Genomic DNA, 55,745 nt, shown 5'->3' with positions numbered 1-55,745 from the left:
GGCATCGTGGTGCTGGTCAATCTGGTCGTGCCGATGCTCTTCCTCCAGATCGCCGGCCTGATCGCGACGATCGTGTTCTTCGTCGACGTCCGCCCCGCGCTCCAGCAGGTCACCGGAGGCGGCCGCGGCCGCCGCGGCGGCTCCAGCAGCGACGGTCCGTACGGGCCGTACAACGGCGGGCGCTGAGCCCCGTGCCGCAGCGCGGGCGCCGAGCCCGCACCGCAGCACTGATCGGCGGATCCGTCCCCAGGGCGGATCCGCCGTTCTGCTGTCAGGACTCGATTGGAAGGCCGCCCTCGACCGGAAGGTCGCCCTCGAACGCCAGGCTGCCCTCGACCGCGAGGCCGCCCTCGGCCGCTGTCAGGCCCTCGGTCCCCGCTCCAGGAGGACCACGGCCACGTCGTCCGTCAGCTCGCCGCCGTTCAGATCGCGGACCTCGTTGACCGCGGCCTGGAGCAGGCCGTCGCCGCCGAGGCCCTCGTCGAGCTGGCGGCGGATCATCGCCACCATGCCGTCCTGGCCCAGGCGGCGCTTGCTGCCCGCCTCCACGCGGCCCTCGATCAGACCGTCGGTGTAGAGCATCAGGCTCCACGCGCCGCCGAGCTCCACCTGCTGGCGCGGCCAGCGGGCGCGCGGGAGCAGGCCGAGCGCCGGGCCGCTGTTCTCGTACGGGAGCAGCTCGGCGCGGCCGCCCGCGCGCGCGATCAGCGGCGAGGGGTGGCCGGCCAGGCACAGGCCCGCGCGGCGGCCGTCGGGGGAGATGTCCACCGTGCAGAGCGTCGCGAAGATCTCGTCGTCCGGACGCTCGTGCTCCAGGACCTGCTGGAGCGTGGAGAGCAGCTCGTCCCCGCACAGGCCCGCGAAGGTCAACGCGCGCCAGGCGATCCGGAGTTCCACGCCGAGCGCCGCCTCGTCCGGGCCGTGCCCGCACACGTCGCCGATCATCGCGTGCACCGTGCCGTCGGGGGTGCGCACGGCGTCGTAGAAGTCGCCGCCGAGCAGCGCGCGCGAGCGGCCGGGACGGTAGCGCGCGGCGAACCGCAGCGGGGAGCCCTCGAGCAGCGGCGTGGGCAGCAGACCGCGCTCCAGGCGGGCGTTCTCCTGGGCGCGCAGCCGGGACTCGGTGAGCTGGCGCTGCGCCACGTCGGCCCGCTTGCGCTCCACCGCGTAACGGATCGCGCGGGTCAGGACGCGGCTGTCCAGCTCGTCGCGGAACAGGTAGTCCTGCGCGCCGACCCGTACCGCCTCCGCGGCCCGCTCGGTGTCGTCGCTCGCGGTCAGCGCGAGCACGGCGTGCCGGGGCGCGAGGCGCAGCACGTGCTTGAGGGTGCCCAGCTCGTCCTCGCCGCCCGGGGAGCCCGCGCGGCCGGGGGCGGGCAGCGAGAGGTCGAGCAGGATGCAGTGCACGTCGTCGGTGAGGAGGCGCTCGGCCTCCGTCAGATTGCGGGCCGTGCGCACCTTGATGGGCTTGCCCGCCGCGTCGAGCAGCGCGGGCACGCTCAGCGCCTGGGCCGGGTCGTCCTCGATCACGAGCAGCGTCAGACCGCCGCCGCCGTTCTCGACGGCGCCGGGCTGTGCCGGCAGGGCGTCCGCACCGGCTGCGGGCGCCGGGGCGGGCTGAGCCTGACCACTTTCCACGGCCGGGACTGCTCTCTGCCGCGGTATGGGTACGGGCATCCTTCTGGTTTCCTTCCCTCCCCCCGAGGGCGCGGCGGGACGACACCTAGTCGAACGACGTTCCGCCGACGGGGACCTTAGCGGTAGCCGGCGCCGGTTTGGAATGGCGATCAGCAAACAGCCGGAGTCATATGCCGCGTCCCGCCCCGTAATTGGGCACGCGACGGCTCCAACCGGGATGACGAACATCACGCCGTGGAGGTTGCCCGGGTGGCGCAGGTCACGTGAGCGGGGTCACGACCACACCTTTTGAGGCGGCCGCGCCCGGCGCCTACTTGTCCGGCCGTACGACCCCGAGGATCGGCATGGAACCGGCGCCCGCCACCGTGACATCCCGCCCCGGGCGCGGGGCGTGCACGATCGCGCCCTTGCCGATGTACATCCCGACATGGCTGGCGTCGGCGTGGTAGATGATCAGGTCGCCCGGCCGCATGTCGCGCACCTTGATGCGCGGCAGCTGCCGCCACTGCTCCTGGGAGGTGCGCGGTATGCCGCGCCCGGCGGCCGCCCAGGCCTGCGAGGTCAGGCCCGAGCAGTCGTACGAGGACGGCCCCTCGGCGCCCCACACGTACGGCTTGCCGATCTGCTGCGTCGCGAACGCGACGGCCTTCGCGCCCCGGGCGGAGGCCTTGCCCTTGATCTCGTCGAGTATCCCGGTGTCCAGCCAGGCGGTCTGGGCCTGTACGGCGGCGTCCTGCTCCATCTGGAGAAGGCGCTCGCGCTCCTCCTTCTCCAGTTTCTTCTCGAGCTTCTCGGCGGCCTTGATCTTCGACTCGATCGTCTTCTTGCGCTTGGCCTGCTTCTCGCGGTGCTCGTCGAGCTCCTTCCAGTACAGGCCGGCGTCCTTCGCGTACAGCTGCAAGTCGTCCTGCGTGGTGGTCAGTTCCTCCACCAGCGTCGTCGTCGCGTGCTGGCCCTGGCGCACGCGCTGCGCGCCGTCCAGGAACTCCTGCGGGTCGTCGCTCAGGACCAGCTGCGCCTGCGGGGGCACGCCGCCGCTGCGGTACTGCGCGCGGGCGGCCGCACCCGCGCGGTCCTTCAGCTTGTCGCGCTTGTCCTGCAACTGCTGGATCCTGTTGGCCAGCTTGACGATCTGGTCGGACTGCTTCTTGGCCTCTTCCTCCGCCGCGTTGTACGCGTCCGTCGCGACCGCCGCGTCGTGGTAGAGGTCGTCCAGCTCCGCGCGCACTTCCTGCAGATTGCGGCTCCTGGGCTCGGGGTCGTCCGGTGCGGCCGGCGGTGCGGCGGGCGGTCCGGCCAGGGGTACGGCGCCCGCGGGGCCGGGCACGCTGAGCACACTCAGCGCGCAGACCAGCGCCATGGCCGCGATGGTCGAGGTTCGCCTGCAGGTCACGCCCACGCCCCCTGATCTGATGGCCCGTCAGTAACTGTGCACGACTCCGGGATGGTGCCACGGCCGCGCCGATTCCGACAGGGTCACGCAGAACACGAACCCGGCCACACGGCGACAACAGCCGCACCGCGGGACCAACTCCGCTTCCCCACCCGCCACTTCCCGCCCGTCCCGTCACGTCTGACGAATGAGTACCGCGTCGCGTTCCCGTCGAAGCGAGACGTCACCCTTGTGGAGGTTGGGGAAATATGTGCGGTTTGGTGTTACTTGGGCTGACGCAGCGCGGCGGCTCAGGCGCGCGGGGCCAACGCCCCCCACTCCACCGTCACCTCGCCCTGCCGCCACCGCGAACTCCCGTCCACCACCGGCCAGTCGGCGCGCAGATCGCGCACCGTGCGGATCCACCGCTGCCGCGCCCCGTAGGAGGCGTACGGTGCCGCGGCCGCCCAGGCGCGGTCGAAGTCCCGCAGGAACGCGTGCACCGGCTCGCCCGGCACATTGCGGTGGATCAGCGCCTTCGGCAGCCGCTCGGCCAGGTCGGAGGGCTGCTCGAGCGAGCCGAGCCGGGTCGCGAAGGTCACCGTCCGCGGGCCCTCGGGCCCCAGCGTCACCCACACGTGCCGCCGCCCGATCTCGTCGCAGGTGCCCTCGACGAGCAGCCCGTCGGGTGCGAGCCGGCCGCACAGCCGCCGCCACACCTCGGCCACCTGCTCCTCGTCGTACTGCCGCAGGACATTGGCCGCGCGGATCAGCAGCGGCGCCCCTTCGGCGGGCGTGGTGGGCACCTCGAAGCCGCCGAGCCGGAAGGTGAGGCCCTCCTCCTCGTACGGCTTCGCGCCCGCGACCCGCGCCGGCTCGATCTCGATGCCCACGACCCGGACGTCCGCGGCCGCCGTGCGCAGCCGGTGCAGGAGCTCGACGGCGGTCCAGGGCGCGGCCCCGTACCCGAGGTCCACGGCGAGCGGGGCGGGGTGCGCCCGCAGCGCCCGCCCGTGCCGCTCGGCGATCCAGCGGTCCATGCGGCGCAGCCGGTTGGGGTTGGTGGTCCCGCGCGTCACGGTCCCGACGGGACGTGAGGGGGTGCGGGCCATGGGTCCAGTATCGGCCAGCCCCGGCGCCCTCCGCCCCGAGCCCGCCGCCCCGAGCCCGCCGTGCGGCCCGTCCCGCCCGCAGCGATCCTGGAACTGCGGGGCCGGCGGACCCCGCGATCCAAGGCCGGAAGCGGACCCCGCGATCCGGGGCCGGAATAGGAAGGGGTGCCTCCGGTGTTCCGGTGGTTCGGAGGGTGCCCTGTGCCCTCCCGCAGGCATGCCCGCCATGCCGCGCCATGCCCGTCCAGTCACGTCGTCAGAAGGAGGCCGCGCGCGTGAGCCAGTACGTGAGCAGGCTCGGCGGACGGCTCGCTTCCACGCCTTCGCTGCTGTCCACCTCCCCGCGGCTCAGGTTGACCGGCGGCCCGAGAAAGCCCCGCCGGATCGCGATGCTCAGCGTGCACACCTCGCCGCTGCACCAGCCCGGCACAGGCGACGCGGGCGGCATGAACGTCTACATCGTCGAGCTCGCCAAGCGCCTGGCCGCGATCAACATCGAGGTCGAGATCTTCACGCGGGCGACCACCGGACACCTCCCGCCCAAGGTCGAGCTGGCCCCCGGTGTGCTCGTACGGCATGTGGACGCGGGCCCGTACGAAGGCCTCGCCAAGGAGGAACTGCCCGCCCAGCTCTGCGCGTTCACGCACGGCGTGATGCGTGCCTGGGCCGGCCACCGCCCCGGCTACTACGACCTGGTGCACTCGCACTACTGGCTGAGCGGCCACGTGGGCTGGCTCGCCGCCGAGCGCTGGGGCGTCCCGCTCGTGCACGCCATGCACACCATGGCCAAGGTCAAGAACGCGGCGCTGGCCGAGGGCGACACCCCCGAGCCCGCCGCCCGCGTGATCGGCGAGACGCAGATCGTCGAGGCCGCCGACCGCCTCATAGCCAACACGGACGAGGAGGCGGACGAGCTCGTACGGCACTACGACGCCGATCCCGCCAAGGTCGCCGTGGTCCACCCCGGCGTGAACCTCGACCGCTTCCGCCCCGCCGACGGCCGCGCCGCCGCCCGCCAGCGCCTGGGCCTGCCGCAGGACGCCCTCATCCCGCTGTTCGCCGGCCGCATCCAGCCCCTCAAGGCCCCCGACGTGCTGCTCAAGGCCGTCCACCTGCTCCTCGACCGTCGCCCCGAGCTGCGCTCCCGCCTGCTCGTGCCGGTGGTCGGCGGCCCGTCCGGCAGCGGCCTCGCCAAGCCCGAGAAGCTCCAGAAGCTGGCCGCCAAGCTGGGGATCGCCGATGTCGTACGGTTCCGGCCGCCGGTCGGGCAGGAGCAGCTCGCCGACTGGTTCCGTGCCGCGTCCGTGCTGGTCATGCCCTCGTACAGCGAATCCTTCGGACTCGTCGCCATAGAGGCCGAGGCCACCGGCACCCCGGTGCTCGCGGCGGCCGTCGGCGGGCTTCCCGTGGCGGTGCGCGACGGGGTCAGCGGCTTCCTGATCGAGGGGCACGACCCGGCCGCGTACGCGCAGAAGCTGGAGCTCTTCGCCGACGAGCCGCACCTGGTCGACCGGATGGGCGCCGCCGCCCACCGGCACGCCCGCTCCTTCGGCTGGGACACCGCCGCGGCGGCCACCGCGGACGTCTACACCGCCGCCCTGTACGACCGGCGCCGTCGCGTACGCTCGCACCATGGCTGACGAGCAGAGCACGGCGGACGCCCGAGAGGTCCTGGAAGAGGCGCTGAAGGAAGCCGAGCTCGCCTGGGAGTCCCCCGAGCCCGGCGTCTACGTGGTGCAGCTCCCCGGCACCCGCAAGCTCTCGACCACCCTCTCCCTGCGCCTGGGCCGGCACGCGCTCTCGCTCAACGCCTTCGTGATCCGCCACCCCGACGAGAACGCCGAGGGCGTCCACCGCTGGCTGCTCGAACGCAACCTCCGCCTGTACGGGGTGAGTTACGCGATCGACAAGCTCGGCGACATCTACCTCGCCGGCAAGCTCCCGCTCGCCGCCGTCACCCCGGCCGAGCTGGACCGGCTGCTCGGGGTGGTACTCGAAGAGGCCGACGGCTCCTTCAACACGCTCCTGGAGCTGGGCTTCGCCTCGGCGATCCGGCGCGAGTACGAGTGGCGGGTCTCGCGCGGCGAGTCCACCCGCAACCTGGACGCGTTCACGCATCTGACCAAGCCGCGCACCAACTGAGGCTGCCGCCCGCCCTGTTCACCTCTGCGCGACCCCTTCCGCACCAAGGGGCGCCGTGCCATGCTCACCGCCGACGCAAACGTGAACTTTGTTCATGTACGTGAATTCGAGTGAGAGGGCGGTGCTCATGGATCGGCTCAGCAGGCGCGGACTGCTCGGCGGGGCGGTAGCCGTGGTGGCCGGGGTGACCGTCGGCGCGACGCCGGCGTCCGCCGCGGCCCGCCCCGAAGTGGCGGAGCTCTGGCGGGAGTTCACCCGCAACCCGTTCGACCACCCGCAGATCCCGTACGTGGGCCGGGCGGGCTGCGCGCGCGGCAGCCGCACCCGCCCGCGCCCCCGCGTGCGCGCCAACGTCCTCGCGTACGGGGCGAAGAGCGACGGCTCCGAGGACGCCGCCCCCGCGATCAACCGTGCCATCGCCGCCGCCGGAGAGGCCGGCGGTGGCACGGTGCTCGTCCCGCCGGGCACGTACCGCATCGACGGGATCATCCGGATCGGCCACAGCGGTGTGGTGCTGCGCGGCGCGGGCAGCGGCCGCACCAAGCTGCTCGCGACCAAGCACCTCACCGAGTTGATCGGCAAGTACGGCAGCCGCTACGGCGGCACGAAGTCCGGCTGGTCCTGGGCGGGCGGGCTCATCTGGCTGGCCCCCGAGGCCCGTTGGGACTCCCTGGTCGCCGCGATCAAGGCTCAGGCCTGGCCCTTCGAGGGCTGGACCGGCAACAGGCGGGACGAGTGGGAGACCCTGAGCGCCGTCGAACCGGCCGGGCGCGGCTCCTGGTCCGTCACGGTGGCCGACCCCTCGCGCCTGAAGCCCGGACAGCTCGTCCTGCTCCGGCTCGCCGACGACGCGGACCACACGCTCCTGGAGCACATGGCGGGCGGCGGCCCCGGCCCCGAGGCTTACACCTGGGAGGACAAGACCAAGCTCACCTCGTACGTGCCCTACGAGTGGCCCACCAGGATCACCTCGGTGCGCGGCCGCAAGGTCACCTTCGAGCGCCCGCTGCCCCTCGACGTCCGCCCGGAATGGGACCCGCGCCTGACGACCCTGGCCGCCCCGCTGACCGGCGCGGGCGTGGAGGGCCTGACCCTGGAGGCGGTCGAGACCCCGCAGTCCGAGCACCTGCTCGACCTCGGCTACAACGGGCTCGCCTTCCAGTGCGCGTACGACTGCTGGGCCGAGGACGTCGTGGTCCGCCACGTGGACAACGGCTTCGGGTTCATCGCCGCCTCCGCCTGCACCCTGCGCAACACCCGCGTCGCGGGCCGCGGTGCGCACCACCCGTACTACTGCCGCGAGGGCTCGCACGACAACCTGGTCGAGGACTTCACCGTCGAGCAGCGCACCGTCCCGGCGCCCAAGGGCACCCAGCTGCACGGCGTGAACGTCGAGGGCCTGTCCAGCTACAACGTCTGGTCCCGCGGCGACATGCGGATGGGCACCTTCGACACCCACCGCGGCATGCCCTTCGCCAACGTCCGCACCGACATCACCGTGGACAACACCGGCACCCACGGCGGAGACGCGAGCGCGGGCCCGCTCTACGGGGCCCGCTTCACGCACTGGAACGTCACCGTGACCAACGGCCGCGCGGGCTGCGTACGGATCGACGAGATCGCCCCGTACAGCGCGACCGTGGCCATCAGCGAGGTCACCGAGTTCGGCCAGATCGACAAGCCGGACTTCACCGGGGAACTGCACACCCGCAGCGAGGCGTACGGCCGTCCCGGCGGGGTGTGGCCGCGCAACCTCTACGAGGCGCAGCGCACCCTCAGGCCGTGACCTCGGCCTCGGCCACCTTGCCCGCGGCGGGCTCGGCGCCGCCGGCCACGGGGACCTCGACGGGCTCCGTGGCCGCAGCCTCCTTGGCCGCCTTGTCCTCCTTGGCCGCTGAGGTCGCCGGGGCCGGGTCCTCCGCGGGCAGGTTCCGCATCAGGAGCCAGTAGCCGGCCGCCGCCACCGTGCCGAGCACCGCGGTCGCGCCCCACAGCCAGTCCGCGCCGAAGTGGTCGATCACGAAGCCCGCCATCAGCGGGGCCGCGAGCGCCGCCACCGACCAGGACATCGAGTACATGCCCTGGTAGCGGCCGCGGGCGTGCACCGGCGAGAGGCGGACCACCAGGCTCATCTGGGTGGGGGAGTTGATGATCTCGGCGAGCGTCCAGACGACGACCGTCAGGGCGTACGTGGCGATGGACCCGGCGAAGGCGGTGAGCCCGAACCCGTATCCGGCAAGCAGCGCCGAGATCACCAGCAGCTTCTGCGGGTCGCGGTGCTCGATGAACCGGGTCACCGGGATCTGAAGGGCCACGATCAGCACACCGTTGACGGCGATGACCATGCCGAAGTCCGAGGGGCTGAAGTCCGCGGCGCCCATCGCGACCGGCAGACCCACGTAACTCTGCGTGAAAATAAGCGAGATGAGGAAGGAGAGCCCCACCACACCCATGAACCGGCCGTCCTTGACCACGGTCCCCATGGAGACCTGCGGCTCGGCGGCCTTCCCCGCGACCACCGTCTTCTCGGGCCGCGACTCGGGCAGCTTCAGGAAGACGAGCACCGCGCACGCCATCGTCAGCACGGCCTCGCCGAGGAACCCGGCGAGGTAGCTGTACTGGGCGACGATGCCCGCGGCCATGGACGAGAACGCGAAGCCGAGGTTGATCGCCCAGTAGTTGAGCGCGAAGGCCCGCACCCGGTCCTCGGGCCGCACGATGTCGGCCATCATGGCCTGCACGGCGGGCCGCGAGGCGTTGGAGGCCACACCCACCACACCGGCCACCACCGCGATGGCCACCGGGTCCGTCATGAACCCGAGCACCGCGACACTGACCGCCGTGGCCCCCTGCGCGAGGAACATGGTGGGCCTTCGCCCGAGCCGGTCGGTCAGCACCCCGGCTCCCAGGGTGCCGAGCACACCGCCGAGCCCGTGCAGCGCGGCCACAAGTCCCGCGTACGAGGCCGAATAGCCCCGGTCGAGCGTGAGGTAAAGGGCCATGAATGTGGCGACGAAAGCCCCGAGCCGGTTGATCAGGGTGCTCGTCCAGAGCCACCAGAACTCCCGGGGAAGACCGGCCACGCTTTCGCGTGCGGCCCGCCTGATGCTCGCGATCGACATGCAGATCCCCCCGGAAACGGCTGGTGAACTCGTACGTGTAAGCGTCTCTCGACGTGCTCACACGTTACGAGCCGGACGTTCGGGGAGGCCACTCGATTAACAGGAACCGTCAATCGTCCACAGCCCGGGCTGGGCGCGCGGGCGGCACCCGGGTTCGATTACGCTCGGAGCCATGGCCGACGCACCGTACAAGCTGATCCTCCTCCGCCACGGCGAGAGCGAGTGGAACGCGAAGAACCTGTTCACCGGCTGGGTGGACGTCAATCTCAACGAGAAGGGCGAGAAGGAGGCGGTCCGGGGCGGCGAGCTGCTCAAGGACGCCGGCCTGCTCCCCGACGTGGTCCACACCTCCCTCCAGAAGCGCGCGATCCGCACCGCGCAGCTGGCGCTCGAGTCGGCGGACCGCCACTGGATCCCCGTCCACCGCTCGTGGCGCCTGAACGAGCGCCACTACGGCGCCCTCCAGGGCAAGGACAAGGCCCAGACGCTCGCCGAGTTCGGCGAGGAGCAGTTCATGCTGTGGCGCCGCTCGTACGACACCCCGCCGCCGGCCCTGGAAGACGGCACGGAGTTCTCCCAGTCGGACGACCCGCGCTACGCCTCCATCCCGCCGGAGCTGCGCCCGAAGACGGAGTGCCTGAAGGACGTCGTGGTCCGCATGCTCCCGTACTGGTACGACGGCATCGTCCCGGACCTCCTGGCCGGCCGCACCGTCCTGGTCGCCGCCCACGGCAACTCGCTGCGCGCCCTGGTCAAGCACCTGGACGGCATCTCGGACGCGGACATCGCGGGCCTGAACATCCCGACGGGCATCCCGCTCTCCTACGAACTGGACGCCGACTTCAAGCCGCTCAACCCGGGCGGCACCTACCTGGACCCCGAGGCGGCCGCGGCGGCCATCGAGGCGGTCAAGAACCAGGGCAAGAAGAAGTAACTCCCGCGATCACGCCCCCGGCCCGCGCCCCGCGCGCGGAACCGGGGGCGTTGTCATGCGCGGGGGCGGTCGACCGGCTTCACGAGGAGCGCGTCCGGTCGGGCGGCTTCACGAGGAGCGCGTCCGGTCGGGCGGCTTCACGAGGAGCGCGTCCGGTCGGCCGGCTTCACGAGGAGCGCGTCCGGTCGGCCGGCTTCACGAGCGCGTCCGGTCCGGCGGCGGGACCCGGAAGTCCTCCACTGGTGGGACGTTCCAGCGGGAGGGGTCGGGGGTTCTGGAGTTGGCGCGGCGGGCCGCGAAGGGGGCGTCCATGAGGGCCGTGGCGGCGAGCAGGCCGAGGAGGGCGCCGAGGCCGCCCGACACCGTGTCCAGGAGGACCGGGGTGAGTGCGGCTGCCGCGACGGCGAGGCGAAGGAGCATGGGGCCGTGCACCGCGGGGCGGAAGTAGGGGCGCGGCAGGACCGGGCGGGCCCGCAGGCCGGGGGCCGTGGCGCGGAGGTTCGCGGGGTCCGTCAGGTAGCGGTCGGTGTAGTCGAGGGACGCGTAGCCCCAGATCATCTCCCCGGTGTCCGCGACGACCGCCACCGGGTACGCGGGGTTGCGCCACCGCCGCACCACCGCGAGCACCAGCTCCCACCGCTGCGGCCAGAGCATCCAGACGGGCTCGCCCGCATACCGGGGGCCGAACACGGCGAGCTGCTTGCGGGCGTGGTCCGGGCCGTTGGGGTCCTTGTGCAGGCCGTGCACGCCGTACCACTTCCCCTCGGCGTCGCGCACCTTCAGCATCTGGGCGTTGTCCAGCTTCGGGTCGATCAGCTCGGTGCTGTCCTCCGGTACGAAGCGGATCCACTCGGCGCTGCCGACCTCGAAGCGGACGGCCACCACCCGGCCGGCCTTCGCGTCGGCGGCCAGCAGCTTGTGCGTCTTGGACAGCGGCCGGACGAGGACCTTCTTGACGGTGAGCGCCAGCACGATTCCCGTCCACAGGCCGAGCAGCGTCCCGCCCAGGAGGACGGCGGAGAATTCGATCTGCTCGTGGGCGGCGAAGCGGAAGACGGCCCACGGGGCGACGGCGGTCAGGACCATGCCGGCGGCCAGATACCAGTCGACCGGGTTGCGGAGCAGCTCGGCCGGCGGCGCGGGCAAGGGCGCGGGAGCGGGGGAGGGCGGGCCGGACGGCGGCGTACGGCGGGTCAGCGCGGCCCACGCACCGATGCAGCAGGCCCCCACGACGAGCGCGGCCAGCGCGTCCCAACGGGCGCCGTCGGAACGGTCGTTGACCAGGCAGAGCAGGACGGCGACGGCCGCGCACGCGAGGGATGCGGCGCGCAGGGTCTCGGCAACGGTGCGTCTCACGGAGTTCCTTGAGGTCGGGCCCGACAGCGACGGGAGCAGGAGCAAGAGCAAGCTCAGGAGCGGGGGATTGCTCGCCGTCATCCAGACCGGCCTGGGGGCCGGAAGGTTGTGGTGGACCGCAAGCCGACCAGGGCCGCGGCGCCGTCAGTCCTGCGTGCGACACTCGCTCCCGGATCGAGGGGGAGGACGGCGGCACGTGAACGAGACAGAGGCCGGGCGGCTGGTCGCGCAGGCCCAGGGGGCCTGGGACCGTGAGGAGTGGCTGCGGGCCGCCGAGTTGTACGAGCGGGTGCTCGCGCACTATCCGGACGAGGAGCCCAGCGCCGCCTGGTGGTACGACGCCGCGCTCGCGCACAAGTTCCTGCGGAACTGGGCGAAGGCGTACGAGCTGGGGCGTGAGGCCGCGGCGAGGGCGCCGCGCGGACAGGGCGACCCGGCGTACTGGAACCTCGGGATCGCCGCGACCATCCGGCGCGAGTGGGCCGCCGCGCGCGACGCGTGGGAGGGCTTCGGGATCGAACTGCCGGACGGGGAAGGGCAGATCGACGGTGATTTCGGGGTCGCCTGCGTGCGCCTGCACACCGGCGGCGAGCAGGAGGTCGTCTGGATCCGGCGGCTGTGCCCCACCCGCGGGCGCGTGCTGAACGTGCCGGTGAGCAAGGGCCGCCGCTTCGGCGAGATCGTCGTGCACGACGGCGTGCCGAACGGGGAGCGCACCTACGGCGGCGGCACGGCCGCCGTCTTCGACGAGCTGCTGCGCTTCGAGCCCTCCGAGCTGCCCACCCTGCACGTCAGCGTGCACGCACCGGCCGCCGAGGACATCGACGCCCTCGTGGAGTCCTTCTTCGCGCGGGACTTCGGGGCCGAGCCCGCCAGCGCGTTCCACCTGATCTGCGGCTGCTGCAGCACAGGGACGGTGGATTACGAGGAGAAGGGCACCCCCGCGCACGCCGGCACCCAGAAGGTGTGGCTCGCCGCTCCCGAGGCCGAGGCCCGCGCGCTGCTCGACGCGTGGGCCGCGGAAGGGGCCGCGCAGGACCGACGCACGTGGAGCGGGCTGGAGCCCGTGGGCTGAGGGGAGTAAGAGCTTCCCCCGGGGGCCTCAGCCGGGGCCTCGTCCGGCGGCCGAGACGGGAAAGGGCCCCGTTGCCCGGCAACGGGACCCTTCACCTCGTACAGGAACGGCGTCAGCCGCCGCACTGGCAGGGCGCCCCCTGCTGGCAGCCGCAGCCGCACCCCGAGCCGCAGCCGCAGGCGCCGAGGAGCGGCAGCCGGACGACTTCCACCGACTCCGCGGTGTCGGCGGGCTGTTGGGTCTCTGGCGTGGGGGACTCGGCCATACGAACCTCCTCAAGGCACTGTTGCCTACGCCCAGTTGATGCCCACTGGGCACGGCGCATCAACGGCGCACAGAGGTTCGGCGCCCGGTGCGCCCTACGCGCCGCCCTCGGCCTGCTGCGCCGCCGCCGCGTTCTGCTGCAGCTCGTCCGCGTGCTCACCCGTCACCAGGTAGACGACCCGCTTGGCCACCGACACCGCGTGGTCCGCGAAGCGCTCGTAGTAGCGGCCGAGCAGCGTCACGTCCACGGCCGTCTCGATGCCGTGCTTCCACTTCTCGTCCATCAGGTGCTGGAAGAGCGTGCGGTGCAGCAGGTCCATCTCGTCGTCGTCCTGCTCCAGCTGGAGCGCGAGGTCGACGTCCTTGGTGATGATGACCTCGGCCGCCTTCGCCATCAGACGCTGCGCGAGCTGGCCCATCTCCAGGATCGTGGCGTGCAGGTCACGCGGCACGGCACGCTCGGGGAAGCGCAGCCGCGCGAGCTTCGCGACGTGCTGGGCGAGGTCGCCGGAGCGCTCGAGGTCGGCGCTCATCCGCAGCGAGGTGACGACGATGCGCAGGTCGGTGGCGACCGGCTGCTGGCGCGCGAGCAGGGCTATGGCCCGCGCCTCCAGCTCGTGCTGGAGATCGTCGACCTTCTGGTCGGCGGCGATCACGCTCTCGGCCAGCTTGAGGTCGGCGTCGAGCATCGCCGTCGTCGCGCGCCCGATCGCCGATCCGACGAGCCGGGCCATCTCGACGAGGCCTTCGCCGATCGAATCGAGTTCCTCGTGGTACGCGTCCCGCATGGATCAGTCCCTCTCTGAATACGTGGCCGGGGCGGGGCTCGCACCCCGGTCCGGGGCCCGAACCCGTACAGGCTCCTGACCCCACGCTCCCACGGTCCCGGGGAAACGCGACCGGGACCGGCACCCCATGTGAACCGTCTCTGTCCTCAAGGTGAACTCTGGGCACCGTCTCCACCACCCTGCGCGCCGCCCACACCGCCCCGTACCGGGCGCATCACCGCAGCTCGGCCACCCAAATGAACCAATGCCCTACCCCCGGTGAACTCTCGGCGACGAGTGTTCGAGCAGACACTCCGACGGCTGTGGAGGACGCTTGTGGCATGCCTAACCTGGAGCCATGGACGTGAACGCGGCGGTCGCCGCAGCGGCTGCGATCGCCGGGGTGTGCACCGGTGTCATCGCGATGCTGGCGTTCCGCTGGAGCGAACGCGACCAGAAACGCCCCACCCGCACCTCCCTGCACACCGACCCGGTCCTGCCGCCCGGCGTGGACACGGTCCTGTCCGTGCTCCGCTCCTCGGCGGTGGTGCTCGACGAGGGCGACGCCGTGGTCAAGGCCAGCTCCGCAGCGTACGCGCTCGGCCTGGTCCGCGGGGGGAAACTGGCCGTCGAGCCCATGCTCCAGATGGCCAGGGACACCCGGCGCGACGGTGAGATACGCCAGGTCGAACTCGACCTGCCGCGCCGCGGCACCGGCCGCGGCGAGGCCCTCGCGGTCTCCGCCCGGGTGGCACCGCTGGGCTCGCGCCTGGTGCTGCTGCTGGTGGAGGACCTCACCGAAGCCCGCCGTATCGAAGCGGTACGGCGCGACTTCGTCGCCAACGTGAGCCATGAGCTCAAGACCCCTGTCGGCGCCCTGAGCCTGCTCTCCGAAGCGGTCATGGACGCCTCCGACGACCCCGAGGCGGTCGAGCGGTTCGCCGGACGGATGCAGATCGAGGCCACCCGCCTCACCAACCTCGTCCAGGAACTCATCGACCTCTCCCGCGTGCAGAACGACGACCCGCTGGAGGACGCCGAGCCCGTACGCGTGGACGAACTGGTCGCCGAGGCCATCGACCGCTGCCGCCACCAGGCCGGCACGAAGCAGATCACCATGGCCGCCGGCGGCACCGCCGACCTGCACGTGTGGGGCAACCGCGGCCAGCTCGCCGCCGCCCTCGGCAACCTCGTCGAGAACGCCGTGAACTACAGCCCCGCCCGCACGCGCGTGGGGATAGCCGGGCGCCGGGTCGCGGCACCGGGCGGCGACCTCATCGAGATAGCCGTCACCGACCAGGGCATCGGCATCTCCGACAAGGACAAGGACCGCATCTTCGAGCGGTTCTACCGGGTCGACCCGGCCCGCTCCCGGGCGACCGGCGGCACCGGCCTCGGCCTCGCCATCGTCAAGCACGTCGCCGCCTCGCACGGCGGCGAGGTGACCGTCTGGAGCTCCGAGGGACAGGGCTCCACCTTCACGCTCCGGCTGCCGGAGGCGGGCTCCGTCCGCGACCGCAAGCCGTACACCTCGGGCGCGGCGGACCTGGACCGGCTCGAAGCGTCCGCCGGCCCGCACGACACCCCCGACCACTCATCGAACCACCACGACGCTCGCGCGCACCGCGAGCCCCTGCCTGCCCCGGAGGTCCTTCCGTGACCCGAGTGCTCGTCGTCGAGGATGAGGAATCCTTCAGCGACGCTCTGTCCTACATGCTCCGCAAGGAGGGCTTCGAGGTCGCGATCGCGGCCACCGGCCCCGACGGGCTCGACGAGTTCGAGCGCAACGGCGCCGACCTCGTCCTGCTCGACCTGATGCTCCCGGGCCTGCCCGGCACGGAGGTCTGCCGCCAGCTGCGCGGCCGCTCCAACGTCCCGGTCATCATGGTGACGGCCAAGGACTCCGAGATCGACAAGGTCGTCGGCCTCGAAATAGGAGCGGACGACTACGTCACCAAGCCGTTCTCCTCGCGTGAGCTGGTGGCCCGTATCCGCGCCGTGCTGCGCCGCCGCGGCGAGCCGGAGGAGGTCACGCCGGCCGCCCTGGAGGCGGGGCCGGTCCGCATGGACGTGGACCGCCACGTGGTGACGGTCGGCGGGGACAAGGTGGACCTGCCGCTCAAGGAGTTCGACCTCCTGGAGATGCTGCTGCGCAACGCGGGGCGTGTGCTGACCCGCATGCAGCTGATCGACCGCGTCTGGGGCGCGGACTACGTAGGCGATACGAAGACCCTGGACGTCCACGTGAAGCGCCTGCGCGCCAAGATCGAGCCGGACCCGGGGGCGCCGCGCTACCTGGTGACGGTGCGGGGCCTCGGCTACAAGTTCGAGCCGTAAGCCGCGATACGTGAGGTAGGGCGCCCTTTCGCGCGAAGGGCGCCCCTTTCGTGTGCGTTGGGCGTCGGACAGCCTGCCGTGCGGGGCGCGGACCCGTCTGTGGTCGCCTGCGCGCCGGGTGGTCGTGTGCGGTGCGTGGCGGGGGTGCAGGGGGCGGAGCCCCCGCCACGGGTGGTGTGTCGGGGCGCACCCCGGTCGTCTCCCTGTCCTGCCCGGGTGCGGCCTACCTCCGGCCCTGCTCTGCGTTCCGCCCCGTGTGCGGCCCGCCACTTACGTTCCGGCCCCGCGTCCCGGCCCTGCGTTTTGGCCCCGCGTGCGGTCCGGTTACTGGTCCGCGTGCGCCCACGTCCGCGTTCCGCTGCGGGTTTCGTTCGGGGTCGGTGCCGGTCCGGGGTACCGGTTACACGGGCAATGGCGCCGCAGGTCTGCGAGCGTGGTCGTCCGGGTGGGGGGTGCCCGTGTAACCGGCACCCCTCCCCGTCCCCTTCCGTCCGGAGCGCGGCTGCGGGTGCGGTGGGGTGCGTGTCACCGCCACCCCCGCCCCGTCCCCTCGCGCCCGGAGCGCGGTTGCGGGTGCGGTGGGCGTCACCGCCGTCCCGTCCCGTCCGGTCTCCGGTGGGGGCACCGTCGGGGGAACGCCGAGGGGCGCCCACCGGATCGGTGGGCGCCCCTCTTCGTTGCGATGCGCTCAGTGGCTCGCGGAGCTCTCCGAGGTGCCGTCCGTCGGCTCGCCCTCCGCGCCGTGGCCGCCCGCGCTCTCGGACGCGCCGTCGGTGGGCTCGCCCGAGGCGCCCTCCGTGGGCTCGCCGCTCGCGGAACCCGACGGCGTGGCCGACTCGGACGCGCCGCCGGCCGGAGCCTCGGGCACCTCCTCCGGGCCCCACTCGGCGAAGTAGCTGGTGGCCGGGACGACGAACGGGGTCATCGTCACGTCACCGGTCTCGCTGAGCGTGAAGGTCACCTTGTGCGCGTCGCCGTGCGTCACCTTCTCGCTGTCCGCCAGCATCGCGGTCGCGTTGTTCTTGCCGCCGAGGACCAGCGAGCCGCCGGCCGGGATCGTCAGCGAGCCGCCCTTGGCCGGCTTGAGCTTGGCGTCCTCGGTGCCGTCGACCTTGACGGCCTCCAGCGTCTGGTCCGTCGTGCCGTTGTTGAAGATCGTCGCCGAGACCGCGGCGGGGCCGCTGGCCTCCCGGTCGGGCTGCGTGATGACCAGGGCGTTCTGGATCTTGACCTTGCCGTCGTCGATCGACGTGGCGGCGTTGTCCGGGCGGACGCCGAGGGTCTGGGCGTCGTTGCCGGCACCGCACGCGGCGAGCGTGGCGATCGAGAACGCGAGGGCGGTGGCGGCGATGGCGCCGCGTCGAAGGCTGCGGCTCACGGCGGGCGCAACTCCTTGAAGCGTGGGGCGGACTCGGGCGGTACGGACGGCTGTAAAGCCGCCCTAAAAGGCTGTCAGCGCGCTTAGGTTACCGACCGGCTGTCGACCCGCCGCACCCGACCCGCCCCTTGCCCGCCACCTCACCGGCGGTCGGACGCACGGGACTTCGCACCCCGCACCGCACCGCGCGGCCGCCCCCGGTTCCTCTCGCGCATTTAGTTCGGATTTCACATAGGCGCCACACATGCGGCGAAGCGAATTCTCCGGTAACGAATACGGGGCGCCGGAAGCGGCTCCGGGAGTCCGCCGGAATTGATCACGCGTTACGCATCAGTAGTCACTCGGGACCCCAGTCGTGCGGCTCAATGATCAATTTCTGATTGCCCGTGCACATGCCGACCGCAATCGGATCCGGCCGCTTCGCACAACGCGTCACACTTGCCTCGTACGCCTCTCCCGTCATCGAACGGAGTAGCGGAAGGCGGCCGCCTGGAAGGGCGCAAACCGGGACGTTCGACCCCTTGCGGCGACCGCCGGAGCTCTGTGACGTACGTGTTTCGGCTTCCCTGAAGAGCCGCTCCGACCTGCGAATACCTGCCTCCGCAAAGGCCTCGCAGCACGTTCCTGTTGCTGTTGTCAAGCCCCGAGATATGCCCTGACCTGCGAAAACGCCATTCAGAACACGCCGTTCTCGTGTTACCCTGGATAGCCACGGAAGGGGTACCTGTCACATGACGTTCAAGGTTGGCGACACCGTGGTCTATCCCCATCACGGGGCCGCGCTGATCGAGGCCATCGAAACTCGCCAGATCAAAGGCGTGGACAAGACCTACTTGGTGCTGAAGGTCGCCCAGGGCGACTTGACTGTTCGTGTGCCAGCGGACAATGCGGAGTTCGTCGGCGTGCGCGACGTAGTCGGTCAGGACGGCCTTGACCGCGTCTTCGAGGTGCTGCGTGCACCGTATGCCGAAGAGCCCACCAACTGGTCGCGGCGTTACAAGGCAAATCTTGAGAAGCTCGCCTCCGGCGATGTCATCAAGGTCGCCGAGGTCGTGCGCGACCTGTGGCGTCGTGAGCGTGAGCGCGGTCTGTCGGCCGGCGAGAAGCGCATGCTCGCCAAGGCGCGCCAGATCCTGGTGAGCGAGCTCGCGCTCGCGGAGAACACCAATGAGGACAAGGCCGAGGCTCTCCTCGACGAGGTCCTCGCGTCCTGACGCGAAGAGTCGGGGGGATCGCCGATCGCCCCCACAGGTCGTGAGCATGCTGCGACCTGCACAATGATGCCGCGGTGCCCGCTGGCCGGTCCCAGACCGAGCCGCCGGGCACTGCGGCATGCTTGTCGGCGCTCCTCGCCGGCCGCCGTACGGTCCCTGAAGCCGTACGACCCGTCGCGGAGGCCGCGCGGGCAGGCTGACGCCGAACCCGTTCTGCTGATGCCCCGCCATGCGATGTGTGCCGGGCCCGGGCACTGGCGCCCAGGGTGCTCGACCGCGTGTCACGGAAGGGGTCGCGGTCAAGGCGTCGCGCCCGGCACGGTGAGGCCATACCCATGTCCCCCGAGGACACAAACCTGAACGCGGACCTGATGTCAGACGAAACGACTCAAGCCCCCCAGACCGCGCCCGGCGCCGCCGGAGCGCGCACCGCGGCGGTCATTCCCGCGGCCGGCCGAGGGGTGCGCCTCGGTCCCGGCGCCCCGAAGGCGCTGCGCACGCTCGGCGGTACGCCGATGCTCGTCCACGCCGTCCGCGCCATGGCCGCGTCGCGCGCCGTCTCGCTGGTCGTCGTGGTCGCGCCCGCGGACGGAACCGCCGAGGTCAAGGCCCTGCTCGACGCGCACACGCTGCCCGAGCGCACCGACTTCCTCGTCGTGCCCGGCGGCGAGAACCGCCAGGACTCGGTGAAGGCCGGCCTGGACGCCCTGCCGCCCGGCTACGACACGGTCCTGGTGCACGACGCGGCCCGCCCGCTCGTGCCGGTGGACACCGTGGACGCGGTGATCGAGGCCGTACGGGACGGGGCCGTCGCCGTCGTGCCCGCGCTGCCGCTGGCCGACACCGTCAAGGAGGTCGAGCCGGCCGCCGAGGGACCCGAGCCCGTCGTGGCCACCCCGCAGCGGGCCCGGCTGCGGGCGGTGCAGACCCCGCAGGGCTTCGAGCGCGCCACCCTCGTACGGGCCCATGAGACCGTCACGGACAACGTGACCGACGACGCCTCCATGGTCGAGCAGCTCGGGCTGCCCGTCGTGGTCGTGCCCGGGCACGAGGAGGCGTTCAAGGTGACGCGTCCGCTGGATCTGGTGCTCGCCGAGGCCGTGCTCGCGCGCAGGAGGAAGAACGATGGCTTCTGAGATGCAGGCGCAGGCGGGGGCGCAGTTCCGGCTGCCCCAGGTGGGGATCGGCACGGACATCCACGCGTTCTCGGCGGACGAGAGCCGTGAGCTGTGGCTCGGCGGGCTGAAGTGGGAGGACTCCGGGCCGGGGCTGGAGGGCCACAGCGACGCGGACGTCGTGGCGCACGCCGCGTGCAACGCGCTGTTCTCGGCGGCCGGACTCGGCGACCTCGGGCAGCACTTCGGTACCGGTCGCCCCGAGTGGTCCGGCGCCTCGGGCGTCACGCTCCTGACGGAGGCGGCGCGGATCGTGCGGGCGGCGGGTTTCGAGATCGGCAACATCGCCGTCCAGGTCGTGGGCCTGCGCCCGAAGATCGGCAAGCGCCGCGACGAGGCGCAGAAGGTCCTGTCCGCGGCGGCGGGCGCACCGGTCGCACTGTCGGCGGCCACCTCGGACGGCCTCGGGTTCACGGGCCGGGGCGAGGGCCTGGCGGCGATCGCCACGGCGTTGGTCGTGCGGGTCTGAGGGCCGCCTCGGCGCGGGACCTGGATGCGGACCTCCCGGTTGGGGTAGTCGTTGCGAAGTAAACAACGAACACCAGCCCCACCGGAGGCCCCCATGTCCGCCCAGCTCTCCGACGAGCTCAAGGCCCTGCTCGACACCCCCGTCTTCATCACCGTGGCCACCATCCAGCCCGACGGCAGCCCGCAGGTGTCGCCGGTGTGGGTGAAGCGGGACGGGGACGACATCCTCTTCTCCACCACGCTCGGGCGGCAGAAGGAGAAGAACCTGCGCCGTGACCCGCGGCTCAGCATCGTCGTGCAGCCCTTCGACGCCCCGTACACCTACGCCGAGATCCGCGGCTCCGCCGAGATGACCGAAGAGGGCGGCCAGGAGCTCATCGACGAACTGGCCATGAAGTACGTCGGCAAGAAGTACGCCGAGTTCAACGCGGCGGCCGCCCAGGACGCCCCGCGCGTGGTCGTCCGCGTCACGCCGCGCAAGGTCATCGGCCGTATCTGAGACGCTCCGCCACGGGCGGCCGCCCCGAGCCGGCCGCCCTGCGGGGCAGCGCGTATCACAAGTTCGTCCCGCGGTCCCGAACGGGCGCGGGGCACTGCCCGGCGCCCACTACCCTTGATGTCGTGACTATTCGCCTGTACGACACCAGCGCCCGGCAGATCCGTGACTTCACCCCGCTCACGCCGGGCTGCGTCTCGATCTACCTGTGTGGCGCGACCGTGCAGGCCGCCCCGCACATCGGGCACATCAGGTCGGGGCTCAACTTCGACATCCTGCGCCGCTGGTTCACGTACCGCGGCTACGACGTGACCTTCATCCGCAATGTCACGGACATCGACGACAAGATCATCGCCAAGTCGGCCGAGCAGGGCCGGCCGTGGTGGTCGATCGGGTACGAGAACGAGCGGGCGTTCAACGACGGCTACCACGCCCTCGGCTGCCTGCCGCCCACGTACGAGCCGCGCGCGACCGGCCACATCACCGAGATGGTCGAGATGATGCGCGGCCTCATCGAGCGCGGTCACGCGTACGAGGCCGACGGCAACGTCTACTTCGACGTGCGCTCGTACGACGGTTATCTGGAGCTGTCCAACCAGGAGCTGGACAACCTGCTCCAGCCGTCGGGTGAGGGCGAGACCGGCAAGCGGGACCCGCGCGACTTCGCCATGTGGAAGGCCGCGAAGCCGGGCGAGCCCAGCTGGGAGACGCCCTGGGGCCGCGGCCGTCCGGGCTGGCACCTGGAGTGCTCGGCGATGGCCCACAAGTACCTGGGCACCGCCTTCGACATCCACGGCGGCGGACTCGATCTGATCTTCCCGCACCACGAGAACGAGATCGCTCAGGCCAAGGCGTACGGGGACGAGTTCGCGCGCTACTGGCTGCACAACGCCTGGGTGACCATGGCGAACGAGAAGATGTCGAAGTCGCTGGGCAACTCGGTGCTCGTGAGTGAGATGACGAAGGCCTGGCGGCCGATCGTGCTCCGCTACTACCTCGGCACCCCGCACTACCGCTCGATGATCGAGTACAGCGAGGAGGCCCTGCGCGAGGCCGAGTCCGCGTTCGCGCGGATCGAGGGCTTCGTGCAGCGCGTGGTCGAGAAGGCCGGGGGTCCGGTCGAGCCGGCCGCCGAGGTGCCGCTCGCGTTCGCCGAGGCCATGGACGACGACCTCGGGGTGCCGCAGGCGCTCGCCGTCGTACACACCACGGTCCGGCAGGGCAACAGCGCGCTTGCCGCGGACGACAAGGAAGCCGCCATCGCACGGCTCGCCGAGGTGCGCGCCATGCTCGGCGTCCTCGGCCTCGACCCCCTCGACCCGCACTGGGCCGGCGAGGGCGACCGCGGTGAGGACCTGCACGGCGTGGTCGACACCCTCGTACGCCTCGTGCTCCAGCAGCGCGAGGCCGCGCGGGCCCGCAAGGACTGGCCGGCCGCGGACGCGATCCGCGACCAGTTGCAGCAGTCGGGCCTGGTCATCGAGGACTCGCCGGACGGGCCGCGCTGGACGCTCGGTCCCCGCTAGGGATCACTGATGTGCCGCCCGGTGCTCCGGGCGGCACACTTCATATACGTACGTACGCACGCTTCGGAGGCTTTCGAAGCGCTTCAGACGCAGAAACAGGTAGGTCATGGCCGGGAACAGCCAGCGCAGGAACCGCCGCACCAGCAACAAGAAGGGTGCGACGGTCGGCAGCGGTGGCAAGCGGCGCCGCGGACTCGAGGGCAAGGGCCCCACGCCGCCCGCCGAGATGCGCAAGAACCACAAGGCCTACAAGATGGCCAACGCCAAGAAGAAGGCCGCCGCCCGCCGGCCCGTCGCCCGCCGCGGCGGCAAGGGCCAGTCGGAGATGGTCGTCGGGCGCAACCCGGTGTTCGAGGCGCTGCGCGACGGCGTGCCCGCCTCGACGCTGTACGTGCAGCAGTTCATCGACAACGACGAGCGCGTCCGCGAGGCCCTGCACCTCGCGCAGGAGCGCGGCGGCATCAACCTCATGGAGGCGCCGCGCGTCGAGCTCGACCGCATGACCAACGGGCTCAACCACCAGGGCCTGGTGCTCCAGGTCCCGCCGTACGAGTACGCGCACCCCGAGGACCTGGCCGCCGCCGCCTTCGACGAAGGCGAGGAGCCGCTGATCGTGGCGCTCGACGGCGTCACGGACCCGCGCAACCTCGGTGCCGTCGTCCGTTCCGTGTCGGCCTTCGGCGGCCACGGTGTGGTCGTGCCCGAGCGGCGCGCGGCCGGTATGACGGCCGGCGCGTGGAAGACCTCGGCCGGTACGGCGGCCCGTACGCCCGTGGCCCGCGCCACCAACCTGACCCGCGCCCTGGAGTCGTACCAGAAGGCCGGTCTCGTGGTCGTCGGTCTCTCGGCCGACGGCGAGCACGAGGTCGGTGACCTGGAGGCGCTCGAGGGCCCGGTCGTCATCGTGGTCGGCAGCGAGGGCAAGGGCCTGTCCCGCCTGGTCGGCGAGACCTGCGACTTCCTCGTCCGGATCCCGATGCCGGGTGGCGCGGAGTCCCTGAACGCCGGTGTGGCGGCGGGCGTCGTGCTGTACGAGGCGGCGCGGCGCCGGTCCTGAGCCCGGCCGCCGCACCGGCCCGCGCGGTCACGGGGTGGGCGCGGCCGACTCCGTGACGGCGAGCACGTCCACCATGCGGTTCAGGCGGTGGCGGGCGCGCGGGGCGTCGGCGGGCGCGAGCACGATCTCGGCGACGGCGCGGGCGTCCGCGGCGACCTTGTACGTCAGCTCGCGCACCGGCACGGACCGCAGGGTGCTGACGACCCGGCCGAGCCCTTCGCGGGTGTCGCGGAGGGTCACGGTGAGGCGGGCGGCCGGGAGGGGTGCGGGGGTCATGGTGCTCCTCGTGCGGGGTGGACGAAGCGGGGAAACAAAAAGACCCCTCGCGGAATGCGAGAGGTCTGCGTGCGGGCGGTGAGGTCCTGGGAGGGGTCGCCTCCCGGTCACCTCGGTGCCGGCACGCCGCAGCCGATAATGAGCTGACGCAGCATGGCGGGGATGCTGGCACGGAGCGCGGGCCGTCGGCAACGCCATCTCACGCTGCGGACGGCGAACGGACGGCGGCGACGTCATCTCACGCTGCGAACGGCCGACGGCAACGTCATCTCGCGCTGCGGACAGCGGACTTGGGACCGCCCGTGCGGGGCGGGCGGGGAAGGATCTTGACCGGTCCCGGACAGATCCGCACGGTCAAGGCAGTGTCCTAAGGTGACGTCACTCGGTTAGATGAGTGTGGACACCAGAACACCCCGCTCGGGATTCGACGACACTCCCGCGCTGAGCATGGTGAAGGTGCCGTGCGACCCGGCGCAGGTCATCGTCAATCACGCGAGCTTCCGCGTGCAGCTGCCTGCCGCGAAACTGCCCCGGTCCCCGCGGATCGCCGCGCGCGGCGCCGCCGTCGCCGGCCTGATCCCCGCGGCCGCCGGCGCCTCCGTCGTGCGGCGGCGCGCCCCCGTCGTGTGGAGCGGCAAGAGCGAGCCCGGCGATCTCGCGGCCACCGGACTGCTCCAGGCGGCCCGCAAGAGCGAAGTGCGGCACGGCGCCGAGGAGTTCGGCGACGGTGCGGCCACGCAGGTCATCCCGCGGATCGGCACGGACGGCGGGTTCGATCCCGATGCCACCGTCGAGACGCCGCAGGTGGTCGGGCCGCGCGAGCCCGAGGGCGACGAGACGCGGCTCATCCCGACGGTCTCGGCCTTCGACAGCGCGTACGACGGGCTGTTCCGCTCCGAGGAGGGCGGGCCCGGAGCGGCGCAACCGCCTTACGAGGACGACGAGTTCGACGAGGACGGCGAGGAGACCGCGCCCCGGCGCCACGGTGCGGACCCGGTCCGGCACGCGTACTACCCGGGCCGCCGTCTCAACCTCGGTGTGGTCCTGCTGCCGCTGCGCATCTTCCTCGGCTTCATCTCCATCTACGCCGGCATGGGCAAGCTCTGCGACCCCGTCTACTTCGACGGCGGCGAGCGCGGGTCCATGGTCAAGTGGCTCAACTCGCTGCACCCGTGGCCGCTGGCCGAGCCGCTGCGGGACTTCGCGCTCCAGCACCCGGTCGGTGCCGGTCTGGTCATCGCGTTCCTTCAGGTGATCGTCGGTGTCCTGACGGTGCTCGGTCTGTGGCAGCGGGTGGCGGCCGTCATCGGCGCGCTGCTCTCGGCCGCGCTCCTCGTCACGGTCAGCTGGAAGACGGTCCCGGCCTACGACGCGCCGGACATCATCTACCTGGCCGCCTGGTCGCCGCTGATCATCGCGGGTGCGCCGGTGTACTCGGTGGACGGGCGCCTTGCGAGCGAGGCCTGGCGCACGCTCGGCCCGCGCTCCGAACTGTGGGAGCTGCGCCGCCGGGTGCTGCGCCGCGGGGCGCTCATCGGCACGTTCGTCGTCGGTGCCACGCTGCTCATCGGCGCGCTGCTCGGCGGTGCGGTGCGCAGCACGCAGACGGTCACGGTGCCGGGTCCGGGCCAGCCGCCGCGCAACGAGCTGCCCGGCTCGCCGCTGCCGAGCCAGTCCAAGGAGCGGCGCGGTGACAGCAGCCCGTCGGCTTCCAACTCGCCGACGCAGGGCGCCACTTCCTCGCCCCCGTCGCAGTCGGCCACGGACCCGGGCACGGCGCCCGAGTCCACCTCGACGGGCGCGGGCCGCCCCAGCGAGACCGCGGGCACGGGCCAGGCCCCGCCCCAGCAGTCGGCCCCTCCGCCGCCCGCAAGCAGCGGCGGCCCCACGGGCGGCTCCGACGGCGGCTCCACGGGCGACCCGGGCACGGGCGACAGCACCGGCGGCGGTTCGAACGGCGGCTCAGGCGGCGGCTCGGGAGACGGCCAACAACCGGGCCTGATCGGCGGCCTCCTCGGCTGACCACCCCGGCACACAGCAGGGCCCGGCACACGGATGTGTGCCGGGCCCTATTGCGTGTGGGGGCCTGTACGGGTGGGGCGGGGGCTCGTGCGGACCGGGGTGCGTGTCCGGGGCTCGTATGGGCCGGGGTGCGTGTCCGGGGCTCGTGTGGGCCGGGGTGCGTGTCCGGGGCTCGTATGGGCCGGGGTGCGTGTCCGGGGCTCGTATGGGCCGGGGTGCGTGTCCGGGGCTCGTGCGGACCGGGGTGCGCGGCCGGGGTATCGGGGCGGAGCCCCGTGACGGGAGGTGGTGGGGCGGAGCCCCAGCGCTTCCTCGGTCCCCGCCGCGGAGCGGCGGAGCGGGGTGCGTGGGGAGCAGGGCACCTGTTCTGCGGGGGCGCGCGGCCGGGGTATCGGGGCGGAGCCCCGTGGCGGGGGTGGTGGGGGCGGAGCCCCCACCATGGTCCTCACCCCGCCGCGGAGCGGCGGAGCAGGGTGCGGGGAGGCGGAGCCCCAGCAGCACCCAACCCCGCCACGGGGCCGCGCCGGGCCCGTCCGCTTCGGTGAGACGGTGGGCGAGGGTGCCCCGTACCCCCGTAAGAGAAGGTCTCAGCGCTTCAGAGCGGCCAGTTCCTTCGCCGCCTCCGTGAGGTCCTTCGCCGTGTCGATGGCGCGCCAGTACGCGCCCTGCGGGATCGGGAACCCGGCGAGCCGGCGCGCACGGGCCAGCTGCGGGAACGTGGCGCGCTCATGGTCGCCCACGTCCGGCAGGAGCCCGGCGAACTCGGGGGCGAAGACATAGACGCCCGCGTTGATCTCGTACGAGGTCGGCGGCGACTCGATGAAGTCCGTGATGTGACCGAAGGAGTCGGTCTCCACGGCGCCCCACGGGATGCGGGGGCGGGCCAGCGCCAGCGTCGCGGTCGCGCCGCGCTCCGTGTGGAAGGCCGCCATCTCACGCAGCGAGAACCGGGTCCAGATGTCGCCGTTGGTGGCGTACCAGGCCCGGTCCGGGTGCGGCAGGTGCGCGGCGGCGAACTTGAGGCCGCCGCCGCGGCCGAGCGGCTCCTTCTCGACGACCGTCGTCACGTTCAGCGGCAGGTCGGCGGAGTCGAGCCAGTCCTGGAGCACCTCGGCGAGGTGTCCGCAGGAGACGACGGCGTCCGTGACACCTTCCTCCGCGAGCCAGGAAAGCTGATGGCCGATGATCGGGGTCCCCGTGCCGGGGATCTCGACCATCGGCTTGGGCCGGTCGTCGGTGTACGGGCGGAGGCGCGAGCCCTGGCCGCCGGCGAGAACGACGGCCTGGGTCGGGGTCGCGCTGGGTGCGGTCGTGGTCATGGCCGCACCCTATGCGGGGATACGCGCCCGATCCGTATCGGGCCGCCCGGCAGGTGGGACGGGCAGCGCTCAGGCCGACTCCGCCACGCCCGCCGCGAACGCCGTGTCGCAGACCGGGCGCGAGAACGACTGGGCGCGCGCCGGACCGTAGTGCTCGACGGCGGCGCGGCCGAGCGCGCGGGCGATCGAGACACAGTGCTTGGCGAGCGAGGGGCGCCGGTCGACCTCCTGCTGGAGGTGGGTCAGCGCGATGCCCGGGTCCTTCTCCTGGAGTTCGACCAGGAGCGCGTCGCGCAGAAGGTCCTGCGGGGCACGGGACTTGGCGGGCTTGGAGATGTTCTCGGAGGCCGTGGTGAGCGTCGAAGGCGTGGTGCCCGACCAGTTGACGCTTGCCACCGCGAGCGTGCCGGAGAGCACCAGGACCACGGGGAGCACGAGGGCGAGGGTGCGGCCGATGCGGCGGGCCGGGCCCTGCCGGTGCCGCCGGGGGGTGTGGGAGTAGGAGTGCGTCACGCGAGCGAGCGTAGCGGCGAGTGATGATTTGGCGACATTTGGTCACCGGAACGAGGGATGGTTCGAGCCCGTCTTTCGAATACCGTGTTGACGCTGCGGGGTGAAATGCCCGGGGTTCCAGGGGATTTGGCGACTTTTGGCCGCTGTCACGCCAGTTGTCACGCCTGCTGTCACAGCAGAGTGCACGGCACGCGAACCCTGCGCGCGTATCGTCCGCGTATCGAATTCCGCATACGGGCCCGAAACACCGCGCCGTCTTGACTGGCCCGATGACCTTCAGCACGCCCGCGCGCCTCTCCGTCCGTCCGATCGGTGCCGAGGAGCACCTGGCGTTCGTGCGCACCCGGCGCTCGGTGAGCTTTCTGCAGACGCCGGCGTGGGGGCGGGTCAAGGCCGAGTGGCGTGCGGAGTCGCTCGGCTGGTTCGACGGCCCACGGCTGATCGGCACCGGGCTCGTGCTGCACCGCCCGGTGCCGCGGCTCGACCGGTTCACGCTCGCGTATCTCCCCGAGGGCCCGGTGATCGACTGGTCCGGCGACCTCGACGCCTGGCTCGCACCGCTCGCCGCGTATCTCAAGGAGCGCGGGGCGTTCGCGATCCGGATGGGCCCGCCCGTGCCCACCGACACCTGGAGCGCGGACCAGGTCAAGGAGGGGATCGCGGACCCGGCGGTGCGGCGGCTGCCCGACCTGTCGGGGCGGTGGGCCGATCCGGTGGGCGCGCGCGTGACCGCCCGGCTCTGGGAAGCGGGCTGGCTGCCGCAGAACCCGCAGGACGGGTTCGGGGTCGGGCATCCGCAGTTCAAGTACGAGCTGCCGCTGGCCGGCCGGACCGAGGAGGACCTGCTGCGGGGCATGAACCAGCAGTGGCGCCGCAACATCAAGAAGGCGGCCAAGGAGGGCGTCGAGGTCACGGTGGCCGCGCGGCCCGGCGAGGAACTCAAGGCGTTCCACGACCTGTACGTGCACACCGCCGAGCGTGACCGCTTCACTCCCCGGCCGCTGCCCTACTTCGAAACGATGTTCGCGGCCCTGAGCGCCGAGGACCCCGAGCGCATCCGGCTCTATCTCGCCCGCCACGAGGGCGAGTTGGTGGCGGCCACGATCCTCGTGCGCGTCGGCGCCCACGCGGTGTACGCGTACGGCGCATCCTCCAGCCACAAGCGCGAGGTGCGCGGCTCCAACGCCTGCCAGTGGGCGATGGTCCGCGACGCGCTCGCGGCCGGCTGCGACGTCTACGACCTGCGCGGCATCACGCCCGCGCTCGACCCGGCGGACCCCCACGTCGGCCTGATCCGCTTCAAGGTCGGCACCGGCGGCCAGGCGGTGCGGTACGTCGGCGAATGGGACCTGCCACTGCGGCCGTTGGTGTACCGGGCCTTCGATCTGTACATGCGGCGGCGACGCTGATGGCCCGGCCCGTATATCGCCGGCATATCGAAATGCCCATACGTCACGACAACATGCGACGTTCTTGACTTGAGGCATGACCTACAGCGAACCGTCCCGCATCACCGTGTACGGATGCGAGCCGGACGAGGCGGCGCTCATCCGGGAACTGGCTCCCGGATCCGGTGTCCTCGCGGCTCTCACGGAGGAACCCCTTTCCGCGGCCAACGCCCGCCTGGCCGAAGGAAGCAGGTGCATCAGCGTCGGCCACAAATCCCGGGTGTCCCGCGAGGCGCTCGACGCGGTGCGCCGGGCCGGTGTCTCGTACATCTCCACGCGGAGCATCGGCTGCAACCACATCGACGTGGCGTACGCGCGCGAGATCGGCATCACCGTCGGCAATGTCTCCTATTCGCCGGACAGCGTGGCCGATTACACGCTCCTGCTGATGCTGATGGCCGTACGCGACGCGAAGAGCACCGTGCGCCGCACCGATCTGCACGACTACCGGCTGAGCGAGCGGCGGGGCCGTGAGCTGCGCGACCTGACCGTCGGCGTGGTCGGCACGGGCCGGATCGGCAGGGCCGTCATGGCGCGGCTGCGCGGGTTCGGCTGCCGGATCCTCGCGTACGACAGCAGGCCGGGGGCCGGTGCGGCCTACGTGAGTCTCGACGAACTGCTGCGCGCCAGCGACCTCGTGACGCTGCACGCGCCGCTGACCGAGGAGACGCACCACCTCCTGAACCGGGAACGCCTGGCGCGGATGAAATCCGGAGCCCTCGTCGTCAATACGGGACGCGGCGGCCTCATCGACACCGAAGCCCTCGTATCGGCCCTGGAAAGCGGGCAGTTGGGCGGCGCCGCGCTCGATGTCGTGGAAGGCGAGGAAGGGGTCTTCTACGCCGACTGCCGGAACTCCGTCATCGAGAACAAGGCCATTCTCCGGCTTCAGGAGATGCCGCAGGCGATCGTCACCCCGCACACCGCCTATTACACCGACCACGCACTGAGGGACACCGTCGAGAACTCCCTCGCCAACTGCCTCGCATTCGAAAGGGAGAAGCAGTATGTCCAGGCTTGAGCTCGGAATTCTCTTCGGCGGACGTTCCGAGGAGCACCCCGTGTCCGTGAAGTCCGCGGTGGAGGTGGCGAAGCATCTCGATCCGGAGAAGTACGCGGTGCATTGGATCGGGATCACCCGGGACGGCGCCTGGCGGCTGTGCGACGGTCCGGGCCCCGACTGGGAGGCGGGCGCGACCAGGGCGGCCGTGCTCTCGCCGGACGGCGGCACCGGCGGGCTCCTCGTCGAGCAGGAGGACGGGCGGTACGCGACGGTCGGCCTCGACGTGGTGCTGCCCGTGCTGCACGGCAAGCAGGGCGAGGACGGGGCGGTGCAGGGGCTCCTGGAGCTCTCCGGCCTGCCGTACGTGGGCTGCGGGATCCAGAGTTCCGCGCTGTGCATGGACAAGTCCCTGGCGTATGTCGTCGCCGCGCACGCGGGCATCGCGACGCCGGTGTTCCGGATCGTCGGCCTGGACGACACCGTGGACCCGGCCGCGTTCACGTACCCGGTGTTCGTGAAGCCGGCCCGCTCGGGCTCCTCCTTCGGCGTCAACAAGGTCGCGGAAGCAGGAGAGTTGGCGGCCGCGGTGGAGGAGGCGCGGCAGTACGACGGGAAGGTCCTGATCGAGGAGGCCGTCGTCGGCAGCGAGATCGGCTGCGCGGTGCTCGGCGGCGAGCGGGAGCTGATCACCGGCGAGGTGGACCGGATCGCGCTCTCGCACGGCTTCTTCCGGATCCACCAGGAGGAGCGGCCCGAGACCGGCTCGGACAACTCGGTGGCCATCGTGCCCGCCGACATCCCCGAGGAGCTGCGCACCCGCGTACGGGACACGGCGACGGCGGTGTACCGGGCGCTGGGGTGCAGCGGCCTGGCTCGCGTGGACCTGTTCCTGAAGGAGGACGGCGAGGTGGTCCTGAACGAGGTGAACACGCTGCCCGGCCTGACCTCGTACAGCCGCTATCCGCGGATGATGGCGGCCGCGGGCCTCTCGCTCGGCGACGTGATCGACCGAACGGTGTCCCTCGCGCTGACCGGGAAGCTGCGGTGAGTGCGATGCGTGCGGTGAGTGCGAGGCCCCTCGAAGGCGGGGTGCGCGAGGCCGTCCTGCACGAGGATTTCGTGTACGTGGACGAGGCGGTGCCCGGGGTCCGCTGGGACGCCAAGTACGCCACCTGGGACAACTTCACCGGGCGGCCGGTGGACGGGTACCTGGTCAACCGCATCGTCGGGACACGGGCGTTGTGCGCGGCGCTCGGGCGGGCGCGCGACAAGGCCGCGGAGTCCGGGTTCGGGCTGCTGCTGTGGGACGGCTACCGGCCGCAGCGCGCCGTCGACCGCTTCCTGGAGTGGTCGCGGCAGCCGGAGGACGGGCTGACCAAGGAGCGGCACTATCCGCGGATCGAGCGGACGGAGATGTTCGCGCGGGGGTACGTGGCCGAGAAGTCCGGGCACAGCAGGGGCAGCACGGTCGATCTGACGCTGTACGACCTGGCCACCGGGGAGCTGGCCCCCATGGGCGGCGACCACGACCTGATGGACGCCGTGTCGCACCACGGGGCGCCGGGCATCGCCGAAGAAGCGGCGCGGCACCGGCTGCGGCTGCGGTCCGTGATGGAGGCGTCCGGGTTCCGCGCGTACGCCTGCGAGTGGTGGCACTACACGCTGGAGGACGAGCCGTATCCGGAAACGTACTTCGACTTTCCGGTGGGGTGAGCCGGCGCTCTGCGGTGATCCTCGCGTATGCGTACGGGAAGGGCCCCGCACCGTGTGGTGCGGGGCCCTTCCCGTGCGTCGGGGAGACCGGGCGGGGGCGCGTCAGTCGCTGAGGCGCTCGCCGGAGGAGGTGGAGAAGACGTGGGTCTCGCCCGGGCGCGGGACCACGTGCAGGACGGTGCCCTTCTCCGGGACCGCGCGGCCGTTCACACGGACCACGAGGTCCTTGTGCTCGCCGCCGACCTCGGCGGAGCCGTAGACGTAACCGTCGGCGCCGAGCTCCTCGACCACGTTGACGGTGACGGCCAGGCCGGCCGGGGCGTCCTCGGTCTCCTTGGAGAGGGACTTGGCGGCGGCGCCGTTCTGCTCGACCACGTCGAAGTGCTCGGGGCGGACGCCCACCGTGACGGTGCGGTCGCCCTTGTCCGCGGCGGCCGACAGGGCCTCGCGGGAGACCGGCACGACCGAGTTGCCGAACTTCACGCCGCCGTCGGTGATCGGGACCTCGACCAGGTTCATGGCCGGGGAGCCGATGAAGCCGGCGACGAAGAGGTTGGCCGGGCGGTCGTACATGTTGCGCGGGGAGTCGACCTGCTGGAGCAGACCGTCCTTGAGGACCGCGACGCGGTCGCCCATGGTCATGGCCTCGACCTGGTCGTGCGTCACGTACACGGTCGTGATGCCCAGACGGCGCTGGAGCGAGGCGATCTGCGTACGGGTGGAGACGCGGAGCTTGGCGTCGAGGTTCGACAGCGGCTCGTCCATGAGGAAGACCTGCGGCTCACGGACGATCGCGCGGCCCATCGCCACACGCTGGCGCTGACCACCGGAGAGGGCCTTGGGCTTGCGGCCCAGGTACTCGGTGAGGTCCAGGATCTTGGCCGCGTCCTCGACCTTCTGGCGGATCTCGGCCTTCGGCACGCCGGCGATCTTGAGCGCGAAGCCCATGTTGTCGGCGACGGTCATGTGCGGGTACAGCGCGTAGTTCTGGAACACCATGGCGATGTCCCGGTCCTTCGGCGGCAGGTGCGTGACGTCGCGGTCGCCGATGTGGATCGAGCCGGCGTTGACGTCCTCGAGACCCGCGAGCATGCGCAGGGAGGTGGACTTGCCGCAGCCGGAGGGACCGACGAGGACGAGGAACTCGCCGTCGGCGACCTCGAGCTCGAGCTGGTCGACCGCGGGCTTCTCGCCGCCCGGGTAGATGCGGGTCGCCTTGTTGAACGAGACAGTGGCCATGGGTAGGGGCCCCCTTCACCGGCAGGAACGTGCCGGACGATCCGAGTAAAGGTTGCACCGGTGCGGCTGCCGTGCGGCGGCCGCGGTGGTGTAGTCCATTTGGTGGACTGGGGCTGACCGTACCTGGTGGGTGGGGTCTGCGGTAGGGGTCGTTGTCGGTTTGTGTTCGGTCGCGCGGCCGGGTGCGCCGGGACGGCGCCTAGATTCCCGCCTGGTGGGCGAGGAGGGCCGCCTGCACCCGGCTCGTCGACCCGGTCTTGTCCAGGATCGCGCCCACATGCGTCTTCACCGTGCCCACGCCGATCCCCAGGCCGCGGGCGATGTCCGCGTTGGACAGGCCGCGGCCGAGCATCGCCAGGACCTCGCGCTCGCGGTCCGTGAGGTGGCCGATGCGGGGGTCGGCGGCGGCCGGCGGGGTGGTGCCGCCCGAGAGCATGCGGCGGATCACGGTGCCCGTGACGCCGGGGGACAGGACCGCGTCGCCGGCGGCCGCCGCGCGGACCGCGCTGATCAGCTCCTGCGGGCCCTCGTCCTTGAGCAGGAAGCCGGTCGCGCCGTCGCTCAGGGCGCGCAGCACGTTCTGCTCGTCGCCGAAGGTGGTGAGCATGACGACCTGGGGCGCCGGGTCCAGGGCGACCAGGCGCGGGACCGCCGCCAGACCGTCGAGCACCGGCATACGGATGTCCACGAGCGCCACGTCGGGGCGGTGCTCGGCGGCGAGCGCCACGGCCTGCTCGCCGTTCACCGCCTCCGCGACCACCTCGATGCCCTCGGCGTGGCTGAGGATCAGCTGGACCCCGCGGCGGATCATCTCCTCGTCGTCGGCGAGGAGTACGCGGACGGAAGGCTCGGCTGTCGTCATGGGGTCCCCCTGGTCGGAGCGGTCGGAGCGGCGGGTGCGGTCGATGCGGTGGGTGCGCCCGGTGCGGTCGGTCCGGTCGGTGCGGTGTGCCCGGTCGGTGCGGACGAGGGCTCGACGACCATCGGCACCGAGAAGTTGTCGATCTTGGTGAGGGTGTCGTCGGGGCCGAAGCAGTAGCGCGCGATGCCGAAGCGGTCGCTGTCGGCGTGCCGCACGTCGTCATCCGCGTACGAGTAGAGGCAGCTCGTGGCGTCCGCGGGGCGGGCCGGTTCGCGGCCGGTCGCGGCGGCCCGTACCGCCTCGTTGTCGAACACCAGCTCCTCGACCCGCGACTTCGCCATGCCGAGATGGATCGCCTCCGGCTTGCCGTACTCCGGCTGCGGGCGGGCCTGTTCCACGAGGATCACGCCGAGCATCATCGTGACCGCGACGCCCGCGAGGCCGAGCAGCGCGGTGATGACGCTGCTGACCCGGTGCTGGATGCCGGAGAGCGAGGTGGCCCCGCTGCCCGGTCCGCTGTCGGGTGCCGAGCGGCGGCCCGCGGGGTCGGGTACGGCGGGCATCACCGCGTACACCTGGAAACCGCCCTCCGCGCGCACCCCCGCGTCCAGCCGCCCGCCGAGCAGTTCGACGCGCTCGCGCAGTCCGGTCAGGCCGCGGCCGGTGCCGGAGGGGCTGTCGGGGGCGGGCGGTCCGGGGGCGTCGTTGCGGACGCGGACCCGGACCTCGTCGGCGGTGTGCGTGACCTCGACGGTGACGGAGGCCCCGGTGGCGTACTTGTGGACGTTGGTGAGCGATTCGCGGACGACGCGGTGGACGGCCCGGCGCACCTGCGCCTCGCGGGTGTCGAGGTCAGGACCGTCCCAGACCAGCTCCACCGGCAGACCCGCGCCCGCCGACTCCTCGACGAGCGCCTTGATGTCGGCCCGTGTGCCGGTCGCGTCGGTGAGTGCTTCGGTGCCGGTGTCGCGGCTGAACGGGCCGAGGACGCCGAGGATTTGGCGCAGCTCGTACATCGCGTCCCGCGTGGCCTGGCGCACCTGGGCCGCGCTCTCCTTGAGCTTCGGGTCCTGGTCGCGCAGCGCCATCTCCAAGCCGCCGGTGTGCAGCGAGATCAGGCTGAGCCGGTGGCCGACCAGGTCGTGCATCTCGGCGGCGATCCGGGTGCGCTCCTCGCTGCGGCCCGCGTCGTCCGCCATCCGCCGGGCCTCCTCGGCGGCGGCGGTCCGCTCGGTGAGCGCCGTGACGAGCCGGTCCTGCTGGCCGGCCGAGATCCCGACGAGGCCGGGCACCACGATCGTGGTCGCGGCCAGGACCAGGCCGAGCGCGGCCCCGTACACCGTGCCGTATCCGCCGGGCAGCGTGTCCGGCGTGACGACGGCCGAGACCGTGACGGTGAGGACCGAGGCGCCGAGCAGCAGCAGGACGCGCCGGCGTGCGTCGGTCAACTGCCGCGTCACGGTGTACGCGGTGGCGGCGGCGATCAGACCGTAGAACGGGATCGCGCCGAGCAGCACCGCGAGGCCGAGCAGGGCCGTCGCGGGGAAGCGGCGGCGGACCACCAGGAGCCCGAGGGCGACGAGGGTGAGCAGCACCAGGTAGAGGGGCGGCACTTCGTGCTGGAGCCCCGTGAGCGCACCGTAGGTGAGCAGGACGAGGATGCCGCCGCCGGTCGCCTCGGCGAGCGCGCGCCACAGCCGGCGGCCGTCCTCGCCGGGGCCGGCGAACGGTGGGGTGGCGCGGGCGGGCGAGGGCGGCATGAGATCCAGTATCGGGCGGGGCGGCCGGGGAATCCGTGCTTCCTGCGGGCGATCCTCGCCCGGCGGTTCTCTGCCTTTGGGCAGAGCGCGGATGTCCTCTGCCCAAAGGCAGAGCCACGCCGGGCGGTGGGAAGGGGTGCGGGAGCGGCGAAGGCCCCGCCCCCGGGTGGGGACGGGGCCTTCGCTCCGTACGAGCCCCCTGTCGGAATCGAACCGACGACCTGCTGTTTACAAGACAGCCGCTCTGGCCAACTGAGCTAAGGGGGCGTCGCGCCCGGCCGTGCGCCGCGCGCGGGCCCCCTCACTGTACACAGCGGGCCTTGCGGTGGGCCACGAAGTTCCGGTCCTCCCGCAGGACTAGCGCGGGCGCCGCCCCCGACCTTCGGCAGAGCCGCGAAGCACACCCTCAGAGCGACGATCCGGGCAGGTCAGCGGGCCGACGATGGGGTCCTGCCGCAGACGGCGGCGGCTCCGGTGCGTGTGCCGGGAGCCGTCGTCACCGGCGCAGGTCACCGTCACCCACCGCCCCGGCCCAGGAGCCCTCATGCCGTACGCAGCCGTCCATGCCCCCGCCGCCACCGCGGCCGCCCGCGCCTCGGGCCTGACCAAGGTGTACGGGGCCGGGGAGACCCGGGTCGTCGCGCTGGACTCCGTGGACGTGGAGTTCGGGCGCGGCCGGTTCACCGCGATCATGGGTCCTTCCGGCTCCGGCAAGTCCACGCTGATGCACTGCATGGCCGGGCTCGACGCGATCACCTCGGGCTCGGCGCGGATCGGCGACGTGGAGCTGACCTCGCTCAAGGACCGCGAGCTGACGCGGCTGCGGCGGGACAAGGTGGGCTTCGTCTTCCAGGCCTTCAACCTGCTGCCCACGCTCTCCGCGTACGAGAACATGACGCTCCCGATGGCCATCGCGGGCCGCAGCCCCGACAAGGCCTGGGTCGACCGGATCGTGCGCACCGTCGGGCTCGCCGACCGGCTCGCGCACCGGCCCGCGCAGCTCTCCGGCGGCCAGCAGCAGCGGGTCGCCGTGGCGCGGGCGCTGGCCTCGCGGCCGGAGATCATCTTCGCGGACGAGCCCACCGGAAACCTCGACTCCCGCACCGGCGCCGAGATCCTCGGCTTCCTGCGCGAGTCGGTGCATGCCCTGGAGCAGACGGTCGTGATGGTCACGCACGACCCGGTGGCCGCCGCGTACGCGGACCGTGTGGTCTTCCTCGCCGACGGCCGGATCGTCGACGAACTGCACGCGCCCAGCGCCGAGTCGGTGCTCGACCGGATGCGGCAGTTCGAGGGGCGAGTGCGGACCAGCTGAGCCGGGCGTTCCGGGGTGCTGTCGTCGTTCCAGTGCCCTGGTCGTCGGGTTGCGCAGTTCCCCGCGCCCCTGAGATCGCCCCGGCCACCCGTCCGTCGGCTCTCCCGCCCCTCACACTCGTACACCTCAAGGACCCCACCCATGCTGCGAACAGCCCTGCGCAACGTCCTTGCGCACAAAGCCCGTCTCGTCATGACCGCGCTGGCCGTCATGCTCGGCGTGGCCTTCGTCTCCGGCACGCTCGTCTTCGGCGACACCGTCGCCGGCGCCTTCCGCGGTGCCTCGGCCAAGAACCTCGACGGGGTCGCGGTCGCCGTGCAGGACGGCGGCACCACCGCCGCGCCCGAAGCGAAGCCCGGTGACTTCAAGACCGCGCTCGACGACCAGCTGGCGCAGCGGATCGCCGCGCTGCCCGGCGCCGACTCCGTACGCCCCACCGTGAACGGCCGCGCCACCCTCGCCGCCAAGGACGGCAAGCCGCTCAACGCGGACGCCGACTGGCAGAACCTGGCGGTCAATTACGCGCCCGGCAAGGACGGCAAGGACCCGCTCTACCCGCTCGCGAAGGGTCGCGCGCCCGCCTCCTCCGGCGAGCTGGCCCTCGACACGAAGACCGCCGAGAAGGCCGGCTACCGCGTCGGCGACACGGTGCGCTTCGCCACCGACGGGCCCGCGCTCACGAAGAAGCTGGTCGGCCTGGTCGACACGGACGATCCGCGCGTCACGGCCGGCGGCACCCTCGCGCTCTTCGACACGGCCACCGCGCAGAAGCTGTTCACCGCGCCCGGGTACTACGACGAGATCACCGTGGGCGCCCGTCCCGGCACGGACCAGGTGAAGCTGACGGACGAGGTCCGCGCGCTGCTGCCCGGGGAGGACGCGGCGACGGCCACCAGCGGGCAGGCGCTCGCCGAGCAGCAGTCCAGGGAGATCGCGGAGAGCACCGGTTCGCTCACCAAGGCGCTGCTCGTGTTCGCCGGGATCGCCCTGTTCGTCGGGGCGTTCATCATCGCCAACACCTTCACCATGCTGATCGCCCAGCGCACCAAGGAGATCGCGCTGATGCGGGCGGTCGGTGCCTCGCGCAAGCAGGTCGTGCGGTCCGTGCTCGTGGAGGCCGCGCTGCTCGGACTCGGCGCATCGGCCGCCGGGTTCGCGCTCGGGCTCGGCATCGCGTCCGTCCTGCCCGCGCTTCTCAACGCGGGCGGCGCGGGACTGCCCGACGGACCGCTGATCGTCTCCCCGTCCGCCTTCGTGTGGTCGCTGGTCGTCGGTGTCGTGGTGACGGTGCTCGCCGCCTGGCTGCCCTCGCGCAAGGCCGCGCGGATCGCGCCGGTCGAGGCGATGAGCACGGTGGACGCACCGCCGAAGACGCGCAGCCTCGTGGTGCGCAACGTGGCCGGCGCGCTGCTCGTCGCGGGCGGCATGCCCTTCATGCTGTACGTGGCCGGCCTGGACAAGCCCGCCGAAGTCGACCTGCTCACCGCCCTGTTCGGGGCCGGGCTCTTCCTGCTCGGCCTGATCGTGCTCGCGCCGCTGCTCTCGCGGCCGTTCATCGCCCTGGCCGGCCGGCTGACGCAGCGCCTGTACGGGGTGAGCGGCAAGCTCGCCAAGGAGAACGCGCTGCGCAACCCGCGCCGTACCGCCGCCACCGCGTCCGCCCTGATGATCGGCCTCTGCCTGATCACCGGCCTCACCGTCGCCGCCCAGTCCGCCGACCGGGCCGTGGCCGCCGAGGCGACCACCGGGCTCGCGGCCGACTACCGCATCTCCAACTCCGCCTACCGCGGCATCGACCGGGACGCCGCCGGCAAGGTGGCCGAGGTGCCGGGCGTCTCCGCGGCGGCGCCCCTGGCCTCCGCGACGGGCGAGACGCGGGGCGGGTATCTGAGCCTGACGGGCGGCGACCCGGCCACGCTCGGCAAGGTCACCGATCTGCGGTTCACGCAAGGGGCGTTGGCGGACGTCGGCCCCGGAAAGATCGCGGTCTCCTCGGAGCTGGCGAAGGAGCGCGGGCTCAGGGTGGGTTCGCAGGTCGAGGCCGGCCTGGGCGGACGCTTCGTCGACGGGGTACGCAAGGGCGCGACCACGAAGACCTTCACCGTGGTGGGCGTCTTCGAGAAGAACCGCACCGTCGAGCAGGCGCTCGGCACGCTCGGCGACGTCCTGCCGTACGCCACCGACCAGAAGCTGGACGAGGTCCTGGTGAAGGCGGAGTCCGGCGCCTCGGGCCTGGACGGGAAGATCCGCGACGCGCTCGGCAACAGCCCGCTGCTCAAGGTGCAGGACCGCGACCAGATCGTGGCCTCCGAGGTCGGCGCCGTGGGCACCGTCCTGAACATGATGTACGGCCTGCTCGGCATGGCCGTCCTGATCGCGGTGCTCGGCGTCGTGAACACCCTCGCGATGTCCGTTTTCGAGCGCACCCGCGAGATCGGGATGCTGCGGGCGATCGGCCTCGACCGGGCCGGGATCCGGCAGATGGTGCGCCTGGAGTCCGTGATCATCTGCCTGTTCGGCGCCGCGCTCGGCATCGGCTCCGGCATCTTCCTGGCCTGGCTCAACAGCGGGATCACGGGCGGCACGCTGCCGGGCTACGAGACGGTCCTGCCGTGGCTGCGCATCGGCCTGTTCATCGTGCTCGCCCTGGTGGTGGGCGTCCTCGCGGCGATCTGGCCGGCGCGGCGGGCGGCTCGGATGGATGTGCTGGGGGCGATCAGCGCCTCCTAGCCGTAGGTCGCAGGGCTGAGCGGGGCTGAGCGGGGCGTCCGGGAGGGCGCCCCGCTCGTATGTCAGCGTCCGCTCGGGCCGCTCACTGTCCCGTCGGGCCGCTCACCGTCCGCTGAGCCGGTCCGCGAAGCGCGCCAGACGGTCCGTCGCGGCGGCGTGCGAGGAGGCCTCCCGGCGGTCCGCCGCCCGGTACGCCGCGTACAGCCCGTGCACCCCGATCCAACGGGCAGGCTCCGGCTCCCACTTGCGCACCTTGTGGTTGACCCACGGCAGCTCGGTGAGGTCCGTCGTGCCCGCCTGTCCGGAGTCCTGCTGCACGAGGTCGCGCAGCGTGCGCCCGGCCAGGTTCGCGGTGGCGACGCCCGAGCCGACGTAACCGCCCGCCCAGCCGAGTCCGGTGGACCGGTCGAGGGTGACGGTGGCGCACCAGTCGCGCGGCACTCCGAGGACGCCGGACCACGCGTGGTCGATCCGTACGCCCGCGAGTGCGGGGAAGAAGCGCACGAGGATCTCGCGCAGGGCCTCGACCGTGGCCGGCTGCGTCCGGCCGTCGTTGTCCGTCTTCGATCCGAAGCGGTACGGGACCCCGCGCCCGCCGAGCGCGATCCGGCCGTCCGCGGTGCGCTGGGCGTACATGTACGCGTGCGCCATGTCGCCGAGCGTCTCGCGGCCCGCCCAGCCGATGTGCTCCCACTGCTCGTCGGTGAGCGGCTCGGTGGCGATCATCGAGGAGTTCATCGGGAGCCAGGAGCGCTTCTCGCCCTTGAGCGCGGCCGTGAACCCTTCGGTGCAGCGCAGGATGTACGGGGCACGGACCGTGCCGTACGGCGTGACCGCGTGCTTCGGCCGGATCTCCGTCACCGGCGTGGACTCGTGGATCGTCACGCCCAAGTCCTCGACCACGCGGGAGAGTCCGGTCACCAGCTTCACCGGGTGGACGCGCGCGCCGTGCGGGGTCCAGGAAGAGCCGACGGCCCCGGCGATCCGTATCCGCCCGGCGGTCTCGCGCGCACCGAGCAGCAGCCGGTCCATCTCGCCGTACGCGAGCTCGGCCTCGTGGAAGGCCTTCAGGCGCGCCAACTGGGCCGGTGTGTACGCCACTTCGAGCACGCCGCCCTGGTGGATGTCCGCCTCGATGCCCTCGGCGGCGGCCACCTGGACCACCTCGGTGACCGTGGCGTTCATCGCCTCCTGGAGGCGGACCGCGGCCTCCTTGCCGTGCAGCTTCGCGTACCGGTCGCGGCCCGCGATGCCGTTGTAGAGCCAGCCGCCGTTGCGGCCCGAGGCCCCGTATCCGCAGAACTTCTGCTCCAGGACCGTGATGCGCAGGAAGGGCGCGGCCTTCTTCAGGTAGTACGCGGTCCACAGCCCCGTATAGCCGCCGCCGACGATGCACACATCGGCGCCCGTGTCGCCGGGGAGCGGCTCGCGCGGGGCGGGCAGGGGCCGGCCGGCGTACCAGAAGGAGATCCCGCCGTTCACCGTGCCCGCGGTGGGGGCTGCTGACGCGTTCATGGCGGGGAAGGTAGCGGACGCGGGAGCGCCGGGGGAGGGCGGGGGCCGGGGTCGGTGACCCGGGACAGAGCAGGGGCCGGTGGCCCGGGACAGGGCGAGGGCCGCGGGGCCGGTGGCCCGGAGGCGGGACCCTCGGCGCGGCAGGCGGGACCTTGGGCCCTGAACGCGTGCGGGAGCAGGCCCGTCTTCGCCGGGGAACCACTGTCCCGGAGGTCTGGATCATGCCTGTACGCACGGAAGCGCGACGCACGGACGCACGACGCAGGTACGCACGCGCATTCGTCACACTCGCCGCCGTCGCCGCGCTCGGCGCCGGTGCGGCGGCCTGCTCCTCGTCCGGCGGGGAAGCCGCGACGGGTGCCGCCCTCGCCGCCGAGCCGGCCGCCGACGCCTCCCTCTTCGCGGACCTCCCGGCGAAGCTCGCCGCCGACGGCACCACCGTGGTCGTGGGCAAGGCGGACGCTCCGCACACGGTGCGGGTGTACCTCGACCCGCAGTGCCCCTTCTGCGCGAAGTTCGAGACGGGCGGCGGCGAGGGCCTCGCCAAGGCGGTGCGGGAGGGCAGGGCGAAGGCCGAGTACACCGTCGCCTCCTTCCTGGACCAGGGCCGCGAGGGCGCATCGACCCGCGCGGCCAACGCGCTGCGGGCCGCCCTGGACGCGGGCAAGTTCGCCGAGTACCACGCGGCGCTCTACGCCAGCCAGCCGCAGGAGGGGACCCCGGACGCGTACTCGCCCGAGCACCTGCTCAGGATCGCCGACCAGGTGAAGGGCCTGCGCAGCGCCGCCTTCGACAAGGCGGTGAAGGACATGGCGTACAAGGACTGGGTGAAGAAGTCCGAGGCGGCCTTCGAGGCGAGCGGCGAACGCGGCACCCCGGCCGTCCTGGTCGACGGCAGGAAGGTCGAGACCCGCGAGGGGCTGTTCACGGCGGACGGCTTCACGAAGGTGCTGGAGTCCCGCTGAGGCATGGGGCGGGTCCCGCTGAGGCGACCCTTCGGGTGCGTCCCGCCGGCGCGGGCGTAATCCACGCGACGGGTCCGGCCCCGCTTCGTAGGATCGAGAAGTGATCGAGATCGAGGTCCCCGAAGAGCTGGCCACCACGCAGATCAAGTACAACGGCGAGGCGGGGCGCGCCTTCATCGCCGCGCTGCCCGGCCGGGCGGCCGAGTTCCTGGAGCGCTGGGAGCTGCGGCGCACCGGTCCGTCGATGTACGGGATGGCCTCGCTCGTGCTCCCGGTCGAGCGCGCCGACGGCACCCCGGCCGCCCTCAAGCTGCAACTGCTCGACGAGGAGAGCGAGGGCGAGCCGCTGGGGCTGCGCACCTGGGACGGCGACGGTGCCGTGCGCCTCCTCGACCACGACACGGCCACGAACACGATGCTGCTCGAACGGCTCGACGAGACAAGGCACTTGTCTGCCCTGGAGGACTCCCGCGAGGCCACCCGTATCCTCGCCGAGCTCCTCGCCCGCCTCACCGCGGTACCCGCGCCGCCGGGTCTGCGCACCCTGGAGGCCGCGGCCCGCGAGATGCTCGCCGAGACCCCTGAGGCCGTACGCGAACTGCCGGAAGCCGAACGGCAGTTGGTCCTGGCCTGCGCCTCCCAGGTGCGCGAGGTGGTGGACGAGCCCGGCGACCGGCTCCTGCACTGGGACCTGCACTTCGACAACATCCTCGCCGCCGACCGCGAGCCGTGGCTGGCCATCGACCCCAAGCCGCTCGCCGGCGACCCGGGCTTCGACCTCATGCCCGCCCTCGACAACCTCTACGACCCGGCCGAAGTCCTGTGGCGCTTCGACCTGTTGACCGAGACGCTCGGCCTCGACCGGCAGCGCGCCGCGGCCTGGACGCTCGGGCGCGTACTCCAGAACTCGCTGTGGGCCCTGGAGGACGAGGAGTTCCACGACAGCGAGTTCCAGTCTCACCAGTTGGAAATCGCCCGGCTGCTCCTGGACCGGCGGGTTAGCGTGCGCGCATGATCCGCACCGCGACTCCCGCCGACATCCCCGTCATCCACCGCTTCGTCCGCGAACTCGCCGAGTACGAGAAGGCCCCGGAAGAGGCGAAGGCCACCGAGGAGCAGCTGCACACCGCCCTCTTCGGCGAGCAGCCCGCCGCGTACAGCCTGATCGCCGAGAACGAGGCGGGTGAGCCCGTCGGCTTCTGCGTCTACTTCCTCAACTTCTCGACGTGGCGCGGCGTCCACGGCATCTACCTCGAGGACCTCTACGTCAGCCCCGCCGCCCGCGGCGGCGGCCACGGCAAGGCCCTCCTGACCGAACTGGCCCGCATCTGCGTCGAGCGCGGCTACGGCCGCCTGGAATGGTCGGTCCTCGACTGGAACACCCCGTCGATCGCCTTCTACGAGTCCCTGGGCGCGCGGCCGCAGGACGAGTGGACGGTGTACCGGCTGGCGGACGAGGCGCTGGAGAAGCTGGGCAGCTGACGTCTGACTCAGCTGACACAGCTGACGGATCCCTCCCGCCCGGGGGCCGAGCCCTGTTCCAGGCTATCGGCCCCCACTGACATCGCGCCCGGCCCGGGCAATGCAACGGCCCGGGGCAACTCGCCCGGCCCGCCTAGAGGATCACCCCGGTGTTCGCCTCCGCCTCCGCGTGGTCCTCCGCCGGGACGTCGTGGCGCGGGGCGCGGGCCGTGACCATGAGCCCCGCGACCACCGCGCCGAGCAGCATGATGCCGGCCGCCCACCAGATCGCCACGGTGTAGCCGTGCACCACGCCCTCCGCGCCGATGAGCTGCTGCATCTGCTCGGTGGGCGGCTGTCCCGACTCGCGGGCCGCGTCCGCGAGATGCGAGGAGATGTACGTGGCCGAGGTGCTGGTCGCGATCGTGTTGAGCAGCGCCGTGCCGATCGAACCGCCCACCTGCTGCGAGGTGTTGACGGTCGCGGAGGTCACGCCCGAGTCCTGCGGGGCTACGCCCTGGGTCGCCGTCGCCATCACCGGCATGAAGACCAGGCCCATGCCGAGACCGAGCAGCAGCATCGCGGGCAGCACGTGGGTGGCGTACTCGGCGTGCACCGTCAGGCCGGTGAGGATGATCAGGCCCACCGTTGCGAGCACCATGCCCGGCACCATCAGAAGGCGCGGCGCCACGTGGTGCATGAGGCGGGCGGCGATCTGCGTGGAGCCGACGATGATCGCGGCCGTCATCGGCAGGAAGGCCAGGCCCGTCTTGACCGGTGAATACCCGAGGATGCCCTGCAGGTAGTAGGTCATGAACAGGAACAGACCGAACATGCCGATCGTCGCCAGGCCCATCGTCAGGAAGCAGCCCGCGCGGTTGCGCTCCTTGATGATGTGCAGCGGGAGCAGCGGCTTCGCGGCCTTGGTCTGCCACCACACGAACACCGCGAGCAGCGCGAGACCGCCGAGGAGCAGGCCGAGGACGAGCCCGTCGGACCAGCCGCGCGGCTCGGCCTCGCTGAAGCCGTAGACGATCGCGACCAGGCCGCCGCAGCCGAGCAGCACGCCGGGCACGTCCAGCTTCGCGTCGTGGTGGCCCTCGCGGTCGTGCAGGAACATGAACGCGCCGATCACCGCGATGACCGCGATGGGCACGTTGACGAGCAGACACCAGCGCCAGTTCAGGTACTCCGTGAGCAGGCCGCCCGCGATCAGGCCGATCGCGCTGCCGCCGCCCGCGATGGCGCCGTAGATGCCGAAGGCCTTGCCGCGCTCCTTCGGGTCCGTGAACGTCGTGGTCAGGAGCGAGAGCGCGGAGGGCGCGAGCACCGCGGCGAACACGCCCTGGAGCGCGCGGGCCGCGAACAGCATCCCGGACCCGGTGGCCGCGCCGCCGAGCGCCGAGGCGGCCGCGAAGCCGACCAGGCCGATCACGAAGGTGCGCTTGCGGCCGATGAGGTCCGCGATCCGGCCGCCGAGCAGCAGCAGACCGCCGAAGGCCAGGGTGTACGCGGTGATCACCCACTGCCGGTTGCCGTCCGACATGCCCAGGTCCTTCTGGGCGGAGGGCAGCGCGATGTTCACGATCGTCGCGTCGAGCACCACCATCAGCTGCGCGAGCGCGATGACGACCAGGCCCCACCAGCGGGTGGGATCGGGTTCCTGAGCAGACGCGGGAACCGGGGCTTCGTATCCACGATCGCTTGTGCTCATAAACTCCAGAACAGCACAAATGGGCTAATCCCGCGTCCTGGGTCCCGCCCCTGCCGGCGGGCCGGGACCGCGCTGGCCCCGCGACGTCACCTGCCCACGCCCGCCATCCGCCGGGTCGATGTCACATTCCCGCACCCGCCATCCGTCGGTACGGGAGAAGGCAGTCGAACAGCAGGGAGTGTGCAGGACATGGCACGTCACGCAGGGATCACCGTCATCGGTGGCGGCTTCGCCGGACTGACCGCCGCGATCACCGCCGCCGAGGCCGGTGCGCAGGTCGTCGTGCACGAGGCGCACCACACCCTCGGCGGCCGGGCCCGTACGACGGTCACCGGCGGGTACCGCACCAACGAGGGGCCGCACGCCCTCTACAACGGCGGCCCGCACTGGGCCTGGCTCAAGCAGCGCGGCCTGCTCGGCCCGATGGCCTCCGTACCGCCGCTCGAAGGCGCCCGCTTCCGCTTCCGGCACGGCGGCACCCTGCGCCGCACCCCGCCGCTCGCGATGCTGAAACTGCTGCGCCGCGGGGTCGAACAGGCGCCGGTGGACGGCCACTTCCTCACCTGGGCCGCCGGCGAGGTCGGCGAGGAGGGCGCCCGCGCCGCCGCCCACTACGCGGCGGTCGCCCTCTTCCACCACGACCCCGGCGCGCTCTCCGCGCGCTTCGTCCACGAGCGGCTGCGCCGCGCCACCAAGCTGCCCCCGGAGGCGCACTACCCGCGCGGCGGCTGGTCCTCGGTGATCGACCGGATGGCCGCGCACGCCTGGGACCTCGGCGTACGTATCGAGACCGCCTCGCGCCTGACCGAACTCCCCGAGGACGGGCCGGTCGTCGTCGCCACCTCCCTCGACGCGGCCCGCCGTCTGCTCGACGACGACACCCTGCGCTGGGAGAGCGGCCGCACGGCGCTGATCGACCTGGCCCTGCGCACCCGCCGCGGCGACGCGTTCATCGTCTCCGACCTCGACGCACCCGGCTGGCTCGAACGCTTCACGGCCCAGGACCGCTCCCTCGCCCCGCGCGGCGAACAGCTCCTCCAGGGCCAGCTCCCGCTCGCGCCCGACGAGTCCCGCGCCGCCGGGATGGCCCGCGCCGAACGCCTGCTCGACCTCGGCTTCCCGGGCTGGCGCGAACGCGTCACCTGGCGCCGCGAGGCCCTGGCCGCGGGCCGTACGGGGGCGGTGGACCGGCCGGGCACGACCTGGCGCGACCGTCCCGCGGTGGACCGCGGCGACGGGATCTACCTGGCCGGCGACCAGGTGGCGGCGCCCGGGGTCCTGTCGGAGGTGTCGTTCACGAGTGGCGTGGAGGCGGCGAACCTGGCGGTGGCGTGGCTGGGGCTGCGGCGGCTGCGGGCGGCGTGAGGGGCGTGAGGCGGGTGAGGGCGGTCGTCCGTGCGGGGTGCCCGCCGTCGTCGGTCCGGCGTGGGGCCGTCGTCCGGCCGGCACCTTGCTGACGGCGGCCCGCTCTTGACCTCAACCTCACTTCAGGTTGAACAGTGGGGTGCGGCGCCGGCCCGGAAGGACCGGCAACAGCCCGCAGAGCCCGAGAAACCGTCCCGACCCCAGGGGGAGCCCGCCATGCACGCCATCCGCCTCCACGCCTTCGGCCCCGCCGAGAACCTCTCGTACGAGAAGACCGACGACCCCGAGCCGGGCCCGGGCCAGGTCCGGATCAAGGTCGAGGCGGCGGGCGTGCACCTCCTGGACACCGCCCTGCGCGAGGGCATCCAGGGCCCGGCACCCGCGCCGGTCGAGCTGCCGACCATCCCGGGCCGCGAGGTCGCCGGGGTGGTGGAGGCGCTCGGCGAAGGCACCTCCGAGGAGTGGCTCGGCAAGCGCGTCGTCACGCACCTCGGCTTCGCGCCCGGCGGCTACGCGGAACTCGCCGTCGTGGACGCCGCCCGCCTCCAGGACATCCCGGCCGGCCTCGACGCCGCCGGCGCCGTGGCCCTCATCGGCACGGGCCGCACGGCGATGGGCATCGTCCAGTTCGCCGACCTGGACGCCGACTCCGTCGTGGTGATCCCCGCGGCGGCCGGCGGCCTCGGCACCTTCCTCGTCCAGTACGCCAAGCACCGCGGCGCCACCGTCGTCGGTCTCGCGGGCGGCCCGCGCAAGACCGGCCTCGTGAAGGAGAACGGCGCCGACCTCGCCGTCGACTACCTCGACCCCCAATGGCCTTCCGTCGTACGGGAGTTCCTCGGCGCGGGCCGCGCGGCCACCGTCGTCTTCGACGGCGTGGGCGGCGAGACCGGGCGCGCGGCCGTGGGCCTGCTCGGCCGCGGCGGCCGGCACATCGTCTTCGGCTGGACGGAGTCCGGTCTCGACGGCGGCCCGATCGACTTCGCGGAAGGGGAGCTGGCGGAGCGCGGCGTGGAGTCCGTGGTCACGCTCGGCCCCGCGATGATGCAGAAGGCGGGCGGCGACAACCCGGTCCGCACCCTGGAGAGCCGCGCGCTCGCCCTGGCCGCCGAAGGGGTGCTGCGCCCGCAGGTGACGCGCTTCCCCCTGTCCGAGGCGGCGGCCGCGCACCGGGCGCTCCAGGAGCGCGGGACGGTGGGGAAGGTGGTCCTGGAGCCTTGAGGGGGCGGCGACTTGGGGCCGGAGGCGCTGGGCCCGAGGGGGAAATCCGCTAGCGAGTCCGGAACGCCGTATCCGAGGATGACGCCCATGCCTGAGCAGACAGAGAGCCCCGACCGGACGGACGCGGACCGCCTCGACCGGACGGACCGTCCGGACCAGACTGACGATCCCGTGCAGACGGACCGGCCGGAGCGCTGGACCGGCTCCACCGTCTACCCCGACATGTGGGCCGACCCGGACGACGACCCGCGCAACAGCGAAGGGCCGAGCCCCGACGGCGAGTTGCCCACGCTCCAGGACTATCTCAAGGACTACCGCCTGACCTTGCGCATGAAGTGCGAGGGCCTCACGCCCGAGCAGTTGGCCCGCCGTTCGGTGCCGCCCTCGACGATGTCCCTGCTCGGGCTGCTCCGGCACCTCGCCGAGGTGGAGCGCGACTGGCGGAACTGGCTCACCGAGGACGAGCCGCTGCCGAAGCTGTACGGGGCGCGCGACGCCGACTTCGACGACGTGCGCCCCGAGCAGGCGATGGTCGACGCGGCGTACGCGGACCTCGAACGCGAGCAGCGCGCCACGGACGAGGCCGTCCACGCGTTCACGGACCTGGGCGAGCGGGTCGGCCGTGACCGGGTGTCGATCCGCGAGCTTCTGGTGCACCGGATCGAGGAGTACGCGCGTCACTGCGGCCACGCCGATCTGCTGCGGGAGTGCGTGGACGGACGCGTCGGGCAGTAGCGGTCCTAGCGGTGCTCCGGCGCCGTGTGCCCACCGCGTAGCGGACCGGAACCGGAACCGGCGATTGTCAGTGGCGTGGGCGAGCATGGCCGCATGGCACGCAAAGCGACGACGACGACCGCGGCCCGGCGGCCCGAACTCCGGCTGCCCGAGCCGGCCCCGTTCGAGGCGGCGGGGCTCGAGCCCGACGGGGACTACGACGGGCTGCTCCTGCGCGGCCTCGACCTCGCGGGTCAGGACGCGCCCGGTGCGCGGTTCATGGACTGCCTGGTCGAGGAGTGCGCGCTCGACGAAACAGGGCTCCAGCACGCCCGGTTGATCGATACGCGGCTCACGGGGGTGCGCGGCGTCGGCACCGACCTCGCCGACGCCTCGCTGCGTGACGTGGAGGTGTGCGACGCGCGCATGGGCGGGGTGCAGTTGCACGGCGCCGTGCTGGAGCGCGTGGTGGTCAGGGGCGGGAAGATCGACTACCTGAATCTGCGCAAGGCGCGGCTGCGGGACGTCGTCTTCGAGGGCGTGGTCCTCGCCGAGCCGGACTTCGGGGGAGCGAGCCTGGAGCGCGTGGAGTTCGTCGACTGCTCGCTCAAGGGCGCCGACTTCACAGGCGTACGGATGAAGGACGTCGACCTGCGCAGGTGCGGGGAGCTGGAGATCGCCCGCGGCGTGGACCGCCTGTCGGGGGCGACCATCTCCCCGGCCCAACTCATGGATCTGGCACCGGTGTTCGCGGCGGCGATCGGGGTGCGGGTGGAGGGCTGAGCGCGTCGTAGGGCGGTACGTGTCACACGCGCGGGAAGCGGGACAGCAGCTCCCAGATCACCGGGTTCTCGCCTAGGTCCTCGTGCAGGTCGACCAGGTCCGCCACCACGTCCTGGAGGAAGTCCCGTGCCTCGCGGCGCAGCACGGAGTGCGAGAAGGTCAGCGGCGGGGTGTCGCCCGGCAGCCACTCCGCCTCGATGTCCACCCACCCGAAGCGCCGCTCGAAGAGCAGCCGGTCGGTGGACTCGGTGAAGTCCAGCTCGGCGTACTGCGGGCGGGCCGCGCGGCTGCCCATCGGGTCCTCGTCGAGCCGCTCGACGATGTCGCACAGCGCCCAGGCGAAGTCGAGCACCGGCACCCATCCCCAGGCTGTGGACAGTTCCTCGTCCTTCTCCGTGTCCGCGAGATACACATCGCCGCAGAACAGATCGTGCCGCAGCGCGCGCACGTCGGCGCGGCGGTAGTCGGTCTGGGGCGGGTCGGGGAAGCGGGTGGAGAGGGCGTATCCGATGTCGAGCACGAGGTGATGGTGTCACGCGCGTGCGGAAGGGTGCGCCCCCGCACCCTGCTCCGCCGCTCCGCGGCGGCGACGCTTCTGGGGGCTGACGCCCCCACCTCCCCCTGCCCCTTTGCGGGGCTACGCCCGCCCGCTGCCCTGCCGCTCCGCGGCGGCGTGCTTTCTGGGGCACGCCCGCTGGGCCCCTGCGCATTTCTGGGCTGCGCCCATCGCCGCTCCGCCGCTCCGCGGCGGGGAGAATTCCGGGGGCTGACGCCCCCAGCCCCCGGGCCCGCAGAGCTCTCGGGGCGGCGCCCAACTCCCGGGGCGTCCGAGGGCGGAGCCCTGAGCCGCAGCCCCTCGGGGCGAAGCTCTCAGCGCCCCCGCCGGGGGGTCTGGGGGCGTCAGCCCCCGGGCTTATCCCCGCCGCGGAGCGGCGGAGCACGGGGTCGGAGCCCCAGGTCTCTCGGGGCGAAGCCTCCGGCGCACGGGGGGCTGGGGGCGTCAGCCCCCAGAAACCGCCCGCCGCGGAGCGGCGGAGCACGGCACGGGGACAGCCCCGGTATCCCCAGAGGGGCCCGGGGGCGTCAGCCCCCCCCAGAACTCACCCCCGCCGCGGAGCGGCGGAGCAGGGTGGGGTGGCGCGAACCCCGAACACCGCTCAGCCGAGCAACCGCTGCTCCTTAGCCACCGACACCGCCCCCGCGCGCGTATCCACGCCGAGCTTGTCGTAGATGCGGCCCAGGTGCGTCTTGACCGTGGCCTCGCTGATGAACAGGGCGCGTGCGATGTCCCGGTTGCCCAGGCCCTGCGCCAGCTGCTCCAGGATCTCCAACTCGCGCTCGGTGAGCGTGGGCTGCGGGCTGCGCATCCGCGCCATCACCCGGCTCGCGACCGGCGGCGAGAGCGTCGTACGCCCCTCGGCCGCCGCGTGGATCGCCGCGAACAGCTCCTCGGGCCGCTCGGCCTTGAGGAGGTACCCCGTCGCCCCCGCGCCGATCGCCCGCGTGATGTCCGCGTCGGTGTCGTAGGTGGTCAGGACCAGCACATGCACGCCGGTCGGCGCGATCCGCCGCGTGGCCTCCACGCCGTCGATGCCCGCACCCAGTTGCAGGTCCATGAGCACCACGTCGGGCCGCAGCTTCTCGGCGAGCGCCACCGCCTCCTCGCCGCTGCCGGCCTCGCCCACCACCTCGATGCCGGGCGCGCTGTCGAGCAGCGCGAGCAGCCCGGCGCGCACGACCACGTGGTCGTCGCAGAGCAGGACGCGGATCGCAGGGGAGGCGGGGGTGCCGGCAGAGGTCTCGGCAGAGGTCATGGGCGGTGCTCCAAGGGGATGGCGGCGGACAGGACGGTGCCCTCGCCGGGTGCGGACTCGACCGTAAGGATGCCTCCCAGCTGGCCGGCGCGCGCGCGGATCGCGGGAAGCCCGTGGCCGCGGACACCGGTCGGCGAGAGGGCCGCCGGGTCGAAGCCGCGGCCGTCGTCGGCGATGTCGAGCACCACCTGGTCGTCGAGGAAGGTCAGGGTGAGCGCGGCGGCACTCGCGCCGGAGTGCTCGGTGATGTTGGCGAGCGCGCCCTGCGCGATGCGCAGCAGCGCGGACTCCACCCGGTCGGGCAGCGGCCGCGCGGGCCCGTCCACCCGGCAGCGCACCGAGAGCGTCTCGGTGGTGGACCGGTCGGCGAGCGCCATCAGCGCGGCCGGCAGGCCGCCGCCCTCGGCGAGGTCGGCCGGCGCGAGGTCGTGCACGAAGCGGCGGGCCTCGGCGAGGTTGCGCTCGGCGAAGGACGCGGCGGTGTGCACGTGCGTACGGGCCTTGTCCGGGTCGCTCTCCCAGATGCGGTCCGCAGCCTGCAGCAGCATCCGCTGCGAGGACAGACCCTGCGCCAGGGTGTCGTGGATCTCCATGGCCAGCCGCTGCCGCTCGTCGAGCGTGCCCTGGCGGCGCTCGATCGCGGCGAGCCGCTCCGACTGGCGGCGCATGTGCACGAAGACCGCGACCGCGAGGGCGGCGACGGCGGGCGGGGCGATCAGGAGGTTCGGGTCGAAGCCGTCGGCGAGCCGGAGCTGTGCCACCACCACGAACACCGTCAGGACGGTGACGAGGGCTAGGGCATGCCGTACGGGAAGGGCCCGCAGACCGGTGTAGAGCAGCGGCACCGCGCACCAGGTGTAGCTCGGCGCGAGCAGGACGAGGACGACCCACACCCCGACCACCGCCCCGAGCCAGAGCAGCCAGCGCGGCGTGGGCCGGGCGCTCAGGGCGGGCCCGAGCACGTAGAGCAGCGCGAGCACGATGCTCAGCGCGATCACCCACGGGGTGCGCGGCTCGCCGGGGTGACGGATCAGATAGCGGGCGAGGGAGGCCGCGAGCAGGGCGAAGAAGGTGATGTGCATGATCTTCGCGAGCCAGCCGGCGTCGGGGTCGTAGTAGCCGTTCGCGGCGGAGGCCGCACCGCCGTACGGACCGGAGGCGTCCACCCCGTACGAGCGCGGGTTCGCCGAGGTGTCCGCTTCGTACGACCGCGGGTTCGCCGAGGCGTCCGCTTCGTACGCGCGAGCATCCGCCGAGGCGCCCGCGGACCGTCCGAACAGGCGTGAGCGTGCCCCGCGGTGCCGCGGGCTGCCGCCGCTGACCTGCTCGTTTCGCACCACTGCTCCCTTTCTGACCACTTCATCGTGGACCGAAAGTCCCGGTGCCGCATCAACCGATCGGTTGACGGGGGCGTACCCCGTACCGCGATCCGACGGCAGCCGGTACGTCGACGCTGCGGCCCTGGTCACGGGGCCAGGATTGAACTCAGAACGGGCCGCCGAGTCCGACACCCCGACTCTCACCGAGTCAACACCCCGACTCCCAGGAGCTCACCATGAAGAAGCTTTCGCTGCGCACCCGCGTCCTGACCGGCACCGCCGTGGCCGCCACCATCGCCGCCGGCACCTTCGGCGCCGTGTCCGCGTCCGCCGCCCCGGCCGCCGCCGCCAAGGCCGACGCCGCCAACAAGAACGTCGTGCAGACGAACCACCTCACCATCGAGGCCGCCGCCAAGGCCGCGGACGCCGCCCTGGACGAGGCCAAGAAGCAGAACCAGCGTGTCTCCGTCGCCGTCGTCGACCGCAACGGCAACACCATCCTCACCATGCGCGGCGACGGTGCCGGCCCGCAGTCCTACGAGGCCGCCGAGAAGAAGGCGTTCACCGCCGTCTCCTGGAACGCCCCCACCTCCGAGCTGGTCAAGCGCCTCGAGTCCGCGCCGACCCTGAAGGACATCCCGGGCACCCTGTTCCTCGGCGGCGGCGCCCCCGTCACCGCCAAGGGTGCGCCGATCGCGGGCATCGGCGTCGCGGGCGCCCCGTCCGGCGACATCGACGAGAAGATCGCCCAGGCCGGCGTCGCCGCGCTGAACAAGTAAGACCGAGCTGCTCACAGCTGGTCGGGGTGCGGAGGGGTGCCGCTCTGCAACGCGGCACCCCTCAGCCCGAACCCCGGGCCGCGCCCCAGTCTCCGGGCCGTCGCCCGAACCCCTCCGGGCCTCTCCCGGCCCTCGCGCCCAAAGCGCCCAAACCCCTCATATGATCTCCGGGTGCCCCACCACCCGGCAGTCACCTCCGCTCCCGCGGCCCGCACGGCCAGGCCCCGCCGCCTCGCCCGCCAGGCCGTGGGCGCCGTCGTCTGCGGGCTGCTGCTCGCGTCCTGCGCCGGCTCCGGCGTGCGCGGCACCCCGGGAGCCGCGGGCCTGCGCGACCCGTACTTCCGCCTCCTCGGCAACGGCGGCTACGACGTCACGCACTATGCGCTCGATCTGTCGTACGACCCCGAAGAGCACCATCTGACCGGCGAGGCCGTCATCACGGCGAAGGCCACGCAGGACCTGAGCGCCTTCAACCTCGACCTCGCGGGCCTCGACGTCGAGTCCGTCTCCGTCGGGGACAAGCCGGCCCGCTTCAACCGCGCCGCCGACGAGCTCACCATCCGCCCCGACGACGAACTGCCCGAGGGCCGGACCTTCACCACGCGCGTCGCCTACTCCGGCGCACCGGAGACGATCACCGACGAGGACGGCTCCGAAGAGGGCTGGCTCCCCACCGACGAGGGCGCGCTCGCCCTCGGCGAACCGGCCGGCTCCAAGGCCTGGTTCCCCGGCAACCACCACCCGAGCGACAAGGCCGCGTACGACATCGAGATCACGGTCCCCGAGGGTCTGACGGCGGTCTCCAACGGCGAGTTGACCTCCACGAAGACCGCCGCGGGCCGCACCGCCTTCACCTGGCACAGCGCCGAACCCATGGCCAGCTACCTGGCGACGGTCGCGATCGGCCCGTACGAGACGAAGACGTACAAGACGAAGACGTACAAGACGAAGACGCACGAGACGAAGTCCTCCGCGACGGAGAAGGACCTCCCCGTCCTCACCGCCGTGGACCCCGCCGAAGCCGAGCAGAGCGCCGACGTCCTCGAGCGGCTCCCCGAGATCCTGACCTGGTCCGAGGAGTACTTCGGCCCGTACCCCTTCTCCTCCACGGGCGCGATCGTCGCCCCCGAGGGCTCCGCTGGCTACGCCCTGGAGACGCAGACCAGGCCCGTCTTCCCCGGCGCCCCCGACACCGAGCTCATGGTCCACGAGCTGGCCCACCAGTGGTACGGCAACTCCGTGACGCCGAAGACCTGGCAGGACATGTGGCTCAACGAGGGCTTCGCCACGTACGCGGAATGGCTCTGGGCGGAGGACCACGACGGGGACACCGCCCAGGAGACCTTCGACGACGCGTACGCCGCCCCCGCCGACGACGAGCTCTGGGCCTTCCCGCCCGCCGAGCCCACCGACGCCTCCGTGATCTCCGCCGACCCGGTCTACACCCGCGGGGCGATGGTCCTGCACAAGCTCCGCGAGACCGTCGGCGACGACACCTTCTTCGCCTTGATCAAGGACTGGGCGGCCGAGCACCGCCACGGCAACGCGGACACCGAGGACTTCACGGCCTTCGCGGAGCAGCAGGCCGGTGAGGATCTGGACACCGTGTGGGGTCCCTGGCTGTACGGGGACGGAAAGCCCAAGTCCCCCTAGGACAAGGGCATTTCAAAGCGCCCTCTCTCTTCAGAGCTCCTTGCGCAGCACCGCGCAAGGCCGCCCCTTCGCCCGGTCCTCGCGTTGCCCGATCATGAGATAGCCGAGCGCGGACCAGAACGCCATCGCGCGCGGGTTGTTCTGGAGCACGGCCAGCTTCACGGCCGTACGCCCCGCCTCCCGGAACCGCTGCTCGACCAGGCCCGCCAACTGCCGCCCGTACCCCCGCCGTTGGGGAGCGACCATGAGCAGACCGATCCACGGGTCGGGGTCGGCCGGGTCGGGGTGGTGGGCCAGGGTGATCGCGATGCCGACCAGCTCGCCCTCGCTGCGGGCGAGCAGCACCTCGGCGTCCGGGTGCTTGAGCTCGCGGGCGAGTTCGACGGCTACCTGCTCGACGCGGATGTCGTACGGGTCGGGGAAGTCGCCGCTGAGAGCGAAGAAGTCACGGTTGGCAGCGTAGAGCTCGGTGATCTCGGTGAGCAGGGCGCCCGGGAGCGCGCCGTCCACGGGGACGAGCCGGTCGAGGATCATGCGGCAAGGGTACGGACACGGCCCGGACGGACACGGCACAGACGGACACGGCCCGCACGGATACGGCCCGCACCGAGGCGGCGCAGACGAAGGCGCCCGGCCCGCCGGAGAGGCGGGCCGGGCGCTTCGACGCCGGAGCGGGACTCAGATGTTCACGCCGAAGTCCTGGGCGATGCCCGCGAGACCCGAGGCATAGCCCTGGCCGACGGCGCGGAACTTCCACTCCGCACCGTTGCGGTACAGCTCGCCGAAGACCATGGCCGTCTCGGTGGCCG

51 protein-coding genes and 1 tRNA gene (1 of these 52 running past the window's edge) are annotated in these 55,745 nt (G+C 72.4%); 30 read left to right on the top strand and 22 right to left on the bottom strand.

Going from position 1 to position 55,745, the window contains the following annotated elements; genetic code table 11:
• Window positions 1–186, top strand: partial view of a DUF2516 family protein gene (locus tag BLT97_RS31260; RefSeq protein ID WP_425442789.1) — the 3' portion only. The gene continues 147 nt to the left of window position 1, outside the view; 186 of the gene's 333 nt are visible here — the last part of the coding sequence; its start codon lies off the left edge, out of view; the stop codon is at window positions 184–186.
• Window positions 187–360: 174 nt separating this feature from the next.
• Here BLT97_RS31260 and BLT97_RS31255 read toward each other — a convergent pair whose 3' ends face one another.
• The 3 genes from BLT97_RS31255 to BLT97_RS31245 all read right to left on the bottom strand — a co-directional run bounded on the left by BLT97_RS31255 (window position 361) and on the right by BLT97_RS31245 (window position 4,122).
• A complete protein-coding gene (locus tag BLT97_RS31255) occupies window positions 361–1,677 on the bottom strand; it encodes a PP2C family protein-serine/threonine phosphatase (protein ID WP_093616275.1) in 1,317 nt (438 codons plus the stop codon).
• 271 nt (window positions 1,678–1,948) lie between these two features.
• Window positions 1,949–2,998: a C40 family peptidase gene (locus BLT97_RS31250; RefSeq protein ID WP_093616273.1), complete on the bottom strand. Its 1,050-nt coding sequence runs from the start codon at window positions 2,996–2,998 to the stop codon at window positions 1,949–1,951.
• Window positions 2,999–3,321: 323 nt separating this feature from the next.
• Entirely contained in the window at window positions 3,322–4,122 is an 801-nt protein-coding gene (locus BLT97_RS31245; RefSeq protein ID WP_093616271.1) for a class I SAM-dependent methyltransferase, read from the bottom strand.
• A 275-nt stretch (window positions 4,123–4,397) separates the two neighbouring features.
• Between BLT97_RS31245 and mshA the strand changes: the two genes are divergently transcribed.
• The 3 genes from mshA to BLT97_RS31230 all read left to right on the top strand — a co-directional run bounded on the left by mshA (window position 4,398) and on the right by BLT97_RS31230 (window position 8,050).
• A complete protein-coding gene (gene mshA, locus BLT97_RS31240; RefSeq protein WP_176953953.1) occupies window positions 4,398–5,762 on the top strand; it encodes a D-inositol-3-phosphate glycosyltransferase in 1,365 nt (454 codons plus the stop codon).
• A complete protein-coding gene (locus tag BLT97_RS31235) occupies window positions 5,755–6,264 on the top strand; it encodes a type III secretion system chaperone family protein (RefSeq protein ID WP_093616267.1) in 510 nt (169 codons plus the stop codon). The genes mshA and BLT97_RS31235 overlap by 8 nt, the downstream gene beginning before the upstream one ends.
• Window positions 6,265–6,391: 127 nt before the next feature.
• On the top strand, window positions 6,392–8,050 hold the full coding sequence (locus tag BLT97_RS31230) for a glycosyl hydrolase family 28-related protein (protein WP_093616463.1): 1,659 nt from the start codon (window positions 6,392–6,394) through the stop codon (window positions 8,048–8,050).
• Here BLT97_RS31230 and BLT97_RS31225 read toward each other — a convergent pair.
• On the bottom strand, window positions 8,040–9,386 hold the full coding sequence (locus BLT97_RS31225) for an MDR family MFS transporter (RefSeq protein WP_093616265.1): 1,347 nt from the start codon (window positions 9,384–9,386) through the stop codon (window positions 8,040–8,042). The genes BLT97_RS31230 and BLT97_RS31225 overlap by 11 nt on opposite strands.
• Window positions 9,387–9,558: 172 nt before the next feature.
• Between BLT97_RS31225 and BLT97_RS31220 the strand changes: the two genes are divergently transcribed.
• Entirely contained in the window at window positions 9,559–10,320 is a 762-nt protein-coding gene (locus tag BLT97_RS31220; protein WP_093616263.1) for a phosphoglyceromutase, read from the top strand.
• Between the two features lie 195 nt (window positions 10,321–10,515).
• Here BLT97_RS31220 and BLT97_RS31215 read toward each other — a convergent pair whose 3' ends face one another.
• Window positions 10,516–11,676 (bottom strand): hypothetical protein, encoded by a 1,161-nt coding sequence (locus tag BLT97_RS31215; RefSeq protein ID WP_093616261.1) that lies wholly within the window; start codon window positions 11,674–11,676, stop codon window positions 10,516–10,518.
• Window positions 11,677–11,872: 196 nt separating this feature from the next.
• Here BLT97_RS31215 and BLT97_RS31210 point away from each other — a divergent pair, with 196 nt between their 5' ends.
• Window positions 11,873–12,751: a tetratricopeptide repeat protein gene (locus BLT97_RS31210; RefSeq protein WP_093616259.1), complete on the top strand. Its 879-nt coding sequence runs from the start codon at window positions 11,873–11,875 to the stop codon at window positions 12,749–12,751.
• Between the two features lie 112 nt (window positions 12,752–12,863).
• Here the strand turns inward: BLT97_RS31210 and BLT97_RS38095 are convergent, their stop codons facing one another.
• Together BLT97_RS38095 and phoU are read right to left on the bottom strand one after the other, a co-directional pair.
• Window positions 12,864–13,016, bottom strand: a complete 153-nt coding sequence (locus BLT97_RS38095; protein ID WP_176953952.1) for a hypothetical protein — start codon at window positions 13,014–13,016, stop codon at window positions 12,864–12,866.
• A gap of 94 nt (window positions 13,017–13,110) precedes the next feature.
• A complete protein-coding gene (gene phoU / locus BLT97_RS31205) occupies window positions 13,111–13,803 on the bottom strand; it encodes a phosphate signaling complex protein PhoU (RefSeq protein WP_093616257.1) in 693 nt (230 codons plus the stop codon).
• A gap of 337 nt (window positions 13,804–14,140) precedes the next feature.
• Between phoU and phoR the strand changes: the two genes are divergently transcribed.
• Both phoR and phoP read left to right on the top strand, forming a co-directional pair.
• Window positions 14,141–15,442 (top strand): two-component system sensor histidine kinase PhoR, encoded by a 1,302-nt coding sequence (phoR, locus tag BLT97_RS31200; protein ID WP_093616255.1) that lies wholly within the window; start codon window positions 14,141–14,143, stop codon window positions 15,440–15,442.
• Entirely contained in the window at window positions 15,439–16,119 is a 681-nt protein-coding gene (gene phoP / locus BLT97_RS31195) for a two-component system response regulator PhoP (RefSeq protein WP_093616253.1), read from the top strand. Before phoR ends, phoP begins: the two co-directional genes overlap by 4 nt.
• Window positions 16,120–16,807: 688 nt before the next feature.
• Here phoP and BLT97_RS31190 read toward each other — a convergent pair.
• Complete coding sequence (locus BLT97_RS31190; RefSeq protein ID WP_093616251.1) at window positions 16,808–17,497, bottom strand: copper chaperone PCu(A)C domain-containing protein; 690 nt, start codon at window positions 17,495–17,497, stop codon at window positions 16,808–16,810.
• A gap of 731 nt (window positions 17,498–18,228) precedes the next feature.
• Here BLT97_RS31190 and BLT97_RS31180 point away from each other — a divergent pair.
• The 6 genes from BLT97_RS31180 (at window position 18,229) to rlmB (ending at window position 23,433) form a co-directional block, all read left to right on the top strand.
• A complete protein-coding gene (locus BLT97_RS31180) occupies window positions 18,229–18,711 on the top strand; it encodes a CarD family transcriptional regulator (protein WP_003953493.1) in 483 nt (160 codons plus the stop codon).
• Window positions 18,712–19,082: 371 nt separating this feature from the next.
• Window positions 19,083–19,847, top strand: coding sequence for a 2-C-methyl-D-erythritol 4-phosphate cytidylyltransferase (gene ispD, locus BLT97_RS31175; RefSeq protein WP_093616461.1), 765 nt, complete (start codon window positions 19,083–19,085; stop codon window positions 19,845–19,847).
• Window positions 19,837–20,355 carry a 2-C-methyl-D-erythritol 2,4-cyclodiphosphate synthase gene (gene ispF / locus BLT97_RS31170; RefSeq protein ID WP_093616249.1) on the top strand — a complete coding sequence of 173 codons (519 nt, stop codon included), beginning with the start codon at window positions 19,837–19,839 and terminating at the stop codon, window positions 20,353–20,355. The genes ispD and ispF overlap by 11 nt, the downstream gene beginning before the upstream one ends.
• A gap of 93 nt (window positions 20,356–20,448) precedes the next feature.
• Entirely contained in the window at window positions 20,449–20,853 is a 405-nt protein-coding gene (locus tag BLT97_RS31165; RefSeq protein WP_093616247.1) for a PPOX class F420-dependent oxidoreductase, read from the top strand.
• Between the two features lie 122 nt (window positions 20,854–20,975).
• Window positions 20,976–22,376 (top strand): cysteine--tRNA ligase, encoded by a 1,401-nt coding sequence (cysS, locus tag BLT97_RS31160; RefSeq protein WP_093616245.1) that lies wholly within the window; start codon window positions 20,976–20,978, stop codon window positions 22,374–22,376.
• Between the two features lie 106 nt (window positions 22,377–22,482).
• Window positions 22,483–23,433 (top strand): 23S rRNA (guanosine(2251)-2'-O)-methyltransferase RlmB, encoded by a 951-nt coding sequence (gene rlmB / locus BLT97_RS31155; protein ID WP_093616243.1) that lies wholly within the window; start codon window positions 22,483–22,485, stop codon window positions 23,431–23,433.
• Between the two features lie 27 nt (window positions 23,434–23,460).
• Here the strand turns inward: rlmB and BLT97_RS31150 are convergent, their stop codons facing one another.
• Window positions 23,461–23,709, bottom strand: a complete 249-nt coding sequence (locus BLT97_RS31150) for a hypothetical protein (protein ID WP_093616241.1) — start codon at window positions 23,707–23,709, stop codon at window positions 23,461–23,463.
• A 390-nt stretch (window positions 23,710–24,099) separates the two neighbouring features.
• Between BLT97_RS31150 and BLT97_RS31145 the strand changes: the two genes are divergently transcribed.
• Window positions 24,100–25,731 (top strand): DoxX family protein, encoded by a 1,632-nt coding sequence (locus BLT97_RS31145; protein WP_093616239.1) that lies wholly within the window; start codon window positions 24,100–24,102, stop codon window positions 25,729–25,731.
• Window positions 25,732–26,318: 587 nt separating this feature from the next.
• Here BLT97_RS31145 and BLT97_RS31140 read toward each other — a convergent pair.
• A complete protein-coding gene (locus BLT97_RS31140; protein WP_093616237.1) occupies window positions 26,319–27,050 on the bottom strand; it encodes a nucleotidyltransferase family protein in 732 nt (243 codons plus the stop codon).
• 69 nt (window positions 27,051–27,119) lie between these two features.
• Window positions 27,120–27,563 (bottom strand): hypothetical protein, encoded by a 444-nt coding sequence (locus BLT97_RS31135; RefSeq protein WP_093616235.1) that lies wholly within the window; start codon window positions 27,561–27,563, stop codon window positions 27,120–27,122.
• Window positions 27,564–27,832: 269 nt separating this feature from the next.
• On the opposite strand from BLT97_RS31135, the gene BLT97_RS31130 reads away from it, so the two are divergent.
• The 4 genes from BLT97_RS31130 (at window position 27,833) to vanX (ending at window position 31,727) form a co-directional block, all read left to right on the top strand.
• The gene (locus BLT97_RS31130) at window positions 27,833–28,972 is read left to right on the top strand and encodes a lipid II:glycine glycyltransferase FemX (protein WP_093616233.1); all 1,140 of its coding nucleotides are present in this window, start codon (window positions 27,833–27,835) and stop codon (window positions 28,970–28,972) included.
• A 76-nt stretch (window positions 28,973–29,048) separates the two neighbouring features.
• Window positions 29,049–30,032 (top strand): D-isomer specific 2-hydroxyacid dehydrogenase family protein, encoded by a 984-nt coding sequence (locus tag BLT97_RS31125; protein WP_093616231.1) that lies wholly within the window; start codon window positions 29,049–29,051, stop codon window positions 30,030–30,032.
• Window positions 30,019–31,062 (top strand): D-alanine--(R)-lactate ligase, encoded by a 1,044-nt coding sequence (gene vanA / locus BLT97_RS31120; protein ID WP_093616229.1) that lies wholly within the window; start codon window positions 30,019–30,021, stop codon window positions 31,060–31,062. Before BLT97_RS31125 ends, vanA begins: the two co-directional genes overlap by 14 nt.
• 56 nt (window positions 31,063–31,118) lie before the next feature.
• Entirely contained in the window at window positions 31,119–31,727 is a 609-nt protein-coding gene (gene vanX / locus BLT97_RS31115) for a D-Ala-D-Ala dipeptidase VanX (protein ID WP_093616459.1), read from the top strand.
• A gap of 102 nt (window positions 31,728–31,829) precedes the next feature.
• Here the strand turns inward: vanX and BLT97_RS31110 are convergent, their stop codons facing one another.
• The 4 genes from BLT97_RS31110 to BLT97_RS31095 form a co-directional block, all read right to left on the bottom strand.
• Entirely contained in the window at window positions 31,830–32,966 is a 1,137-nt protein-coding gene (locus BLT97_RS31110) for an ABC transporter ATP-binding protein (protein ID WP_093616227.1), read from the bottom strand.
• A 199-nt stretch (window positions 32,967–33,165) separates the two neighbouring features.
• Window positions 33,166–33,828 carry a response regulator gene (locus BLT97_RS31105; protein ID WP_093616225.1) on the bottom strand — a complete coding sequence of 221 codons (663 nt, stop codon included), beginning with the start codon at window positions 33,826–33,828 and terminating at the stop codon, window positions 33,166–33,168.
• Complete coding sequence (locus BLT97_RS31100; protein WP_093616223.1) at window positions 33,825–35,588, bottom strand: sensor histidine kinase; 1,764 nt, start codon at window positions 35,586–35,588, stop codon at window positions 33,825–33,827. Before BLT97_RS31100 ends, BLT97_RS31105 begins: the two co-directional genes overlap by 4 nt.
• A 193-nt stretch (window positions 35,589–35,781) precedes the next feature.
• A tRNA-Thr gene (locus BLT97_RS31095) sits at window positions 35,782–35,855 on the bottom strand.
• Between the two features lie 277 nt (window positions 35,856–36,132).
• On the opposite strand from BLT97_RS31095, the gene BLT97_RS31090 reads away from it, so the two are divergent.
• Together BLT97_RS31090 and BLT97_RS31085 are read left to right on the top strand one after the other, a co-directional pair.
• Window positions 36,133–36,903, top strand: coding sequence for an ABC transporter ATP-binding protein (locus BLT97_RS31090; RefSeq protein ID WP_093616222.1), 771 nt, complete (start codon window positions 36,133–36,135; stop codon window positions 36,901–36,903).
• A 141-nt stretch (window positions 36,904–37,044) separates the two neighbouring features.
• Window positions 37,045–39,633 carry an ABC transporter permease gene (locus BLT97_RS31085; protein WP_093616220.1) on the top strand — a complete coding sequence of 863 codons (2,589 nt, stop codon included), beginning with the start codon at window positions 37,045–37,047 and terminating at the stop codon, window positions 39,631–39,633.
• Window positions 39,634–39,735: 102 nt separating this feature from the next.
• Here the strand turns inward: BLT97_RS31085 and BLT97_RS31080 are convergent, their stop codons facing one another.
• On the bottom strand, window positions 39,736–41,148 hold the full coding sequence (locus tag BLT97_RS31080) for an NAD(P)/FAD-dependent oxidoreductase (protein WP_093616218.1): 1,413 nt from the start codon (window positions 41,146–41,148) through the stop codon (window positions 39,736–39,738).
• A 221-nt stretch (window positions 41,149–41,369) separates the two neighbouring features.
• Here BLT97_RS31080 and BLT97_RS31075 point away from each other — a divergent pair, with 221 nt between their 5' ends.
• From BLT97_RS31075 to BLT97_RS31065, 3 genes are all read left to right on the top strand, one after another.
• Entirely contained in the window at window positions 41,370–42,113 is a 744-nt protein-coding gene (locus BLT97_RS31075) for a DsbA family protein (protein WP_093616216.1), read from the top strand.
• A gap of 100 nt (window positions 42,114–42,213) precedes the next feature.
• A complete protein-coding gene (locus BLT97_RS31070; protein WP_093616214.1) occupies window positions 42,214–43,128 on the top strand; it encodes an aminoglycoside phosphotransferase family protein in 915 nt (304 codons plus the stop codon).
• Window positions 43,125–43,595, top strand: coding sequence for a GNAT family N-acetyltransferase (locus tag BLT97_RS31065; RefSeq protein WP_093616212.1), 471 nt, complete (start codon window positions 43,125–43,127; stop codon window positions 43,593–43,595). Before BLT97_RS31070 ends, BLT97_RS31065 begins: the two co-directional genes overlap by 4 nt.
• A gap of 133 nt (window positions 43,596–43,728) precedes the next feature.
• Here BLT97_RS31065 and BLT97_RS31060 read toward each other — a convergent pair whose 3' ends face one another.
• Window positions 43,729–45,288, bottom strand: a complete 1,560-nt coding sequence (locus BLT97_RS31060) for an MFS transporter (RefSeq protein WP_093616210.1) — start codon at window positions 45,286–45,288, stop codon at window positions 43,729–43,731.
• Window positions 45,289–45,477: 189 nt separating this feature from the next.
• Here BLT97_RS31060 and BLT97_RS31055 point away from each other — a divergent pair, with 189 nt between their 5' ends.
• The 4 genes from BLT97_RS31055 to BLT97_RS31040 all read left to right on the top strand — a co-directional run bounded on the left by BLT97_RS31055 (window position 45,478) and on the right by BLT97_RS31040 (window position 49,371).
• A complete protein-coding gene (locus tag BLT97_RS31055; protein ID WP_093616208.1) occupies window positions 45,478–46,653 on the top strand; it encodes an FAD-dependent oxidoreductase in 1,176 nt (391 codons plus the stop codon).
• Window positions 46,654–46,869: 216 nt separating this feature from the next.
• Window positions 46,870–47,874 (top strand): zinc-binding dehydrogenase, encoded by a 1,005-nt coding sequence (locus BLT97_RS31050; protein WP_093616206.1) that lies wholly within the window; start codon window positions 46,870–46,872, stop codon window positions 47,872–47,874.
• A gap of 222 nt (window positions 47,875–48,096) precedes the next feature.
• On the top strand, window positions 48,097–48,609 hold the full coding sequence (locus tag BLT97_RS31045) for a DinB family protein (RefSeq protein ID WP_245769656.1): 513 nt from the start codon (window positions 48,097–48,099) through the stop codon (window positions 48,607–48,609).
• A 93-nt stretch (window positions 48,610–48,702) separates the two neighbouring features.
• Window positions 48,703–49,371 carry a pentapeptide repeat-containing protein gene (locus BLT97_RS31040; RefSeq protein WP_093616202.1) on the top strand — a complete coding sequence of 223 codons (669 nt, stop codon included), beginning with the start codon at window positions 48,703–48,705 and terminating at the stop codon, window positions 49,369–49,371.
• Window positions 49,372–49,393: 22 nt separating this feature from the next.
• Here BLT97_RS31040 and BLT97_RS31035 read toward each other — a convergent pair whose 3' ends face one another.
• From BLT97_RS31035 to BLT97_RS31025, 3 genes are all read right to left on the bottom strand, one after another.
• A complete protein-coding gene (locus BLT97_RS31035; protein ID WP_093616200.1) occupies window positions 49,394–49,891 on the bottom strand; it encodes a hypothetical protein in 498 nt (165 codons plus the stop codon).
• 637 nt (window positions 49,892–50,528) lie between these two features.
• Window positions 50,529–51,185 (bottom strand): response regulator, encoded by a 657-nt coding sequence (locus tag BLT97_RS31030; RefSeq protein ID WP_093616198.1) that lies wholly within the window; start codon window positions 51,183–51,185, stop codon window positions 50,529–50,531.
• On the bottom strand, window positions 51,182–52,267 hold the full coding sequence (locus tag BLT97_RS31025; RefSeq protein ID WP_093616457.1) for a sensor histidine kinase: 1,086 nt from the start codon (window positions 52,265–52,267) through the stop codon (window positions 51,182–51,184). Before BLT97_RS31025 ends, BLT97_RS31030 begins: the two co-directional genes overlap by 4 nt.
• Before the next feature lie 473 nt (window positions 52,268–52,740).
• Here BLT97_RS31025 and BLT97_RS31020 point away from each other — a divergent pair, with 473 nt between their 5' ends.
• Both BLT97_RS31020 and BLT97_RS31015 read left to right on the top strand, forming a co-directional pair.
• On the top strand, window positions 52,741–53,283 hold the full coding sequence (locus BLT97_RS31020; RefSeq protein WP_093616196.1) for a GlcG/HbpS family heme-binding protein: 543 nt from the start codon (window positions 52,741–52,743) through the stop codon (window positions 53,281–53,283).
• Between the two features lie 246 nt (window positions 53,284–53,529).
• On the top strand, window positions 53,530–54,936 hold the full coding sequence (locus tag BLT97_RS31015; protein ID WP_093616455.1) for a M1 family metallopeptidase: 1,407 nt from the start codon (window positions 53,530–53,532) through the stop codon (window positions 54,934–54,936).
• A gap of 30 nt (window positions 54,937–54,966) precedes the next feature.
• Here the strand turns inward: BLT97_RS31015 and BLT97_RS31010 are convergent, their stop codons facing one another.
• Window positions 54,967–55,470: a GNAT family N-acetyltransferase gene (locus tag BLT97_RS31010; RefSeq protein ID WP_093616194.1), complete on the bottom strand. Its 504-nt coding sequence runs from the start codon at window positions 55,468–55,470 to the stop codon at window positions 54,967–54,969.
• 144 nt (window positions 55,471–55,614) lie between these two features.
• Window positions 55,615–55,745: TerD family protein (locus tag BLT97_RS31005; RefSeq protein WP_143041420.1), on the bottom strand; the 131-nt coding region annotated here is incomplete at its 5' end.

Origin of the sequence: Streptomyces indicus, assembly GCF_900100315.1 — a bacterium.
Lineage (GTDB): Bacteria > Actinomycetota > Actinomycetes > Streptomycetales > Streptomycetaceae > Streptomyces > Streptomyces indicus.
Note: the sequence above shows the minus strand (reverse complement) of the source record. Positions and strands in the feature narration are given on the sequence as shown.

What these genes read in the sequence shown, in the direction of transcription:
- BLT97_RS31255 (WP_093616275.1), bottom strand. Translation starts at nt 1,677, where the DNA reads ATGCCCGTACCCATACCGCGGCAGAGAGCAGTCCCGGCCGTGGAAAGT.
- BLT97_RS31250 (WP_093616273.1), bottom strand. Translation starts at nt 2,998, where the DNA reads ATGGCGCTGGTCTGCGCGCTGAGTGTGCTCAGCGTGCCCGGCCCCGCG.
- BLT97_RS31245 (WP_093616271.1), bottom strand. Translation starts at nt 4,122, where the DNA reads ATGGCCCGCACCCCCTCACGTCCCGTCGGGACCGTGACGCGCGGGACC.
- BLT97_RS31235 (WP_093616267.1), top strand. Translation starts at nt 5,755, where the DNA reads ATGGCTGACGAGCAGAGCACGGCGGACGCCCGAGAGGTCCTGGAAGAG.
- BLT97_RS31230 (WP_093616463.1), top strand. Translation starts at nt 6,392, where the DNA reads ATGGATCGGCTCAGCAGGCGCGGACTGCTCGGCGGGGCGGTAGCCGTG.
- BLT97_RS31225 (WP_093616265.1), bottom strand. Translation starts at nt 9,386, where the DNA reads ATGTCGATCGCGAGCATCAGGCGGGCCGCACGCGAAAGCGTGGCCGGT.
- BLT97_RS31220 (WP_093616263.1), top strand. Translation starts at nt 9,559, where the DNA reads ATGGCCGACGCACCGTACAAGCTGATCCTCCTCCGCCACGGCGAGAGC.
- BLT97_RS38095 (WP_176953952.1), bottom strand. Translation starts at nt 13,016, where the DNA reads ATGGCCGAGTCCCCCACGCCAGAGACCCAACAGCCCGCCGACACCGCG.
- phoU (WP_093616257.1), bottom strand. Translation starts at nt 13,803, where the DNA reads ATGCGGGACGCGTACCACGAGGAACTCGATTCGATCGGCGAAGGCCTC.
- phoR (WP_093616255.1), top strand. Translation starts at nt 14,141, where the DNA reads ATGGACGTGAACGCGGCGGTCGCCGCAGCGGCTGCGATCGCCGGGGTG.
- BLT97_RS31180 (WP_003953493.1), top strand. Translation starts at nt 18,229, where the DNA reads ATGACGTTCAAGGTTGGCGACACCGTGGTCTATCCCCATCACGGGGCC.
- ispD (WP_093616461.1), top strand. Translation starts at nt 19,083, where the DNA reads ATGTCAGACGAAACGACTCAAGCCCCCCAGACCGCGCCCGGCGCCGCC.
- ispF (WP_093616249.1), top strand. Translation starts at nt 19,837, where the DNA reads ATGGCTTCTGAGATGCAGGCGCAGGCGGGGGCGCAGTTCCGGCTGCCC.
- BLT97_RS31165 (WP_093616247.1), top strand. Translation starts at nt 20,449, where the DNA reads ATGTCCGCCCAGCTCTCCGACGAGCTCAAGGCCCTGCTCGACACCCCC.
- rlmB (WP_093616243.1), top strand. Translation starts at nt 22,483, where the DNA reads ATGGCCGGGAACAGCCAGCGCAGGAACCGCCGCACCAGCAACAAGAAG.
- BLT97_RS31150 (WP_093616241.1), bottom strand. Translation starts at nt 23,709, where the DNA reads ATGACCCCCGCACCCCTCCCGGCCGCCCGCCTCACCGTGACCCTCCGC.
- BLT97_RS31145 (WP_093616239.1), top strand. Translation starts at nt 24,100, where the DNA reads ATGAGTGTGGACACCAGAACACCCCGCTCGGGATTCGACGACACTCCC.
- BLT97_RS31140 (WP_093616237.1), bottom strand. Translation starts at nt 27,050, where the DNA reads ATGACCACGACCGCACCCAGCGCGACCCCGACCCAGGCCGTCGTTCTC.
- BLT97_RS31130 (WP_093616233.1), top strand. Translation starts at nt 27,833, where the DNA reads ATGACCTTCAGCACGCCCGCGCGCCTCTCCGTCCGTCCGATCGGTGCC.
- BLT97_RS31125 (WP_093616231.1), top strand. Translation starts at nt 29,049, where the DNA reads ATGACCTACAGCGAACCGTCCCGCATCACCGTGTACGGATGCGAGCCG.
- vanA (WP_093616229.1), top strand. Translation starts at nt 30,019, where the DNA reads ATGTCCAGGCTTGAGCTCGGAATTCTCTTCGGCGGACGTTCCGAGGAG.
- BLT97_RS31110 (WP_093616227.1), bottom strand. Translation starts at nt 32,966, where the DNA reads ATGGCCACTGTCTCGTTCAACAAGGCGACCCGCATCTACCCGGGCGGC.
- BLT97_RS31105 (WP_093616225.1), bottom strand. Translation starts at nt 33,828, where the DNA reads ATGACGACAGCCGAGCCTTCCGTCCGCGTACTCCTCGCCGACGACGAG.
- BLT97_RS31100 (WP_093616223.1), bottom strand. Translation starts at nt 35,588, where the DNA reads ATGCCGCCCTCGCCCGCCCGCGCCACCCCACCGTTCGCCGGCCCCGGC.
- BLT97_RS31090 (WP_093616222.1), top strand. Translation starts at nt 36,133, where the DNA reads ATGCCGTACGCAGCCGTCCATGCCCCCGCCGCCACCGCGGCCGCCCGC.
- BLT97_RS31085 (WP_093616220.1), top strand. Translation starts at nt 37,045, where the DNA reads ATGCTGCGAACAGCCCTGCGCAACGTCCTTGCGCACAAAGCCCGTCTC.
- BLT97_RS31080 (WP_093616218.1), bottom strand. Translation starts at nt 41,148, where the DNA reads ATGAACGCGTCAGCAGCCCCCACCGCGGGCACGGTGAACGGCGGGATC.
- BLT97_RS31075 (WP_093616216.1), top strand. Translation starts at nt 41,370, where the DNA reads ATGCCTGTACGCACGGAAGCGCGACGCACGGACGCACGACGCAGGTAC.
- BLT97_RS31065 (WP_093616212.1), top strand. Translation starts at nt 43,125, where the DNA reads ATGATCCGCACCGCGACTCCCGCCGACATCCCCGTCATCCACCGCTTC.
- BLT97_RS31060 (WP_093616210.1), bottom strand. Translation starts at nt 45,288, where the DNA reads ATGAGCACAAGCGATCGTGGATACGAAGCCCCGGTTCCCGCGTCTGCT.
- BLT97_RS31055 (WP_093616208.1), top strand. Translation starts at nt 45,478, where the DNA reads ATGGCACGTCACGCAGGGATCACCGTCATCGGTGGCGGCTTCGCCGGA.
- BLT97_RS31050 (WP_093616206.1), top strand. Translation starts at nt 46,870, where the DNA reads ATGCACGCCATCCGCCTCCACGCCTTCGGCCCCGCCGAGAACCTCTCG.
- BLT97_RS31045 (WP_245769656.1), top strand. Translation starts at nt 48,097, where the DNA reads ATGTGGGCCGACCCGGACGACGACCCGCGCAACAGCGAAGGGCCGAGC.
- BLT97_RS31040 (WP_093616202.1), top strand. Translation starts at nt 48,703, where the DNA reads ATGGCACGCAAAGCGACGACGACGACCGCGGCCCGGCGGCCCGAACTC.
- BLT97_RS31030 (WP_093616198.1), bottom strand. Translation starts at nt 51,185, where the DNA reads ATGACCTCTGCCGAGACCTCTGCCGGCACCCCCGCCTCCCCTGCGATC.
- BLT97_RS31025 (WP_093616457.1), bottom strand. Translation starts at nt 52,267, where the DNA reads ATGCACATCACCTTCTTCGCCCTGCTCGCGGCCTCCCTCGCCCGCTAT.
- BLT97_RS31020 (WP_093616196.1), top strand. Translation starts at nt 52,741, where the DNA reads ATGAAGAAGCTTTCGCTGCGCACCCGCGTCCTGACCGGCACCGCCGTG.
- BLT97_RS31010 (WP_093616194.1), bottom strand. Translation starts at nt 55,470, where the DNA reads ATGATCCTCGACCGGCTCGTCCCCGTGGACGGCGCGCTCCCGGGCGCC.